General features: G+C 74.7%; 49 protein-coding genes and 4 pseudogenes (2 of these 53 only partly in view). 36 read left to right on the top strand and 17 right to left on the bottom strand.

Annotation, left to right across the window (positions count from 1 at the left end; translation table 11 throughout):
- The 4 genes from FGW31_RS06065 to FGW31_RS06055 all read left to right on the top strand — a co-directional run.
- Positions 1-326, top strand: the final stretch of a protein-coding gene (locus FGW31_RS06065; RefSeq protein WP_142192286.1) for a rhamnogalacturonan acetylesterase. Its footprint begins 787 nt before the window's first position; only the last 326 of its 1,113 coding nucleotides appear in the window; its start codon lies off the left edge, out of view; it ends in the stop codon at positions 324-326.
- Between the two features lie 179 nt (positions 327-505).
- Positions 506-976: a DinB family protein gene (locus FGW31_RS34930; protein WP_161173526.1), complete on the top strand. Its 471-nt coding sequence runs from the start codon at positions 506-508 to the stop codon at positions 974-976.
- Positions 973-1,740: an isocitrate lyase/PEP mutase family protein gene (locus FGW31_RS06060; protein WP_182674485.1), complete on the top strand. Its 768-nt coding sequence runs from the start codon at positions 973-975 to the stop codon at positions 1,738-1,740. Before FGW31_RS34930 ends, FGW31_RS06060 begins: the two co-directional genes overlap by 4 nt.
- A gap of 71 nt (positions 1,741-1,811) precedes the next feature.
- Positions 1,812-2,237 (top strand): NUDIX hydrolase, encoded by a 426-nt coding sequence (locus FGW31_RS06055; protein ID WP_142192284.1) that lies wholly within the window; start codon positions 1,812-1,814, stop codon positions 2,235-2,237.
- On the opposite strand, the gene FGW31_RS06050 is transcribed toward FGW31_RS06055, so the two are convergent.
- The 3 genes from FGW31_RS06050 to FGW31_RS06040 form a co-directional block, all read right to left on the bottom strand.
- Positions 2,227-2,949, bottom strand: coding sequence for a hypothetical protein (locus FGW31_RS06050; protein WP_142192283.1), 723 nt, complete (start codon positions 2,947-2,949; stop codon positions 2,227-2,229). The genes FGW31_RS06055 and FGW31_RS06050 overlap by 11 nt on opposite strands.
- Before the next feature lie 27 nt (positions 2,950-2,976).
- Positions 2,977-4,377 (bottom strand): prenyltransferase/squalene oxidase repeat-containing protein, encoded by a 1,401-nt coding sequence (locus FGW31_RS06045; protein WP_142192282.1) that lies wholly within the window; start codon positions 4,375-4,377, stop codon positions 2,977-2,979.
- A gap of 127 nt (positions 4,378-4,504) precedes the next feature.
- Complete coding sequence (locus FGW31_RS06040; protein ID WP_142192379.1) at positions 4,505-5,083, bottom strand: TetR/AcrR family transcriptional regulator; 579 nt, start codon at positions 5,081-5,083, stop codon at positions 4,505-4,507.
- A 303-nt stretch (positions 5,084-5,386) separates the two neighbouring features.
- Here FGW31_RS06040 and FGW31_RS06035 point away from each other — a divergent pair, with 303 nt between their 5' ends.
- Both FGW31_RS06035 and FGW31_RS06030 read left to right on the top strand, forming a co-directional pair.
- Positions 5,387-7,108, top strand: a complete 1,722-nt coding sequence (locus FGW31_RS06035) for a PHP domain-containing protein (RefSeq protein ID WP_142192281.1) — start codon at positions 5,387-5,389, stop codon at positions 7,106-7,108.
- A complete protein-coding gene (locus FGW31_RS06030) occupies positions 7,090-7,617 on the top strand; it encodes a hypothetical protein (RefSeq protein WP_233288528.1) in 528 nt (175 codons plus the stop codon). The genes FGW31_RS06035 and FGW31_RS06030 overlap by 19 nt, the downstream gene beginning before the upstream one ends.
- Before the next feature lie 22 nt (positions 7,618-7,639).
- Here FGW31_RS06030 and FGW31_RS06025 read toward each other — a convergent pair whose 3' ends face one another.
- Positions 7,640-10,501, bottom strand: a complete 2,862-nt coding sequence (locus FGW31_RS06025; RefSeq protein WP_142192280.1) for a glycoside hydrolase family 2 TIM barrel-domain containing protein — start codon at positions 10,499-10,501, stop codon at positions 7,640-7,642.
- A gap of 322 nt (positions 10,502-10,823) precedes the next feature.
- Positions 10,824-12,080, bottom strand: coding sequence for a D-arabinono-1,4-lactone oxidase (locus tag FGW31_RS06020; protein WP_142192279.1), 1,257 nt, complete (start codon positions 12,078-12,080; stop codon positions 10,824-10,826).
- 155 nt (positions 12,081-12,235) lie between these two features.
- On the opposite strand from FGW31_RS06020, the gene FGW31_RS06015 reads away from it, so the two are divergent.
- Complete coding sequence (locus FGW31_RS06015; protein ID WP_182674483.1) at positions 12,236-13,561, top strand: radical SAM protein; 1,326 nt, start codon at positions 12,236-12,238, stop codon at positions 13,559-13,561.
- Between the two features lie 313 nt (positions 13,562-13,874).
- Positions 13,875-15,395: a cellulose-binding domain-containing protein gene (locus tag FGW31_RS06010; protein ID WP_142192277.1), complete on the top strand. Its 1,521-nt coding sequence runs from the start codon at positions 13,875-13,877 to the stop codon at positions 15,393-15,395.
- A 52-nt stretch (positions 15,396-15,447) separates the two neighbouring features.
- On the opposite strand, the gene FGW31_RS06005 is transcribed toward FGW31_RS06010, so the two are convergent.
- Positions 15,448-15,843: a cupin domain-containing protein gene (locus FGW31_RS06005; RefSeq protein WP_142192276.1), complete on the bottom strand. Its 396-nt coding sequence runs from the start codon at positions 15,841-15,843 to the stop codon at positions 15,448-15,450.
- Positions 15,844-15,895: 52 nt separating this feature from the next.
- Here FGW31_RS06005 and FGW31_RS06000 point away from each other — a divergent pair, with 52 nt between their 5' ends.
- From FGW31_RS06000 to FGW31_RS05980, 5 genes and pseudogenes are all read left to right on the top strand, one after another.
- Positions 15,896-16,888, top strand: a complete 993-nt coding sequence (locus tag FGW31_RS06000; RefSeq protein ID WP_142192275.1) for a GlxA family transcriptional regulator — start codon at positions 15,896-15,898, stop codon at positions 16,886-16,888.
- An 88-nt stretch (positions 16,889-16,976) separates the two neighbouring features.
- A complete protein-coding gene (locus FGW31_RS05995; RefSeq protein WP_142192274.1) occupies positions 16,977-17,738 on the top strand; it encodes a metallophosphoesterase family protein in 762 nt (253 codons plus the stop codon).
- A 447-nt stretch (positions 17,739-18,185) separates the two neighbouring features.
- Positions 18,186-19,376, top strand: a complete 1,191-nt coding sequence (rsgA, locus tag FGW31_RS05990) for a ribosome small subunit-dependent GTPase A (protein WP_142192273.1) — start codon at positions 18,186-18,188, stop codon at positions 19,374-19,376.
- Positions 19,377-19,436: 60 nt separating this feature from the next.
- Positions 19,437-20,834: pseudogene (locus FGW31_RS05985) on the top strand (DNA-3-methyladenine glycosylase 2 family protein).
- Positions 20,831-21,337 (top strand): methylated-DNA--[protein]-cysteine S-methyltransferase, encoded by a 507-nt coding sequence (locus FGW31_RS05980; protein ID WP_308432319.1) that lies wholly within the window; start codon positions 20,831-20,833, stop codon positions 21,335-21,337. The pseudogene FGW31_RS05985 and the gene FGW31_RS05980 overlap by 4 nt, the downstream one beginning before the upstream one ends.
- A 27-nt stretch (positions 21,338-21,364) precedes the next feature.
- Here the strand turns inward: FGW31_RS05980 and FGW31_RS05975 are convergent, their stop codons facing one another.
- Entirely contained in the window at positions 21,365-21,847 is a 483-nt protein-coding gene (locus FGW31_RS05975) for a DUF456 domain-containing protein (protein WP_142192272.1), read from the bottom strand.
- A gap of 197 nt (positions 21,848-22,044) precedes the next feature.
- Here FGW31_RS05975 and FGW31_RS05970 point away from each other — a divergent pair, with 197 nt between their 5' ends.
- Together FGW31_RS05970 and FGW31_RS05965 are read left to right on the top strand one after the other, a co-directional pair.
- Positions 22,045-23,592 carry a protein phosphatase 2C domain-containing protein gene (locus tag FGW31_RS05970; RefSeq protein WP_142192271.1) on the top strand — a complete coding sequence of 516 codons (1,548 nt, stop codon included), beginning with the start codon at positions 22,045-22,047 and terminating at the stop codon, positions 23,590-23,592.
- 68 nt (positions 23,593-23,660) lie between these two features.
- Positions 23,661-25,403, top strand: coding sequence for a pyruvate dehydrogenase (locus FGW31_RS05965; protein ID WP_142192270.1), 1,743 nt, complete (start codon positions 23,661-23,663; stop codon positions 25,401-25,403).
- 6 nt (positions 25,404-25,409) lie between these two features.
- Here the strand turns inward: FGW31_RS05965 and FGW31_RS05960 are convergent, their stop codons facing one another.
- Complete coding sequence (locus FGW31_RS05960; protein ID WP_142192269.1) at positions 25,410-26,990, bottom strand: transcriptional regulator; 1,581 nt, start codon at positions 26,988-26,990, stop codon at positions 25,410-25,412.
- A 195-nt stretch (positions 26,991-27,185) separates the two neighbouring features.
- Here FGW31_RS05960 and FGW31_RS05955 point away from each other — a divergent pair, with 195 nt between their 5' ends.
- Positions 27,186-27,806: a hypothetical protein gene (locus FGW31_RS05955; protein ID WP_142192268.1), complete on the top strand. Its 621-nt coding sequence runs from the start codon at positions 27,186-27,188 to the stop codon at positions 27,804-27,806.
- A gap of 204 nt (positions 27,807-28,010) precedes the next feature.
- The gene (locus FGW31_RS05950) at positions 28,011-28,415 is read left to right on the top strand and encodes an ATP-binding protein (RefSeq protein ID WP_142192267.1); all 405 of its coding nucleotides are present in this window, start codon (positions 28,011-28,013) and stop codon (positions 28,413-28,415) included.
- A 142-nt stretch (positions 28,416-28,557) separates the two neighbouring features.
- On the opposite strand, the gene FGW31_RS05945 is transcribed toward FGW31_RS05950, so the two are convergent.
- Together FGW31_RS05945 and FGW31_RS05940 are read right to left on the bottom strand one after the other, a co-directional pair.
- Positions 28,558-29,601: a DUF2637 domain-containing protein gene (locus FGW31_RS05945; RefSeq protein WP_142192266.1), complete on the bottom strand. Its 1,044-nt coding sequence runs from the start codon at positions 29,599-29,601 to the stop codon at positions 28,558-28,560.
- 304 nt (positions 29,602-29,905) lie between these two features.
- Positions 29,906-30,763: a (2Fe-2S)-binding protein gene (locus FGW31_RS05940; protein WP_142192265.1), complete on the bottom strand. Its 858-nt coding sequence runs from the start codon at positions 30,761-30,763 to the stop codon at positions 29,906-29,908.
- Positions 30,764-30,931: 168 nt separating this feature from the next.
- Between FGW31_RS05940 and FGW31_RS05935 the strand changes: the two genes are divergently transcribed.
- On the top strand, positions 30,932-31,792 hold the full coding sequence (locus FGW31_RS05935; protein ID WP_167530005.1) for a GntR family transcriptional regulator: 861 nt from the start codon (positions 30,932-30,934) through the stop codon (positions 31,790-31,792).
- Between the two features lie 897 nt (positions 31,793-32,689).
- Here the strand turns inward: FGW31_RS05935 and FGW31_RS05930 are convergent.
- A complete protein-coding gene (locus FGW31_RS05930) occupies positions 32,690-33,457 on the bottom strand; it encodes a hypothetical protein (RefSeq protein ID WP_142192375.1) in 768 nt (255 codons plus the stop codon).
- Positions 33,458-33,615: 158 nt separating this feature from the next.
- The gene (locus FGW31_RS05925; protein WP_142192264.1) at positions 33,616-35,304 is read right to left on the bottom strand and encodes a PucR family transcriptional regulator; all 1,689 of its coding nucleotides are present in this window, start codon (positions 35,302-35,304) and stop codon (positions 33,616-33,618) included.
- 344 nt (positions 35,305-35,648) lie between these two features.
- Between FGW31_RS05925 and FGW31_RS05920 the strand changes: the two genes are divergently transcribed.
- The 5 genes from FGW31_RS05920 to FGW31_RS05900 all read left to right on the top strand — a co-directional run bounded on the left by FGW31_RS05920 (position 35,649) and on the right by FGW31_RS05900 (position 42,407).
- Positions 35,649-36,539 carry an FAD binding domain-containing protein gene (locus FGW31_RS05920; protein WP_142192263.1) on the top strand — a complete coding sequence of 297 codons (891 nt, stop codon included), beginning with the start codon at positions 35,649-35,651 and terminating at the stop codon, positions 36,537-36,539.
- Positions 36,539-37,111, top strand: coding sequence for a (2Fe-2S)-binding protein (locus FGW31_RS05915; RefSeq protein ID WP_142192262.1), 573 nt, complete (start codon positions 36,539-36,541; stop codon positions 37,109-37,111). The genes FGW31_RS05920 and FGW31_RS05915 overlap by 1 nt, the downstream gene beginning before the upstream one ends.
- 2 nt (positions 37,112-37,113) lie before the next feature.
- The gene (locus FGW31_RS05910; protein WP_142192261.1) at positions 37,114-39,534 is read left to right on the top strand and encodes a xanthine dehydrogenase family protein molybdopterin-binding subunit; all 2,421 of its coding nucleotides are present in this window, start codon (positions 37,114-37,116) and stop codon (positions 39,532-39,534) included.
- Between the two features lie 214 nt (positions 39,535-39,748).
- On the top strand, positions 39,749-41,206 hold the full coding sequence (locus tag FGW31_RS05905; RefSeq protein WP_142192260.1) for an NCS2 family permease: 1,458 nt from the start codon (positions 39,749-39,751) through the stop codon (positions 41,204-41,206).
- Between the two features lie 49 nt (positions 41,207-41,255).
- Positions 41,256-42,407 (top strand): XdhC family protein, encoded by a 1,152-nt coding sequence (locus FGW31_RS05900; RefSeq protein WP_142192259.1) that lies wholly within the window; start codon positions 41,256-41,258, stop codon positions 42,405-42,407.
- 125 nt (positions 42,408-42,532) lie between these two features.
- Here FGW31_RS05900 and FGW31_RS05895 read toward each other — a convergent pair whose 3' ends face one another.
- Both FGW31_RS05895 and FGW31_RS35510 read right to left on the bottom strand, forming a co-directional pair.
- Positions 42,533-42,973 carry an SRPBCC family protein gene (locus FGW31_RS05895; protein WP_142192258.1) on the bottom strand — a complete coding sequence of 147 codons (441 nt, stop codon included), beginning with the start codon at positions 42,971-42,973 and terminating at the stop codon, positions 42,533-42,535.
- Between the two features lie 302 nt (positions 42,974-43,275).
- Positions 43,276-43,502: pseudogene (locus FGW31_RS35510) on the bottom strand (polysaccharide deacetylase family protein); the annotation flags it as partial.
- A 53-nt stretch (positions 43,503-43,555) separates the two neighbouring features.
- On the opposite strand from FGW31_RS35510, the pseudogene FGW31_RS05885 reads away from it, so the two are divergent.
- From FGW31_RS05885 to FGW31_RS05830, 12 genes and pseudogenes are all read left to right on the top strand, one after another.
- Positions 43,556-43,705, top strand: a pseudogene (locus tag FGW31_RS05885) (SDR family NAD-dependent epimerase/dehydratase); the annotation flags it as partial.
- A 160-nt stretch (positions 43,706-43,865) separates the two neighbouring features.
- Positions 43,866-44,003 (top strand): annotated as a pseudogene (locus FGW31_RS05880) (carbamoyltransferase N-terminal domain-containing protein); the annotation flags it as partial.
- 77 nt (positions 44,004-44,080) lie between these two features.
- Positions 44,081-45,088, top strand: coding sequence for a glycosyltransferase family 2 protein (locus tag FGW31_RS05875; protein ID WP_142192257.1), 1,008 nt, complete (start codon positions 44,081-44,083; stop codon positions 45,086-45,088).
- Complete coding sequence (locus FGW31_RS36190) at positions 45,085-45,933, top strand: D-glycero-alpha-D-manno-heptose-1,7-bisphosphate 7-phosphatase (protein ID WP_373303379.1); 849 nt, start codon at positions 45,085-45,087, stop codon at positions 45,931-45,933. The genes FGW31_RS05875 and FGW31_RS36190 overlap by 4 nt, the downstream gene beginning before the upstream one ends.
- Positions 45,930-46,928, top strand: coding sequence for a glycosyltransferase family 9 protein (locus tag FGW31_RS05865; RefSeq protein ID WP_142192256.1), 999 nt, complete (start codon positions 45,930-45,932; stop codon positions 46,926-46,928). Before FGW31_RS36190 ends, FGW31_RS05865 begins: the two co-directional genes overlap by 4 nt.
- The gene (locus FGW31_RS35505) at positions 46,925-47,875 is read left to right on the top strand and encodes a glycosyltransferase (RefSeq protein ID WP_142192255.1); all 951 of its coding nucleotides are present in this window, start codon (positions 46,925-46,927) and stop codon (positions 47,873-47,875) included. The genes FGW31_RS05865 and FGW31_RS35505 overlap by 4 nt, the downstream gene beginning before the upstream one ends.
- Positions 47,872-49,089 carry a glycosyltransferase gene (locus FGW31_RS05855; RefSeq protein WP_142192254.1) on the top strand — a complete coding sequence of 406 codons (1,218 nt, stop codon included), beginning with the start codon at positions 47,872-47,874 and terminating at the stop codon, positions 49,087-49,089. The genes FGW31_RS35505 and FGW31_RS05855 overlap by 4 nt, the downstream gene beginning before the upstream one ends.
- On the top strand, positions 49,089-49,670 hold the full coding sequence (locus FGW31_RS05850) for a D-sedoheptulose-7-phosphate isomerase (protein ID WP_142192253.1): 582 nt from the start codon (positions 49,089-49,091) through the stop codon (positions 49,668-49,670). The genes FGW31_RS05855 and FGW31_RS05850 overlap by 1 nt, the downstream gene beginning before the upstream one ends.
- The gene (locus FGW31_RS05845) at positions 49,667-51,079 is read left to right on the top strand and encodes an adenylyltransferase/cytidyltransferase family protein (RefSeq protein WP_142192252.1); all 1,413 of its coding nucleotides are present in this window, start codon (positions 49,667-49,669) and stop codon (positions 51,077-51,079) included. Before FGW31_RS05850 ends, FGW31_RS05845 begins: the two co-directional genes overlap by 4 nt.
- Positions 51,076-52,122, top strand: a complete 1,047-nt coding sequence (locus tag FGW31_RS05840; protein WP_142192251.1) for a glycosyltransferase family 9 protein — start codon at positions 51,076-51,078, stop codon at positions 52,120-52,122. The genes FGW31_RS05845 and FGW31_RS05840 overlap by 4 nt, the downstream gene beginning before the upstream one ends.
- Complete coding sequence (locus tag FGW31_RS05835; RefSeq protein ID WP_142192250.1) at positions 52,119-52,988, top strand: glycosyltransferase family 2 protein; 870 nt, start codon at positions 52,119-52,121, stop codon at positions 52,986-52,988. The genes FGW31_RS05840 and FGW31_RS05835 overlap by 4 nt, the downstream gene beginning before the upstream one ends.
- Positions 52,985-53,881: a glycosyltransferase family 2 protein gene (locus FGW31_RS05830; protein ID WP_142192249.1), complete on the top strand. Its 897-nt coding sequence runs from the start codon at positions 52,985-52,987 to the stop codon at positions 53,879-53,881. Before FGW31_RS05835 ends, FGW31_RS05830 begins: the two co-directional genes overlap by 4 nt.
- A 509-nt stretch (positions 53,882-54,390) precedes the next feature.
- Here FGW31_RS05830 and FGW31_RS05825 read toward each other — a convergent pair.
- From FGW31_RS05825 to FGW31_RS05820, 3 genes are read right to left on the bottom strand one after another with little or no spacing between them, the layout of a single operon-like run.
- Positions 54,391-55,326, bottom strand: coding sequence for a polysaccharide pyruvyl transferase family protein (locus FGW31_RS05825; protein WP_233288527.1), 936 nt, complete (start codon positions 55,324-55,326; stop codon positions 54,391-54,393).
- Positions 55,327-55,375: 49 nt separating this feature from the next.
- Positions 55,376-55,546, bottom strand: a complete 171-nt coding sequence (locus FGW31_RS34925; RefSeq protein WP_167530004.1) for a hypothetical protein — start codon at positions 55,544-55,546, stop codon at positions 55,376-55,378.
- 38 nt (positions 55,547-55,584) lie between these two features.
- Positions 55,585-55,944, bottom strand: coding sequence for a hypothetical protein (locus FGW31_RS05820; protein ID WP_142192248.1), 360 nt, complete (start codon positions 55,942-55,944; stop codon positions 55,585-55,587).
- 503 nt (positions 55,945-56,447) lie between these two features.
- Here FGW31_RS05820 and FGW31_RS05815 point away from each other — a divergent pair.
- A protein-coding gene (locus FGW31_RS05815) for a winged helix DNA-binding domain-containing protein (protein ID WP_142192247.1) crosses the window boundary here: on the top strand, positions 56,448-56,549 show its start. The gene runs 1,020 nt beyond the window's last position; 102 of the gene's 1,122 nt are visible here — the first part of the coding sequence; the start codon lies at positions 56,448-56,450; its stop codon lies off the right edge, out of view.

Raw genomic sequence — 56,549 nt, 5'->3', positions numbered from 1 at the left:
CCCCGATCGTGCGCCGCTGGTTCAGCGCCGACGGCACCCTGAACAACCCCACCGCGCTCCTGGTCAACGGGCTCGGAGTCGACCATCCGGCCGTCGTCCGCCGGGTGGCCGCCGACGAGGACGTGCCGCTCATCGACCTGACGGCGCGCACCAAGGAGGTGGTGGAGGCACTCGGAGCGGAGGGTTCCAAGGCGCTCTACCTCTACGACGAGAAACGGGACAACACGCACACCTCCGTGCACGGCGCCACCGTGTACGCGAACCTGGTCCGCGAGGCACTGGTCGACCTGCATCTGGTGCCCGAGGGTCAAGTCAGGGTGGGATGAACCCCTGGGGCGCTCCGACCGGAACCGGGGCGCCCCAGGTCCATGCCGCCCACCCGCAGGCACGGACACACGGACACACCGGTGACGTACGGAGGCGGCCGGGACGTCCGGGAGCCCCGCGCGCCGCCGGCACGGACGGTTCGGCCGGTACCGAAGCGTCCCGCTTCTAGCGTGGCCGCATGACCGAGAGCACGCAGACCTCCGTCCCCGTCACCCCTTCCGCCGCCGTCACCGGCATGGTCGAGCACGTCCTCGCCCTGGCCGCCACCTGGACCCGCTGGGACGGCGAACCGGTCCACCTCGACGGCCGCGTCCACACCCCGCACAAGGCGATCCGCCGCGTCGCCGACCACCTCGTCGACCACCTCGCGGAGCTGGAGGCCCGCCTCGCCGGCCGGGACCCGCAGCCCGACCACTGGCACGCCTCCCTGATCACCACCGAGGCCGACCTCGCCCCGTTCACGCCCGAGGACCTCGACGAGGCCCGCAGCCGCCTCACCCGCCTCGCCGGGATCTGGGCCGCCCGGCTCGACGCGCTCACCGACGACCAGCTCGACCACTCGCCCGGCGAGGGCTGGACCTTCCGCGAACTCGCCCACCACGTCCAGGAGTCCGTCTACTACGCCGACGCCGTCGGAGACCTCTCGTGACCGCCTTCGCGGACCTCCACCACGCCGACGCGCCCCTGCTGCTGCCCAACGCCTGGGACCACGCCTCCGCGCTCGCCCTGGCCGCCGAGGGCTTCCCGGCCGTCGGCACCACCAGCCTGGCCGTCGCCGCGGCGGCCGGGCTGCCGGACGGGGCGGCCGCCACCCGGGAACAGACGCTGCACCTCGCGCTCGTCCTCGGCTCGGCGCCGTTCCTGCTGTCCGTGGACGCCGAGGGCGGCTTCAGCGACGACCCCGACGAGGTGGCCGAGCTGGCCCGGGAGCTGTACGCCCTCGGCGCCGCCGGCATCAACCTGGAGGACGGACTCGGGCCGCCCGACCGGCACGCCGCGAAGATCGCCGCCGTCCGCGCGGCCGCCCCGGGCCTGTTCGTCAACGCCCGCACCGACACCCACTGGCTCGGCGACGGCGACGGCACCACGCGGCGCCTCGACGCCTACCTGCGGGCGGGCGCGCACGGCGTGTTCGTCCCCGGCCTCGCCGACCCGCGGACCATCGCCGCCCTGGTGCGCGGCCTGGACGGCGTCCCGCTCAACATCCTCCACACGCCCGCCGGACCGCCCGTGGCGCACCTCGCCGACCTCGGCGTCCGCCGGATCAGCCTCGGCTCGCTGCTGTACCGCAGGGCCATCGGCGCGGCCGTGGACGCGGCCCTCGCCGTCCGGGCCGGCCGCCCGCTGCCCGACGGCACGACACCGTCGTACGCGCAGATCCAGCGGACCGGCCGACAGGACGGGTCCGAATGACCCTGGTACGGTGGGGACTTTCGCGGGTATCAGACCCTGTGGACTCATCTCCGGCGAAGGACCGAGGAACCATGGACATGGACATCCCCGGCGAGAAACGGCTGGCCGCCGCGGTCGTGATGGACGACGAAGGGCGGGTGCTCCTGGTCCGCCGCAGCGCGACGGAAACCTTCCTGCCCCGCGTGTGGGGCGTACCCTGCGGCAAACTCGAACCAGGTGAGGACGCCCGCGACGGGGCGCTGCGCGAACTGAAGGAGGAGACCGGCTTGCTGGGCGAGATCGTCCGCAAGGTCGGCGAGTCGTCCTTCGTCAGCGACTACCGCGGGCGGGAGACCAAGAACTGGCAGGAGAACTTCCTGGTCCGCCCGCTGTCCCGGCGCGTCACCCTGCCCTGTCCGGACCAGATCCACGCCTGGCTGTACCCGTCCGAACTGACCGGCGTCGACATCGACGCCTACAACCTGGACATCGTGCGACAGGCCCTCGTCACCGCCTGAGCAGCTCCGCCAGCCCGTTCAGCGCCGCCAGATAGCCCGGCACGTCCAGCGGCTGCTTCGCCGCCGCACCCGCGTGCGGGCCCGCCGTCGTGAACACGTCCGTGTGCCGGCGCCGGCCGGCACCCGTCTCCAGGAACAGCGTCACGGTCGGCTCCGACGTGTCGCACCACGCCCGGTGCAGGGTGTGCGCGGGCAGGGCGTACGTGCTGCCCGCCGCGTAGCGGCCCGTGTGCGTCAGCCGCAGCCGGGCCGGGCCCGCCGGTTCCAGCAGCCAGTCGGCCGAACCGTCCGCCAGCGACTCCTCGTACCGGGCGGCCTCGAAACCGGCGCCGTCCTCACGCGTCTCGTACAGGTCCATGCACAGCCGCCCCCGCACGATGTGCGAGGCCAACGCCGAACGGTGGTTGTGGATGTCCTCCGCGCCCGTCCCGCCCCCGCCCGCATGCCACACGTGCACCCGCAACATGTGCCGCGGACCCGCGTCGACCAGCAGCAGCTTGTCGAAACCCAACACATGCCGGTACGACAGCCGGGCGCAGCCCTCCGGATCGTCCTCGCCGCGGGCCAGTTCCGCCACCAGCTCCGACAGGCGCCCCGGAGAGCCGAGTTCCGTGACCACCGCGGCGGCCGCCGCCACCCGGTCGCGCTCCGGCAGCTCACCGTCGAGCGCGGCGCACAGCCGCCGCACCGCCTCCGCCTGCCGACCCCCCATACGCTCCGCCCTCCCGCTCCCCGCGCGTCACGCGGTCGTCGTCCCGTCCGGCCGGCAGGTCCACACGGCGTACGCCCGCAACGCCGACAGACCCTGGTACGTCATCCACATCGGGTGCCGCAGCTCGGTGCTGTCACCCCGGTCCCAGGACCAGATGCCGTCCTGCTGCCCCGCCCACACCGCGGCGACCGCACCGTCCAGCAGCTCCCGCCAGGTCTCCTCCAGGCCGTCCTGCCGGGCCACCTCCAACGCCGCCGGCGACAGCAGGGCCCGCACGATCCACGTCGCCGTGAAGTGCCGGACGTTCAGCACCTCGTGGCGGGACGGGTCGTCCGGGCGCGGCCGGCGCACCTCCTCGCGCAGGTTCTCCAGGTCCAGGCAGGCGTGGTGCGGGGCGTCCGGGCAGGACAGCAGCCAGCGCACCCCGTCCTCCCGGGCGGCGCGCACGGCCGCGCTCTCGCCCAGCACCCGCGCCGCCCGCTCCAGCGCCACCACGGCCTGCGCCGTGTGCAGCGGGGACGGCGGCCCGTACGGCGGGTGGAGCCGGTAGCCCCAGCAGCGCAGATGGTCCCGGCCCGCATCACTGATCGCCCCGTCCACCAGCGCCTCGCGCAGATCCGGCAGGGCCGGTGCGCGGGGCGCGGCGCGCAGCAGGCCGCGCAGCACCGTCGTCACCACGTGCGTCGACTCCCGGCCCGCATGGTCGCGTTCCCGGGTGAACGCCGCCGTGCAACGGTCCACCTCCGCCGCCAGCCGCTCGCCGGGCACCCCGGCCCGGGCCAGCGCGCCCAGCACCAGCGCCGTCACCTCCGGCCGGGCCTCGGCGCCCTGCGACCGCGCCGACCAGCCGCCGCCGGGCAGCCGCAACCGCCACAGCGTGTCGACCAGTTCACCCGGTCCCAGCCGGCCGTCCGGCACACCCAGGTCGAGCATGATGTGCAGCCCGTACGCCGTGCCGACGGACGTCGGCCGGGACGGGGTGCTCTCGCCCAGGGAGTGCGACCAGCCGGTGAGCCGGCCCCGGTCCGGGTCGTCGACCACCGCCACCTGGTCCACCAGGGCGTCGTGCGCGGACGCGAGGACCTGCGGCAGCGGACCGGGCGCGCGGGGCGCCGGGGGCGCCGGCGGCAGGGCCGGACGGGCGGCCTCCACGGCCCGGGCCCGCACCAGCGCCGCCGCCAGCCAGGCGGCCAGCGCCGTGCCGAACCCGCTCACCGCGGCGACCAGGTACTTGGCCGCCTCACCGCCCAGCGAACCGGGCAGCACCTGGAACAGGAACTGGAACACGCCATAGCCGGCGGCCACGCAGCCCAGCCCGCCGAGCCAGCCCACGAACCGTCCGGGACGGGACGCGCCGTCGTCCGGGCCGGGAGGCGGGTCCGTACGGGCAGGACCCAAGGGGCCCTGGTTCAGTCGCTGTCGGGACACGGCGCGCTCCCTCCCCCCGGGTGGCGGCGTACGGCTGCGGTGAAGGTTCCATCCTAGGAAAACGGCTCCGACTCAACGTCCGTACCGCTGTTTTCGCCGTCTCACACCCGACCCGGCCGTCCGTCGGTCAACGCCCTTGCTCCCGGGGCCAGTTCACCAGGGCGACATGCAGGGCGTCGACCGCTTTGTTCCAGGACGTGCCGACCTCGCGGGGCGCGCCGAATGCGCCGGTGGACTCCAGGGCGCAGAAGCCGTGGAAGGTGCTGCGGAGCAGGCGCACGGCGTCGGTGAGGTCGGGCTCCTCGAGGCCGTAGGCGCGCAACACCCCGTGGACGACGTCGGCGGTGCGGCGCATGACGGGGGAGGCGGCGGCCAGGTCCTGGTCGATGCGGATCCGGGTGGCGGCGTAGCGTCCGGGATGGGCGAGGGCGTACTCGCGGTACGCGCCGGCGAACGCGGCCAGGGCCTCCTTGCCGGTCCGCCCGGCGACCGCCGCCGCGATCCGGTCGGTCATCTCGCCGCCCGCGAGCAGCGCCATCCGGGTGCGCAGGTCGCCCAGTCCGCGCACATGGGCGTACAGGCTCGCGTCCTTCACGCCGAAACGCCGGGCCAGCGCGGACAGGGTGACGTTGTCGTAGCCGGCCTCGTCGGCGAGGTCGGCGGCGGCCGCGACGAGACGGTCGGCGGTGAGTCCGGCGCGGGGTATGCGGGCCTCCGGGAGAACCGAGGGAGTGCGGGGGACGACATCCAGGGCCTGTCGTTCGGATCGTCCCGGTGTCGCGGGGTCCGCTCGGGTCGGTCGAAGGGGCACCGTACCGCGCTGCCGGGCTGATCCGAACGACAGACCTTAGCCGACGCACGCGGTGTGGGCGAGCCGCCGCATGCGGGGCATGTGCCGCTCACCCCCGGGTGGTTCAACGTTCACCCTTTGCCTTGATCCTCCACAGGCGGCGTGGTCACGCCGCGGAAGGCAGCCGCACGCACGGCGCGGCATTCAGGAGGCACTGACATGGGTCACGGGCACGCACACGGTCCGCACCACCACCATCACCACGGACACGACCACGGGCACGAGGCGACGGCGCCCCTGCCCGCCGCCTTCGACACCTCCGTACCCGACGAGGCGCTGAACCCCGAGCAGAAGTCCCGCCGCACGCTGCTGCGCCGCGCCGGACTGCTCGGTGCCGGCCTCGCCGCCGGCACCGTCCTGTCCACCGGTGCCGGTGCCGCCCCCGCGCACGCCGCCCCGGCCGCCGGCAACGGCCGCCGCGGCAAGGGCTTCCTGTGGCTCGCCGGCGACCACCACATCCACACCCAGTACAGCAGCGACGGCAAGTACCGCGTCGTCGACCAGGTCCGCCAGGGCGCCAAGCACGGCATGGACTGGCTGGTCATCACCGACCACGGCAGCGCCACCCACGCCAAGATCGGCGTCGAGAAGGTCAACCCGGACATCAAGGAGGCCCGCGCCGCCTACGAGGACACCCTCGTCTTCCAGGGCCTGGAGTGGAACATCCCGGCCGCCGAGCACGGCACCGTCTTCGTCCACCCGGGCCGTAACGAGGTCGCCGTCCTCAAGCAGTTCGAGAACGACTACGACGGCAGCGTCAAGGGCGCCTCCGACTCCACGCCCGCCAACGAGGCGCTCGCCGTCGCCGGCCTCAACTTCCTCGCCGAGCAGGTCAGACGGCGCAAGGTCGGCGACGCCCTGATGCTCGCTAACCACCCGGCGCGGCGCGGTGTCGACTCCCCGCACGAGATCCGCGCCTGGCGCGACGCCACCGGCACCAACCCGCAGATCGCCGTCGGCTTCGAGGGCGCCCCCGGCCACCAGGCGGCCGGCCTGCCCAAGCCGCTGGGCATGGGCCGCGCCCGCGGCATCTACGACAACAACCCCAGCGCCAACTCCTTCCCCGGCTACCCGCTGGAGAGCTACCGCACCTGGGGCGGCTTCGACTGGATGACCGCCACCGTCGGCGGCCTGTGGGACAGCCTCCTCGCCGAGGGCCGCCCCTGGTGGATCACCGCCAACTCCGACTCCCACCAGGTCTACGCCGACACCGCCGCCCGCGGCACCGACGGCGACTTCGCCACCGACGGCCGCTACTCCGACCCCGTCTACGCCGGGCAGATCGACCTCACCCAGGGCGACTACTGGCCCGGCCAGTACAGCCGCACCCACGTCGGCGCCGACGGCTTCTCCTACGCCGCCGTCATGGACGGCATCCGCGCCGGCCGCATCTGGGTCGACCACGGCCAGCTCATCAGCGGCCTCGACGTGCGGGTCTCCGGCGGCAGCCGCTGGGCCACGCTCGGCGGCGCCCTGCACGTGAAGAAGGGCACCCGGGTCACGCTGACCGCCGACGTGGCGCTCGCCGGCGGACCCAACTGGGCCGGATTCGTGCCCAGGCTGGCCCGCGTCGACGTCATCCAGGGCGATGTGACCGGCCCCGTCGCCGACAAGGACACCTTCACCGCGCCCACCGCCAAGGTCGTCCGCTCGTACGACGTCGACAAGACGGCCGGCACCGTCCGCGTCACCTTCGACCTCGGCCGCGTCGACCGCCCGCTGTACGTCCGGCTGCGCGGCACCGACGGCAACCGGTCCGCCGTCGGCACGATGGGCGCCGAGGTCGACCCGGCGGGCCCCGCCCTCGACGTCGTCGGCGACGCCGACCCGTGGCGCGACCTGTGGTTCTACAGCAACCCGGTGTGGGTCCTGCCGTCGTGACCCCGTACGCGCTGACCGTGGACGCGGGGACCGGGGACCTGCGCGCGGCCGACCACCTGCTGCGCACGCTCGCGGACGGATTCGACCTGCCCGAGGACACCTTCGGCTGCACCCACCTGGTGCGCGGGAACCGGCCGCGCGTCGTGGTGTCCCTGACCCTGCCCTCGCGGCCGCTCCTGGACACCGTCCGGGAGCGGCTCGCGCACGGGTACGGCACCGTCGCACCGGGACTGCCGGACGCCGTGGGGCGGGCGGTGCTCTACCCGGGGGCGGCGGCACTCACCGGCACCACCACGGTCGCGGAGCTGCTCGCACGCTCCGCGATCGACCGGGTGACCGTCCTCGGCACACCGGAACCGCCGGACCCGGCAACGCGGATGGTGACCCGGGACCACGTGCGGCCGCAGTGGCAGCGGGACGAACTCGTCCTCGCCGCCACTCCGGCCCTCGGCGGCACCCTCGTACCGTTCGAGGCCCCGGACCCCACCCCCTGCTGCGCGGACCACTGACGGGGGGAGCAGGACAGGGACGTCAGTCGCCCGGCACCGAGAACACGAACGAGAACTCCGCGGGCTCGGGCCACAGGAAGTACCGGGGCAGCGGGCCCGGTCCGCAGGACTGGGAGCCGATGCCGTGCTGCCGGTGGTCGAGGTTCACCCACACCGTGTCGCCCGGGGTCAGATCGGTGCGGTGCCGGGCTGCGTCCAGCTGCTCATTGGTCCACGGCCGGGCGGAGAACCAGAACTCGGGCTCGCCCTCGATGCGCAGACCGCCGAGTTCCACCCACCGCACGTCGGCCCGCGCGCCGTTCTCCTGCGGGCGGACGTACGGTGTCTGCAACTCGGCGACGCCCGCCTCCCACCGGCCGAGCAGCGACGCGGCCCGGGTGTCCGGATACGCCTCGCCGCCGCCACCGAACCAGGAGACGGCGTCGGTGGACGCGGCGTCCAGGCCGAACCGGACACCCAGCCGCGGCAGCGGCACCGTCCAGTCGCCCTCCGGCACCACCGACACCGTCAGCCGCAGCCGCTCCCCGTCGGAGGTCCACCGGTACACCGTCCGCAGCCCCGCCTCCCGTCCGGCCGGCGCCACCCGGGTGCGCACCGTCAGCGCCTCGCCGTCCGTCTCCACCGCGTCCAGCCGGTGCCGCATGCGGTGCAGGCCCAGCTCGCGCCAGTGCGGCCCGCACCGGACGTCCGACTGCCAGTGCGCCCCGTGGTCGTTGTCCGTGGGCGCCCGCCACACGTCGAGGCGCAGATCGCGCACCCGCACACCGGCCACGGTGCGCGGCGCGCCGGTACGGGCGTCGAACACGGCCGGGCCCAGCGTCACGGTGTCCCCGTCGACGGCGGGCCGGGCACCGGCCGCGGCGGCCACCGGAGCGCGCCGGACCACCGTGCCCTGGCCCCAGGCCACCGTGTGCCCGCGCCCGGCCCAGGACAGGTCCCCGGCGAGCAGGGCGCGCACCGTCCACTGCACCTCTCCGCCCTCGTCGTCCGGTGCCGGCGGCAGTTTGACCTCCGCCGACTCGCCCGGGCCGAGCGGCGGCACGGTGAGCCGGTGCGTGCCGGCCGGCCGCCCGTCGATCTGGTGGGACGCCTCGAACTCCAGGTGGGACAGGTCGGCGAAGTCGTACCGGTTGGTGACGCGCACGGTGCCGTCCGTGCCGCCGGGCCCGATCCGCACCGGCTCGATCACCTTCCCGTACTCGGTCAGTCCCGGTGAGGGCGTGCGGTCGGGGAACAGCAGCCCGTCGCAGACGAAGTTGCCGTCGTGCAGTTCCTCGCCGAAGTCACCGCCGTAGGCGTAGCCCAGCTCCGGATGCTCGATGCCGTGGTCGATCCACTCCCAGACGAATCCGCCCTGGAGGCGGTCGTACGTCTCGAACAGCTCCTGGTAGTCGGCGAGTCCGCCGGGACCGTTGCCCATGGCGTGCGCGTACTCGCAGAGGATGAGCGGGAGCCGGCGTCGGCGGCGGGTGCCGCCGTCCAGGCCGCGGGCGATCCGCTCGACCTCGGCGTGCGGCGGGTACATCCGCGAGTACACGTCCGTGTCACGGCAGTCGAGGTCGCCCTCGTAGTGCACCGGGCGCGCCGGGTCCCGGTCGTGGATCCAGTCGGCCATCGCGGTCAGGCCGCGTCCGGTGCCCGCCTCGTTGCCGAGCGACCACATCACCACCGACGGGTGGTTCTTGTCGCGTTCGACCATGCGCGCGGCGCGGTCGAGCAGGGCGGGCGTCCAGCGTGCGTCGTCGACGGGGTTGTCCCGCCAGTCCTGCTCGACGAAGCCGTGGGTCTCCAGGTCGCACTCGTCGATCACCCACAGCCCGTACTCGTCGCACAGGTCGAGGAAGGCCGGGTGCGGCGGATAGTGCGAGGTGCGCACCGCGTTGATGTTGTGCCGCTTCATCAGCAGCACGTCCTCGCGCATGGTGTCCAGGTCCAGCGCGCGGCCGTGCCGCGGATGCCACTCGTGCCGGTTGACGCCCTTGAACAGCAGCGGGGTGCCGTTGACCTTGATCAGGCCGTCCTCCAGGGCCACCGTGCGGAAGCCGATCCGCAGCGGCACCCGCTCGCCCGCCGTGGCCAGCACCCCGTCGTACAGGCGGGGCGTCTCCGCCGTCCACGGCGCGACCGGCACCGTCACCGGCTCGCCCGTCGCGGCGTCCACGCCCAGCTCCGGCACGGTCACCCGGCCCGGCACGTCGGAGTCGACGCGCAGGGTGCCCGCGCCGGTGACGTGGTCGTAGGAGGCGTGCACGAAGAAGTCGCCGACGGCGCCCGGCGGGCGGTGCAGCAGTGTCACGTCACGGAAGATGCCGGGCAGCCACCACTGGTCCTGGTCCTCCAGGTACGACCCGGCGGACCACTGGTGCACCCGGACCGCGAGGACGTTCCCGGCCGGTCTCAGCAGGTGTCCGACCGCGAACTCGTGCGGCAGCCGCGAGCCCTTGAAGTCGCCCAGCTCCGTGCCGTTCAGCCAGACCCGGGCACAGGACTCGACACCGTCGAAGCGCAGCACCGCGTCGCCCGCGTCCGGCCAGTCGCCGGGCAGGTCGAAGTGGCGCAGATGGTCACCGGTCGGGTTCTCGGTGGGGACGTACGGCGGGTCGACGGGGAAGGGATACAGGTGGTTGGTGTAGATCGGTGCGCCGTGGCCCTGGAGGACCCAGTGTCCGGGCACCGTCACCTCGGCCCAGTCGCCGGTGTCGTGGCCCGGCCGGGCGAACGCGTCGTCCTCGGCGTCGGCGGTCGCGGACACCCGCAGACGCCAACGGCCGTTCAGGGAGAGGGAGGCGGCGTCGGAGGAGGCGTACCGGGCACGCGGGGGCAGTGTGCCGCGGCCGGGTGCGACGTCCTCGACATGGCCGTCCGCCGGGGTGCGCAATGACATGGTTCTCCTAGCTCGGTCGAGCGGGGACACGCGGGCCGGGGGGAAGAGGCCGCCGGGGCGTGCCACAGCGATGGAGCCCGTCCCACCGCGCCGCCTCCTCCAGTTCCCTCGGGGAACCCCAGGGAGTACTGCCGGAAAAGGGGGCGGGTGAAACCGGAGAAGCGACTCGGAGTCCAGGATTCCGGCCCTTGTCCGACCCGTCGGACAAGGAAACGCCGTAAAACAGGACGAAAGGGGTGTGGTCGGTGTCGGTGGGTGTTCGTGCCGGTGCCGATCGGCCCGCCGTCCCCGGCGTGCCCGCCCGGGACGGTCCGGCGATCGGTCAGTCGACCAGGACCTCCCGGACGAAGGTGTTGGTGAACTTGCCCCGCGGGTCGAGGTCGCGGGCGGCGGTGTGGAAGTCGTGCATCCGCGGGTAGCGGGCGCGCAGCTCGGCCGCCGGTGCGGTGAAGACCTTGCCCCAGTGCGGCCGCGGGTCGAACGGCGCCAGCGCCTCCTCCACCCGCCGCACCACCGGCAGCACCGCCTGCGTGTCCTCGACCCAGGTGAAGTGGACGGCCACCGTGTCCCGGCCGTAGGAAGGGCTGAGCCACTGGTCGTCGGCGGCGACGGTCCGCACCTCGCAGGTCTGCAGCACGGGGGCGACCGTCTCCCGGATGCCGTCCAGAGCGTGCAGCATGGCCACCGCCGACTCCCGCGGCATCAGGTACTCCGACTGCAGCTCCGCGCCGCTGCTCGGCGTGAACTCCGCCCTGAAGTGCGGCAGCCGCTCGTGCCAAGGGCCAGGCACTCCGAACTGCTCGGTGCAGTTCACCGCCGGCATGCCCGGCACCGGGTGCATCTTCTCGGCCGCCGGAGCCGCCCACGGGAAGTCCGGAAGCGGCTGGTCGGTGCGCCGCTTCAGCCACACCTGCCGGAAGCCCGGCGCCCGCCAGTCGGTGAACAGGCTCACGCTGTACGCCGCCGACATGATCGTCTCGAAGCCGGCCTGGTCCAGCCCTGCCAAGGGCATCTCGGTGAACACGTGCTGCTCGACCTCGAACGCCGGCTCCAGGTCCAGGGTGAGCGCGGTCACGACCCCGAGCGCGCCCAGCGAGGTGACCACGGCGCCGAAACGGTTCCCCACCCCTCGGGTGAACCGCCCCGTCGACCCGTCCGCCACCACGATCTCCACCGCGCGCACCGACGACGCCAGCGGCCCGTTGCCGACCCCGGAACCGTGGGTGCCGGTGGCGACCGATCCGGCCACCGAGATGTGCGGCAGCGAAGCCATGTTCGGCAGCGCCAGCCCGTGCCGGTGCACCTCGCGGGCCAGCTCGGCGTAGCGCACACCGCCGCCGACCCGTACCGTCCGGGCCGCCGTGTCCACGTCGATCTCGGCGGGCAGCGCGTCGAGGGAGAGCAGGACGCCGTCCTCGCCGGGCTCGGCGATCTCGTTGAAGGAGTGCCCGCTGCCGAGGACCCGCACCCGCCGGCTCCCGGCGACCAGGTTCAGCAGCGCGTTCACGCTGTGCGGGCGGTGCAGCTCCTTGGCGGTGTACGTGATGTTGCCCGCCCAGTTGGTGACGGTCTCGGTCATCCCTGGTCCCTCCTGACGATCGGGGCCGGAAAAAGCCCCCGCCGGAACCTACCTCGCCGGTGGCGCGCCCCTGCCGGGGGGACCCGGCGCCGCGTACCGCCCGGCGGGGGCATACCGTGAGGAGTCGTACGTCCGAACCGGGAGGAGACACTTCGATGAGCAGCCGTACCGCGCTGGTCGAGGACCTGATGGAGCGGTTCCCGCACGTGCCGCGCGAGGCCGTCTTCAAGGAGGACCTGCTCCGGGGCGGTGTGGCCTTCGACCCGTCCGCGCTCAGCGACAACGAGGGCGGCGAGGTCAAGCCGAAGTCCTACTTCATCTTCTCCTTCGACCACGGCACCCTGCCGGAGCTGGGCGAGGCCGCGCTGCGCCGCCCGCCCGAGGAGATCATCCTCACCGGCGGCCCCTACGACCTGCGCCGCACGGTCGTGTCCGTGCGCGTGAACCCGTCCTCCCCCTACCGCGTCGCCGCCGACGAGGACGGCATGCTCGGCCTCTACCTCGACGGCAGGCGCATCTCGGACGTCGGCGTGCCGCCCATGCCCGAGTACTACCGGCACACCCTCTCCAACGGGAAGTCCGTCATGGAGGTGGCCCCCACCATCCAGTGGGGCTACCTGATCTACCTGACCGTCTTCCGGGTCTGCCAGTACTTCGGCGCCAAGGAGGAGTGCCAGTACTGCGACATCAACCACAACTGGCGCCAGCACAAGGCGGCCGGCCGGCCCTACACCGGCGTCAAGGACGTCGAGGAGGTGCTGGAGGCCCTGGAGATCATCGACCGGTACGACACGGCGAAGGCGTCCACCGCCTACACGCTCACCGGCGGCGCCATCACCAAGACCGTCTCCGGACGCGACGAGGCCGACTTCTACGGCCACTACGCCAAGGCCATCGAGGAGCGCTTCCCCGGCCGCTGGATCGGCAAGGTCGTCGCCCAGGCGCTGCCCAAGGACGACGTGCAGCGCTTCAAGGACTACGGCGTGCAGATCTACCACCCCAACTACGAGGTGTGGGACGAGTACCTGTTCAAGATGTACTGCCCCGGCAAGGAGCGCTACGTCGGCCGTGACGAGTGGCACCGGCGCATCCTCGACTCCGCCGACGTCTTCGGCGCGCGCAACGTCATCCCCAACTTCGTGGCGGGCGTGGAGATGGCCGAGCCGTTCGGCTTCAAGACCGTCGACGAGGCGATCGCGTCGACCACCGAGGGCCTGCGCTTCTTCATGTCGCACGGCATCACGCCCCGCTTCACCACCTGGTGCCCGGAGCCGACCACCCCGCTCGGCAAGGCCAACCCGCAGGGCGCCCCGCTGGAGTACCACATCCGGCTCCTCGAGGCCTACCGGCGGACCATGGACGACTTCGGCCTCTCCTCGCCCCCCGGCTACGGCCCGCCCGGACCCGGCCGCGCCGTGTTCTCCGTCAGCTCCTTCATGGACAGCCTCCCGGCGCAGGAACCGGCGACCGAGACGGTCTGAGGCACCGCACAAGGAGCGGTGGACGGAGAACGGGAGACGAGGACCGGAGAACGGAGAACGGAGAACGGAGAACGGGGAACGGCGAGACGGGTAACGGGGGGCGAGGAACGAGGAAAGCGGAAGGCCGGGACCGAGACGTTCCGGCCTTCCGTGCGTATGGTCCCTGCGAGGGGTCGCGGCGCCGCCACGGAACGTGAGGGCGGCGCTTGTCAGGTGTGTCGGGAGCGTGAAAAACTCGGCCACTGCCGCGAGGTTTCCCTCAACTTCACCGCCGATGTGGCGAGTTGACCTCGCTCGTGGATGCAGGAGACACATGCCCGACCTGCCGAGCCCCCAGGACGTAACCGAGGAGGCGCTGTTCTCCGAGTGCTGGGACGCGGTCCTGTGCTACGCCGATCTGTGCACGGCCGGCTCCTCCGCCGCCGCGGACCTGGCCCGCGAGGCGTTCGCACAGGGCATACGGCGACTGCGCGCGGAGGAGGCGGGCACCGGCCGCCGCTCCTCCCGGCTGCCCCGCATACCCCTGCTGCTCACCGCCGTTCGCGCCACGGCCGCCGCCTGGGAGGACTCCGGACAGGGGCACCGGCTCGACCCCGGACTGCGGCAGTGGCTCCACTCCGACCAGGCCGCCCGCTACACCGCCCCGCCCACGGAACGCCCCGTCGCCCTGCGCGCGCTGCGCGATCTCCAGCCGACCGACGCCGAACTGCTCTGGCTCGCCGAAGTGGAGGCCCTGCCGCTGCCCCTGGTGGCCCGCCGGCTCGGACTCGACCCCGCCACCGCGGCCGGCGAACTCGCCGAGGTGAAGCGCCTGTTCCGGGACCGCTGCCACCGCAACCACCTCGACTCGCCGCTGGACGCCGAGTGCCGCGGCTACGCCGGGCTGCTCGACGCCGTGACCCGCTCGCCCGCCGCCGACACCCCCGACGACCTCTCCCGGCACCTCGCCACCTGCACCCGGTGCGCCGAGACCGCCGCCTGCCTGCGGACGTACGGCGGACAACGGCCCGGGGCGGCGGCCGGCGCGGTGATCGGCTGGGGCGGCCCCGCCTACCTGGAGCGCCGCCGCCGCGCCGCCCGGGCCCGCCTCGCGGCCGGGCCCGGACGGCCCGACACCGACGACCCCGCCGACGGACCCGGCGGCTCGGGCGTCGCCCGGCACGCCCTGCTGCTCGCCGCCGTCCTCGTCTCCCTGCTCGCCCTCGCCGTCACCCTGGTGCCCACCGGTGACACGGCCGGACAGAGCGCCGCACACCCCGGCACCGACCGACGGCCCGTCGCCGACCCCGCCCCGTCCGCACCGCCCGAGCCGTCCCCGTCCTCCGCCCGGCCCACGACCCGCCCGCCCTCCACACGCCCGGCGCCGCCCACACCGCGCTCCCCGTCCACCACGCGGCCCGCACCGCCCGCCCCCTCCCCGGAGCCGTCCGCCGAGCGCACCCCGTACGCCGGCAACTCCGGCCCCGCCCCCCAGGGCACCCCCTCCGCCCGGCCCGAAACCACCGGCCGCGTGGCGACCGCCGCCTGCCGCGTCGCCTACGACCTGGTCAACCAGTGGCCCGACGGCTTCCAGGCCACCGTCACCGTCGTCACCCGCGACCCGCTCGACTCATGGCGCGTCGGCTTCGCCTTCCGCGATGGCCAGCGCATCACCCAGATGTGGGACGCCTCGGTGCACCAGAGCGGCGCCCGCGTCACCGCCGGCGCCACCCACTACAACGGCAGCGTCCCCGCCGGCGGCCGGTTCGCCTTCGGTTTCCTCGCCTCCTGGCGCGGCACCAACTCCCCGCCGTACGACATCACGCTCAACGGGCGGCCCTGCGCCGCGGCCTGACACGGCCGTACGCGTACCGGAAGGACAGGAAGCGCGTCCGAAGCCTGCCGGTTCAGACGTCGAGGGCGTGCCCGGTGGTCGAGTCCACGTGGTCCGGGATCTCGCCATGGCGATCGCCGACGGTCGGTGTCCCGGTGGGTTCGAACATGAGGATCGCGGCGCCGGACGGAGCGTACGGCTTGTGCTCCGTGCCCCGGGGAACGGTGAAGACCGCGCCCCGGGGAAGCACGACGGTGCGTTCGCCGGCGGGCTCGCGCAGCAAGATGCGCAGCTCGCCGTCGAGTACGAGGAAGAACTCGTCGGTGTCGTCGTGGACGTGCCAGACGTGTTCGCCCTCGACCTTGGCGACGCGGACGTCGTAGTCGTTGACGCGCGTGACGATGCGAGGGCTCCACAGGGCGTCGAAGGAGGCCAGAGCCTTGCTGAGGGAGATGGGTTCGCTGCTCATGGGATCATCCTGAGCCGTTTCGCACGGCCGGCGTGAGTGCTAGGAATCGCACATGGCGAAAGAATCCTCGCACGCGGTGCGCGCGGCGGGCCCCCACCGGGTCGTCGTGATCGTGGACGAGAACTCGAACCCCTTCGAACTCGGCTGCGCGACCGAGGTGTTCGGTCTGCGCAGACCCGAGATCGGCCGGGACCTCTACGACTTCAGGCTCTGCTCCCCGGAACCCCGCACCCTGATGCGAGACGGATTCTTCACGCTCACGGGAGTCGCCGCACTGGAAGCAGCCGACGAGGCGGACACCGTGATCGTCCCCAACCGCCCGGACGTCGAGGTGCCCCGCCGTCCTGCCGTGCTCAACGCCGTCCGGCGGGCGCACGCCCGCGGCGCGCGCCTGGTCGGCTTCTGCAGCGGCGCCTTCACCCTGGCCGAGGCCGGAGTCCTCGACGGGCGCCGGGCCACCGCGCACTGGCAGTGGGCGGATTCCTTCCGGGCCCGCTTCCCCTCCGTCCGGCTCGAACCGGACGTGCTGTTCGTGGACGACGGCGACATCCTCACCGCCGCAGGCAGCGCGGCGGCGCTCGACCTCGGGCTGCACCTGGTCCGCCGCGACCACGGCGCGGAGATCGCCAACTCCGTCAGCCGACGACTGGTCTTCGCCGCGCACCGGGACGGTGGGCAGCGGCAGTTCGTAGAACGCCCCATGCCCGACCTGCCGGACGAATCCCTTGCGCCGGTCCTGGCGTGGGCCCAGGAACGGCTGGACGCACCGCTCACCGTCTCCGACCTCGCGGCGCGCGCGGCGGTCAGTCCGGCGACGCTGCACCGCCGCTTCCGGGCCCAACTGGGCACGACGCCTCTGGCATGGCTCACGGGCGAACGCCTCGCCCTGGCCTGCCGGTTGATCGAGCGGGGCGAGTCCCGCTTCGACGTGGTCGCACGACGCAGCGGCCTCGGCACCGCCGCCCATCTGCGCGCGCTGATGCGCCGCGAGACCGGCATCACCCCATCGGCGTACAGGCGCCGGTTCGGGCCGGCGGCGACATGACGGTGGCACGCCGAAACGGCCCCACCGTGAGCCGAGCGTCGGGCGAACGGCTGTACCGCGCGGCTGGCTTCACCCCACAGTGGTGACCATGCCGAACCGAGTAGCCGTCCTCTCCGACATCCACGGAGTCCTGCCGGCCCTGGAGGCCGTGCCCGCCGAACCGGACGTGCGGGCCGCCGACCGTATCGTGCTCACCGGTGACATCACCGCCGGCCCGCAACCGACGCAGGTCCTCGACCTGTTGACCGGCCTCGGCGACCGCGTCGTCTGGATCAGCGGCAACGCCGACCGTGAACTCCTCGAACACCGCCGGGGACAACGCGACACGATTCCCGATCCGATCGCCCCCTGGGCGGCCGCGCAACTGCGCGAGGACCACCTGGACCTGCTCGCCTCGTTGCCGTCGTCGCTCTCGCTGTCCGTGAGCGGCCTGGGAAAGGTGCTGTTCTGCCATGCCACGCCTCGTGACGACGAGGAAGTCGTCCTGGTCGACTCGCGACTCGACCGCTGGAAGGACGTCTTCGACGGACTCGACACCGACGTCCGCACCGTGGTCTGCGGCCACACGCACATGCCGTTCGTCCGCCTGGCCCACGGCCGGCTCGTGATCAACCCGGGCAGCATCGGCATGCCCTACGGACGCACCGGAGCGCACTGGGCCCTGCTGGGGCCGGGCGTCGAACTGCGCACCACGCACTTCGACATCGAGGCTGCGGTCACCCGGCTCACCCGGGACTCCTCCTACCCCGAGATCGCCGAGTGGGCCGACTACTTCCTGCACGCCCGCGCGACCGACGCCGACGCCCTCGCGGCGTTCGCCCCACGGGACGGGCGCGACGACACCCCGTGACACCCGCCGCCGCCCAGGACCACGAGACCGCGAGCAACCGGACACGACGAGCGTCCGGACACGACGAGCGTCCGGACACGAGGAGCGTCCGGACACGAGGAGCAACCGGACACGAGGAGCAACCGGACACGAGAACACACCGACCGCGCGACCACCGGTGCTCACCGATCGCAGACCCGGAAAAGGAGTTGACGGGCGCGGGCGGCACCCGGCTAGTGTGAGCGCAGTTCACGCGGTGGCCGAGCGCCGCCGCACCGGAGCGTCGCCCGCGCGACGCATGTGTGGAGCGAGGAGGTGTCGACCGATGGCTGTCACTGTGACGGGCGCTGCCCGCATCCCGGAATCCATCACGTCCACCTCCGTGGCCACCGGCTGACTCACACCTTCCTTCCGCGTCCGTGCACCGGCACGCGCGGACGCCGGGGCCACCCACCGAAGGGTCACCCCTTGAACTCCGCTTCGCCTTCTTCGTCTTCCTCACGCTCTTCGCGTTTCTCGTCTCCCTCGTCTTCCTCCGGTTCCGTCTCGGCTACCGGTTCCGTCTCGGCCTCCGTCCCGTCCGTCTCCTCCGCGCTCGCCCCTTACGGCTGGGACGACGCCTGGGCGGACGCCTTCGCCCCGTACGCCGCCGAAGGGCTGCTGCCCGGACGGGTCGTCCGGGTCGACCGCGGCCAGTGCGACGTCGTCACCGCCGACGGGACGCTGCGCGCCGACACCGCCTTCGTCACCCCGCACGACCCGCTGCGGGTCGTCTGCACGGGCGACTGGGTCGCCGTCGAACCCGCCGGAAACCCGCGCTACGTCCGCACCTACCTGCCGCGCCGCACCGCGTTCGTGCGCTCCACCTCCTCCAAGCGGTCCGAGGGACAGATCCTCGCCGCCAACGTCGACCACGCCGTCGTCGCCGTCTCCCTCGCCGTCGAACTCGAACTGGCCCGGATCGAACGGTTCCTCGCGCTCGCCTGGGAGTCCGGGGCGCAGCCCGTGGTCGTCCTCACCAAGGCCGACCTCGTGCCGGACGCGGTGACCCGCGCCCACCTCGTCCAGGACGTGGAGACCAGCGCCCCGGGCGTGCCGGTGCTCACCGTCAGCGCGACCGAGGGCGAAGGGCTCGACGTCCTCGCCGCGATCGTCGGCGGCGGCACCACCGTGCTGCTCGGACAGTCCGGCGCGGGCAAGTCCACCCTGGCCAACGCGCTCCTCGGCGAGGACGTCATGGACGTACAGGCCACCCGCGACGTCGACGGCAAGGGCCGGCACACCACGACCACCCGCAACCTGCTGGCCCTGCCCGGCGGCGGAGTCCTCATCGACACGCCGGGCCTGCGCGGCGTCGGCCTGTGGGACGCCGGCAGCGGCGTCGGCCAGGTGTTCGCCGAGATCGAGGAGATCGCCCAGGACTGCCGCTTCCACGACTGCGCCCACGACAGCGAGCCGGGCTGCGCCGTCCGCGACGCCATCGAGACCGGTGACCTGTCCGAACGCCGCCTGGACAGCTACCGCAAACTGCTGCGGGAGAACCAGCGCATCGTCGCCAAGACCGACGCCCGGCTCCGCGCCGAGATCCGCAAGGACTGGAAGCGGAAGGGAGCCATCGGACGGGCGGCGATGGAGGCCAAACGGGGTCGTTGGCAGTAGCACACCTCGCTGTCCGATTTCCGCCAGCGGGGCAGGCCCCGGTGGCGGAGACTGGACGGTGTGACGGACACGGACAGCAGGTACGAGGCGGTGCGCAGCCGGGACGCCCGGTTCGACGGAGTGTTCTTCTTCGCCGTCGAGACGACCGGCATCTACTGCCGTCCCAGTTGCCCGGCGGTCACGCCGAAGCGGCACAACGTGCGCTTCTTCGCGACCGCCGCCGCCGCGCAGGGCTCGGGATTCCGGGCCTGCCGGCGGTGCCGCCCGGACGCCGTGCCCGGCTCCGCCGAGTGGAACGTACGCGCCGACGTCGTGGGCCGGGCCATGCGGATGATCGCCGACGGCGTCGTCGACCGCGAGGGCGTCGCCGGACTCGCCGCACGCCTCGGCTACAGCACCCGCCAGGTGCAACGCCAGCTCACCGGCGAGCTCGGCGCCGGACCCGTCGCGCTCGCCCGCGCCCAGCGGGCGCACGCCGCCCGCGTGCTCCTGCAGACCACCGGGCTGCCCGTCACGCAGATCGCGTTCGCCGCCGGATTCGCCAGCGTGCGCCAGTTCAACGACACCATGCGCGCCGTCTACGCAGCCACACCCAGCGAACTGCGCGCCGCCGCCCCACGCTCCGGCCGCACCGCCCGCCGCACACCCCCCCACCGCCGGCATCCCCCTGCGGCTCGCCCACCGCGGCCCCTACCGGCCGGGACCCGTCTTCGACCTGCTGGCACACGAGGCCGTCCCGGGCGTCGAGGACGTGAGCGGCCCGCCCGGCGCCCGCACCTACCGGCGCACCCTGCGCCTGCCGTACGGCACCGGCATCGCCGCCGTCGACGAACGCACCGGCACCGCCCGCACCACGACCGGCGCCCACCCCGGAGGCTGGCTCGACGCCCGCGTCCACCTCACCGACCCCCGCGACCTGACCACCGCCGTGCAGCGGCTGCGGCGGCTGTTCGACCTGGACGCCGACCCGTACGCCGTCGACGAACGGCTCGGCGCCGACCCCCGGCTCGCCCCGCTGGTCGCCGCCCGGCCCGGGCTGCGCTCGCCGCCGACCCCGACGAACTGGCGGTGCGCGCGCTGGCCGGCCGCGACGAGGCCGCACGGCTGGTCCAGCGGTACGGCAAGCGGCTCGACGCCCCCTGCGGCAGCCTCACCCACCTCTTCCCCGAACCCGGCGTCCTCGCCGAGGCCGAACCCGACAGCACCCTGGGCGCGCTCGCCGCCGCCCTCGCCGACGGCACCGTACGCCTCGGGCCCGGCGCCGACCGCGACGAGGCCCGCGAGGCCCTGGCCGCCGTCCCCGGCCTGGACGAGCGGACGATCGCCGTGATCCGCACCCGGGCCCTCGGCGACCCCGACGTGGCCCCGCCCGGCCCGGACGTCCCCGACAGCTGGCGCCCCTGGCGCTCGTACGCCCTGAACCACCTGCGTGCCGCAGGGGAGTTGGAGTACCGATGACCATGCCGACAACCGGCATCACCTACTGGACGAGCGTCGACAGCCCCGTCGGGCCGCTGCTGCTCACCGCCGCCCCGACCGGCGAGCTGACCTCGCTCTCCGTGCCCGGACAGAAGGGCGGGCGGACCGTGGGGGACGACTGGCGGCGCGACCCCGGGCCGTTCCGCGAGGCCGAACGGCAGCTCGCCGCCTACTTCGCCGGCGAGCTCAAGGAGTTCCGGCTGGACCTGCGGGCCGTCGGCACGCCGTTCCGGGAGAAGGTGTGGGCCGCGCTCGACGACGTTCCCTACGGGGCGACCGTCTCCTACGGCGGGATCGCCACCCGCATCGGCGCGCCCCGCGCGGCCGTACGGGCCGTCGGCGGCGCGATCGGCGCGAACCCGCTGCTCATCGTCCGCCCCTGCCACCGGGTGATCGGCTCCGACGGGTCGCTCACCGGGTACGCGGGCGGACTGGAGCGCAAGGTGCGGCTGCTCACCCACGAGGGCGTGCTGCGGCCCTGACCGCCGCCCGCCCGGCGGACCGTCCGGTCAGCCCCAGATCACCGCGCCCAGCCAGGCCGCCGCGATCAGCTGGCAGGTGAACAGCTCCGTCAGCACGCTGGAGCCGCCCGAACGCATCACGGTGCGCAGCGCGGCCAGGGCCTCCCGGCGGCGGCCGAGCCGCAGCCGCTCACGGAGGTACACACCGGCGAGGAAACCGGGCACGGCGCCCACCACGGGCAGCAGGACGAAGCCGAGAAACGAACCCCAGCCGGCGTACGCCAGCAGCCGCCCGTCCGGGCCGCCCGATCGCAGCCGGCGCGGCGGCAGCGCCCAGCGCACCACCTGGGACAGGAACAGCACGACGGTGGCCCCGACCAGCACCCACCACGCGACGGGCCGCGGATCCTTCAGCGCCCACCACAGGACCGCGGCCCACACCAGCCACGACCCCGGCACTCCGGGCAGCAGCACTCCGCACAGGCCGAGCAGGAGCACCAGTCCGACCAGCAGGAGGTCCCACGCTCCCATCTGTCCAGAGTGCCGGAGCCGCGGGGACCGCGCAGTACGGACGGCAGCGGCCCGCCCATCCGCGCCGCGAGTCCCGCCTCCGGTCCTCGCACAGCCGTCCCGCCGTTCACCCGGCGGGCCGCCCGGCGCGCCGTGCCGGGCGGCCATTTTCCCGATGCCCCGTTTCCGACCGGCCCCCGCGGTGGACAATTGTCGGCATGAGTCAGCAGGGGGGAAGGCCCACCGGCCCCGAGGACGACTGGTGGGGTCAGCTCTACGACGACACCACCGGCGACACCGGCCCGGCACCGGCGGCCGATTCCCTGGACGACCGTTTCGCCTCGGCCTCCGGCGCACTGCGCGACCCCGGGCCCCCGGACCCCGGGCCGGACACCCCGGCCACCGGGCGGGAAGACCGGGTCACCGGCCCGGACATCCCCGCGCCCCGCCCGGACGCCCGGCCCGGCGGCTCGGCGCCCGCCGCCCGCCCGGGCGGTCCGCCCCCGGCCACACCGCCCCCACGGCCCGCCACCGCGCCCCGCGCCCCCTGGGAACCGCCCTCCGCCGCACCACCGGGCCCCGTCACCTTCCCACCGAGCGCCGCCCGCCCACCCGCGCCACCGCCCACCGGCCCCGCGGACCGTGGCGCCTCGTCGGCCCAGTCGGATCCGCCGCCACCGCCCACCGCCTTCGGTGACTGGACCCCCGTCCCGGAGGGTCCCTTCCTCACGGACGCGCCGACTCCCCGGATCGCCGCCGGTCCCCGCTCCTCCCGGATCGACGTGCCTCCGGGCCCTCCGCCCGTCCGCGCCCACGTGGGTTCCCGGCCACCGACCTACGACGCCGAGCCGACCGCGCTGCCGGCCGCCGACCCCGACGACATGGGCGATCCGGTGCCGGACACGGTCCTGGACGGGGCCCGGTACGGGACGTGCACGCTGCGGGCCGCCTCCGTGCGCGGCGACTCCGCGCGCTACCGCGGCGAACCGCGCCGTGACGCGCTGCTGACCGCCCGGTTCGGGACGGGCGAGCGGGCGCTGATCCTGGTGGCCCTCGCCACCGGCGTCCGTACCGCCCCCGGCGCGCACCGCGCCGCCGCCGAGGCCTGCCGCTGGATCGGCCGGGCGGTGGGCCGCAGCCACGCCCGGCTCGTCGACGACATCAGGGCCGCCCGGCGCGGCGACCTCAAGTCCGGCCTGCACCGCCTCACCGACCGCAGCCTCGGCCGGCTCCGCGCCGCCGCGGCCGAGCAGGGCCTCGACCCCGACACGTACGCGGCCACCCTGCGCTGCCTGCTGCTGCCCGCCGACCCCGAATGCCGCACCCGCGTCTTCTTCGGCGTCGGTCCCGGCGGACTGTTCCGGCTGCGGGACGGCGAGTGGCAGGACATCGAGCCGGAGGTCACCGAGGCCGGGTGCGAGCCCGTGGCCGGTTTCGGCTCGCCGCCCCACGACATCCCGGGCGGCGACCGTCTCACCATGGACCTGAACATCCCCACACCTCCGAGCCCGTACGAGCCCTCGCCCGGCCCGCCCCGCGAACCGTTCCGCTTCCGCGCCTCCGTAGCCCGCCCGGGTGACACCCTGCTGATGTGCGGCACCGGCCTCGCCGACCCGCTGCGCGGCGAGGAGGAACTCCGCGCCCACCTCGCCGACCGGTGGTCGCGCCCCGAACCGCCCGGTCTCGCGGCGTTCCTCGCCGACACCCAGGTGCGCGTCAAGGGCTACGCGGACGACCGCACGGCCGTCGCCGTCTGGGAGGCGTGAGCCCGCCCGGTGTGAATTCATGGACCGGAAGCGGCCTTCACCGACACCGAAGGGGCAGACGGAACGCCATGGCCAAACAGAACGTCGCGGAACAGTTCGTCGACATCCTCACCCGCGCGGGAGTCAAGCGTCTCTACGGCGTCGTCGGCGACAGCCTCAACCCCGTCGTCGATGCCGTGCGCCGCCACTCCGCCATCGACTGGATCCACGTCCGGCACGAGGAGACCGCCGCCTTCGCGGCCGGCGCCGAGGCGCAGATCACCGGCCGGCTGGCCGCCTGCGCCGGCTCCTGCGGGCCCGGCAACCTCCACCTCATCAACGGCCTGTACGACGCCCACCGGTCCATGGCGCCGGTGCTCGCCCTCGCCTCGCACATCCCGTCCAGCGAGATCGGCCTCGGCTACTTCCAGGAGACCCATCCCGACCGGCTGTTCGGCGAGTGCAGCCACTACAGCGAGATGATCTCCAGCCCGCAGCAGATGCCCCGGCTGCTGCAGACCGCCATCCAGCACGCGGTCGGCCGCTCCGGCGTCAGCGTCGTCACCCTCCCCGGCGACATCGCCGACCACGCCGCCCCCGAGAAGCCCGTCGAGACCGCCCTCGTCACCACCCGGCCCACCGTCCGGCCCGGCGACGCCGAGATCGACCGCCTCGTCGACCTGATCGACGGCGCCGAGAAGGTCACCCTCTTCTGCGGCAGCGGCACCAAGGGCGCGCACGCGGAGGTCATGGAGTTCGCCCAGAAGATCAAGTCCCCGGTCGGCCACGCCCTGCGCGGCAAGGAATGGATCCAGTACGACAATCCCTACGACGTCGGCATGAGCGGACTGCTCGGCTACGGCGCCGCCTACGAGGCCACCCACGAGTGCGACCTGCTGATCCTGCTCGGCACCGACTTCCCGTACAACGCGTTCCTCCCCGACGACGTGACGATCGTGCAGGTCGACGTGCGGCCCGAGAACCTCGGCCGGCGCTCCAAACTGGACCTGGCGGTCTGGGGCGACGTGAAGGAGACCCTGCGCTGCCTCACGCCCCGCGTCCGCACCAAGGACAACCGCAAGTTCCTCGACCGGATGCTGAAGAAGCACGCGGACGCGCTGGAGGGGGTGGTGAAGGCGTACACCCGGAAGGTGGACAAGCACGTGCCGATCCACCCCGAGTACGTGGCGGCCGTACTGGACGAAATGGCCGACGACGACGCCGTGTTCACCGTCGACACCGGCATGTGCAACGTCTGGGCGGCCCGCTACCTCACGCCCAACGGACGCCGCCGGGTGATCGGTTCGTTCTCCCACGGCTCGATGGCCAACGCGCTGCCCATGGCGATCGGCGCGCAGTTCACCGACCACGGCCGGCAGGTCGTGTCGATGTCCGGCGACGGCGGATTCTCCATGCTGATGGGGGACTTCCTCACCCTGGTCCAGTACGACCTGCCGGTGAAGGTGGTCCTGTTCAACAACTCGTCGCTGAGCATGGTCGAGCTGGAGATGCTGGTCGCCGGGCTGCCCTCGCACGGCACCACCAACAAGAACCCCGACTTCGCCGCCGTCGCCCGCGCGTGCGGCGCCCACGGGGTGCGGGTGGAGAAGCCGAAGGAGCTCGCCGGCGCGCTGAAGTCCGCGTTCAAGCACAAAGGGCCGGCGCTCGTCGACGTCGTCACCGACCCCAACGCGCTGTCCATCCCGCCGAAGATCCGCGCCGACATGGTGACCGGTTTCGCCCTGTCCGCGTCCAAGATGGTGCTGGACGGCGGGGTGGGCCGGATGCTGCAGATGGCCCGGTCCAACCTGCGCAACGTGCCCCGGCCGTAGCGCCGTTCACGTCGTCCGGGGCCGCCAGCCGCGCGCCGAGGTGTCGTACTCGTAGTGGGGCAGGCCCTCGATGCCGCTGGTGCGGAAGGGAACACCGTGGTCGTCGACGCGGACCGTGCCGGTGCGGCCCTGCGAGGACCAGTCCAGCTCCAGGTACCAGCGGCAGTCGCAGCCCCGCGTCCGGGCGGTGACCAGCAGCACCTCCGGATCGGTCGCGGAGACCCGGTAGGGCATGCGCACCGCCGGGATCGGCGTGCCGCCGTCGTTGCCGGGGACCGCGCGGGCGATGGGCCGGTCCTTGTCCAGGTCCACGTCGAAGTACCGGGGGCTGAGCACCCCGCCGCAGCCCTGGTCCATGGCGTACGCGGTGCCCGGGGCGGGAGCGCTCCGGCCGGCGACGCGGACGCGCAGCGCCGTCAGGACGACGGCCGTGTCGGACGTGCCCTGCACCGACAGCTCCACCATCGTCTCGCCGCCGTGCACCGCCGACTGCGTCGCCGCCCAGGTGCCCGCGTCCTGCGGGGCCGGGGGCGGCGGGACCTGCGCGGGCGGCTTGGCGATGACGTAGTCGTGGCCGCAGCCGTACGCCCACACCTGGGAGTTGACGGACCAGGTGAGCGGCGGTGCGCCGGTGGCCGCGGACCGGCGTGCGGCGGGCGGGGAGGACGCGCGGCGGGAAGCGGTGGCGTGGGGGTGGCGGCTGTCCGTCGGTCGCGCGGAGGGGGAGGCGGAGCCGGACGGGGCGGGCGCGGAGGTGGCGTGGCGCGGGATCGCGGGGGCGGTGACCGCGGTGGCGGGCGGCGGAGCGGCGGTGGGCTGCCGCTCGCCGGAGTTCCGCCCGCCGTCCGGCAGCGCGGCCAGCCCGCCCGCCGTGGCGAGCAGCGCACAGGCGGCGGCCAGGGCGGCACCGACCCGCCTGCGCCGCCGGTACCCGGGCCCGCGCACCGCCGCCGCCGAGGACCCGCCGGCCACGGCCTCCCCGGCCCGCACCGGCGCCGGGGCGCCGACCGGCACTTCGGTCGGCTCCTCGAACGGCACTTCGGTCGGTTCCTCGACCGGTTCCTCGCTCGGCTCCTCGAACGGTTCCTCGACCGGCTCTTCGGACGGCTCTTCCGTGGCCGCCGCGCGCCGGTCGGCCGGGGCGGGGGCGGAGGTGGTGGACGCGGACGCCTGAGCGGTGGCCGGGGCGGGGTCCGAGGTGGTGGGTTCCTGCGTGGCGGGCGGGGCAGGGGCGGAGGTGGTGGAGTCCGGTGCAGTGGACGTGGTGTCCGTGTCGCGCGGGCGCCGGCGCGCCGCCACCGCGCGCAGCCAGCGGCGATGCAACTCCAGGCGCTCCTGGCCGGACGCGCCGCACAGGGCGGCGAACCGCTCGACCGGCGCGAAGTCGACCGGGACCGCCTCCCCGGCGCAGTAGCGGTGCAGCGTCGAGGTGTTCATGCCCAGGCGGCGGGCCAGCGAGCCGTAGCTGCGGTCCGTGCGCTCCTTGAACTCCCGCAGCAGCGCCGCGAACTCGTCCACCTCGTGCTGTGCCGCCACCGTCACCCCGCACTCGTCACCGTACGACCGGTCCGCGCCCGGGACGGCCATCCCAGGCACCTCATGTACCTGCACGTCAGACGGGCTGGGATGGTTCCATGCCGGCGAATGCCCCGGTGCCGCTTGCGGCCGTTCCCCGGGACGTCCGATGCTCTTGGCACGGCCCCGACGGCCGCGGGACGGACGCACCCGTCTCATGACGCGGCGTTTCGCCGTTCCACCACGCACACCCCACGGGGGACACCCATGCCCATGCGCACCCGGGCCGCAGCCTTCGCCGCCCTCACCGTCGCCGCGCTCGCCGCCGCGACCGCCTTCACCGCGCCGGCCGGCGCCGCGCCGAGGAACGCGGCCGAGCCCGCGTTCCTGGACGCCTCCGAACTGCCGCCGCACCCGTCGTCCGCCTGGACCGCGGGCCCGGTCAGCGACGGCTTCCCGGCCGAACTCGCCCACTGCCTGGGCGAGGGCGTGCCCGCCTACGACTACCGGCACCGCGTCTTCCGCACCGAGCTGGACACGGGCGCCGTCCAGGTCACCGTCGTCACCGGCTCCCCGGCCAAGGGCGAGGCGCTGGCCGCCCGGCTGAACGAGGAGATCCGCAGCTGCGCCGACCGGATCGAGGAGTCCGACCCGGAGATCCGGGCCGAGGGCCGCTCCTACGGCTCGCTGCCCGTCGAGGAGGGCGCGCAGGTGCACGGCCTGCACACCACGACGTCCTGGGGTGCGACGGACATCCACCTGCTGTCGGTGGGCCGTGACGGCAGGACGGTCACCGCCGTCGGCTGGGGACAGATGGGCGACTTCGACGACGCCCCGGTCGCCGCCTTCCGGCAGACCACGACCACGGCCGTCGACAAGCTCCACTGAGACCGCGCGGCCGGCTGGGAACCGGGGGCGTCCTCCCGCCACGGGGGTCGGGAGGACGCCCCCGCACCTGCGTGGCCGGTGCACTTCGGCCAACAACGGCCCGCCGGCGGTCGGACATGACTGCCGCGCCGGTGACGGGGCAAAGATTCCCGTGTAGGTGTTCGAGTACCTGGGGGATCGGCATCGGCACGCGGGGCGGGGGCCATGAAGAGTCAGGTGTCGGCGGCACAGCTGAGGCGCAGACTGGGGCGGGCGGACCTGCGGGCGGTGCCCGAGTCCCGGCGGGCGCTGCGGGAACTGCTCAGGCACTGGGGGACGCCGGAACAGTCGGCGGTCGCGGAACTGCTCACGAGCGAGCTCGTCACCAACGCGCTCGTCCACACCGACCACGAGGCGGTCCTCACGGCGACCGTCGGACCACGCCGACTACGGGTGGAGGTACGGGACTTCGCGGCCCGCGAGCCGCGGCCGCGGATGCCGTGCACCGACGACGGCACGCACGGCAGGGGCCTGGTGCTGGTGGAGTCGCTCGCCGACGGGTGGGGCGTCAGGAAGCACGGGGTGGGCAAGTCCGTCTGGTTCGAACTCGGGGCGGACGCCGCCGCCTGAACCCCGACACCCCGCGACCGCTGTCCGGCCCGGCACGCGCACCACGGGACGGTACGCGGCCCGGTACACGAAACGGGACGGGGTGCGGTCCGTCGGACCGCACCCCGTCCCGGGTACTGCCTCCTGGGCGACCGACCGTACGTCAGCCGAACTGCTGCTCCAGGTCCTTGAGCTTGCGCTCCAGGGAGTCCAGGCGCGGCAGGGCCTGGGTGTCGTCCTCCGCGGTGAGGTCGACGGTCATCGGCTCAGCGCCAGTACGCACCGGCTGCAGGGAGGGACGCGCGCGGACGGGCAGGGCTTCCGGCGCCGATATGGCAGGCTCCGCGGAGACCATGTCGGAGCCGCGCTCCATGCCCGGCGCCTCCAGTTCGCGTCCGCCGCCCCGGTTCACGAAACCGCGGTGGCCACGGCTGATCGCCTTCAACCGGGCGCGCTCCACGCGCTGCTGGTCCCGCCGGCGCTGCTTCGCCTCGTCCTTGCGGATCTTGTCCTCGCGCACTTCCTCGACCGCCTCGTCGAGGCTGCGCACGCCCTCCAGCAGCATCAGCGACCAGGCACGGTAGGTCTCCCGGGGAGCGCGCAGCCAGCGCACGATGCGGATCTGCGGCAGCGGGCGCGGGACCAGGCCCTGCTCCCGCAGCGCGGCCCGGCGGGTCTGCTTCAGCGCGCGGTCGAACAGGACCGCCGCCGACAGCGACATGCCCGCGAAGAAGTGGGGAGCACCGTCGTGGCCGACGCCCCGGGGAGCGTGCACCCAGTTGAACCAGGCGGCCGCGAAGGCGAACGTCCACACGAGTATGCGCGAGCCGAGGGCCGCGTCACCGTGGCTGGCCTCGCGCACGGCGAGCACCGAGCAGAACATCGCCGCGCCGTCCAGGCCGAACGGGACGAGGTACTGCCAGCCGCCGGACAGTCCGAGGTTCTGCTCGCCGAAGCCGACCAGGCCGTGGAAGGAGAGTGCGGCGGCCACCGCCGCACAGCAGAACAGCAGGACGTAGGAGACGGTGCCGTAAATGGCCTCCTTGCGCCTGCGGCGCTCCTCGCTGCGCTCCCACGAGTCGTCCGCACTCGTGTCCTTGACCGAAGAGCGCTTGCCGCGCGCCAGCACCGCCACCGCCGCCAGCATGCCCAGGAGCAGTACGGCGCCCGGAAGCAGCCAGTTCAGCGATATGTCGGTCAGTCTCATCTAAGGGGTCCCTTGCATTGGGATAGGGCGTAACGCCCGCCATAGTGGCCCAATCCCAGCAGCCCTCAGGGGGTTTCGGGGCAAGAGGCCGCCAAGGGAGTGCGAGGGGGAGTCCCAGGGTGGCGTTCTGCTCGAACTGCCGCATGAGGGGCGGGAGTTGAGTTCGAATAAGAGTACCCGTACGGGTGGTTCTACGGAAAGTTCCCGTGAGAGGTGAGGGATGTGTGAACCCCCTGGTACCTCTGTGGCCTGCTCACCGGATGATCTTACGGGGTGCGAGGAGGTGCCGTTGTCCGACGTGGTGTCAACTGGCCCGGGCGGCCGGGCGGTCGGCGGTCCGCGCGGTGGTGGCGCAGGTGCGCGGGCAGGTGGCGCAGACGTCGTCCGGGCGCAGGGTGTAGAACATGCAGCAGCTGACCCGGTCCCGGGTGGGACGTGCCGGCTCGTCGGCGTCCTGCCCGGACGGCCTGCGGAAGGCGGCGGCACCCACGTACGGCCGGGTCGCCCCCGGCAGCAGCAGCTCCAGCTCCCGCAGTCCCCGCTCCTCCTCGCCGAGCAGCTGGGAGACGTACCACAGGCTCTCGACGATCTCGTCGGTCGCCATGCCCCACAGCGCGCGGCCGCGGCGGCGCATCCGCGGGCCGAAGCCGCCGAGGACGGGTTCGAGGTGCTGCGCGACGGCCGCGCGCACCTCCGCCCGCAGCGCGTCCTCGTCCGGCACCACGCGGGCACCGGGCAGTGCGGCCGCGGGGTCGCCGGGCAGGCAGGCGAAGCCGTCCGGCCGTACGGCCATGCGGCCCACCGCGAGACCCGGGGCGGTCCGGTCGAACGCGACGTGGGTCACGGGGTAGCGCGGCACGCGGCGGTGCAGGAACCACGGCACGGTGATCAGCAGGCAGGCCGGCCAGGCGTAGCGGTGCAGTCCGAAGCTGGCGATCACGTCCGGACGGCCCTGCCGGCCGTAGTCCCGCAGCACCTGGGTGTCGTCCCAGGTCAGGAACGACTCCAGACCGGTGCCGCCCTCGGCGAGCGTGGACGCGGCGACCCAGCCGCCGCCCCGGGGCAGCTCCTCGCCGGCGGCCAGCTCGGTGACGGCGAGCGCGGGGAACGCCTCCGCCAGGCGGGCGTACGCGTCCGCGACGGCCGAACCGGGCACAGGCATGAGACCACCCATTCACGTCTCGACGAGCCAGTCGAAAAAAGGTAAGGCTCACCTTACCCAAGATCGCGGAAATGTGAACTGGCGTCCGGTGCGCTTAGGGTGCTTGACGGACAGCAGACAAGCCGCCGTAATGACCGCAAGTACCGACACGTCCGCAGGAGGGACCTTGTGAAGCAGGGCACGCAGGGCCCCGCCGTGCCGGGGGACGCAGTGACGGGCCGGCCCGACGAGCCCGGCCGGCCCGGTCGGGGCCGCTTCCGACTGCCCGCCCAGCCGACGGGACGGGACGCGGAGTGCGACCGGCGCCGTGACCGGCCGGACGGCGCCGAGAGCGGAGCCGCACGCGGCGAGCACACCCACGGCGAGCACCACGGCGAACCCGGGCTCGCGCGCCCCCGGCCCGCCGTCCGGCGGTCCTCCGTGCGCGGACAGGTCCTCGCCGCCCTGCGCACCGCGCTGGTGACGGGCGACCTGCGCCCCGGCGAGGTGTACTCCGCGCCCGTGCTCGCCGAGCGGTTCGGCGTCTCCGCGACGCCCGTCCGGGAGGCCATGCAGCAGCTCACCCTGGAGGGCGCGGTCGAGGTCGTCCCGAACCGGGGCTTCCGGGTAGTCGAGCGGGACGCCCGGGAACTGGCCGAACTGGCCGAGGTGCGGGCGCTGATCGAGGTCCCGGTGATGCTGCGGCTGGCCCGCACGGTGCCCGCCGAACGCTGGGCCGAACTGCGCCCGCTCGCCGAGGCCACGGTCCGCGCCGCCTCCTCCGGCTGCCGTGCCACGTACGCCGAGTCCGACCGCGCCTTCCACGGCGCGGTGCTCCGCCTCGCCGGCAACGAACAGCTGGTCCGGATCGCCGAGGACCTGCACCGGCGCGCCCAGTGGCCCCTGATGGGCAGCGTGCCCGGCGCCCGCGGCCGGGCGGAACTGGTGGCCGACGCCCACGAGCACACCGCCCTGCTGGACGCGCTGATCGCCGGTGACCTGGAAGTGGTGCGGCAACTGGTGGCCGAGCACTTCACCGGCGCGGCCTGAACACGACGAGCACCCGCCCCGGGCCGAAGCCTCCGACCCGCCGCGGCCACCGCGCGGCTCCCGCCACACCACCGCCACACCCCGCCACCGCCACACCCCGCCGCCGGGCGCCCGCCCGCCGCCCTCACCGGCGTGGCTCCCACCCTGTCGCTCCCGGCCGCCCCGCTCCGGGCCGCCGCGAGGCCGCCTGGCGTCAGGCCGCCGCGAGGGTGTCATGCGCTCGGCCCGTCAGGAAGCCGCCCGCTCCCGCCCGGCACGAGCCGCCCGCCGCGAGGCCGCTCGGAGCCGGGCCGCCGCGAAGCCGCCCGGCGTCAGACCACCGCGAACGCGGGCGCCCGGCCCGCGAGGAAGCCGCCTCCGCTCCCGCCCGGCACGAGCCGCCCGCCGCGAGGCCGCTCGGAGCCAGGCCGCCGCGAAGCCGCCCGGCGTCAGACCCCCGCGAACGCGGGCGCCCGGCCCGTCAGGACGCCGCCTCCGCTCCCGCCCGGCACGAGCCGCCCGCCGCGAGGCCGCTCGGAGCCAGGCCGCCGCGAAGCCGCCCGGCGTCAGACCCCCGCGAACGCGGGCGCCCGGCCCGTCAGGACGCCGCCTCCGCTCCCGCCCGGCACGAGCCGCCCGCCGCGAGGCCGCTCGGAGTCAGGCCGCCGCGAGGCCGCCCGGCGTCAGACCACCGCGAACGCGGGCGCCCGGCCCGTCAGGAAGCCGCCTCCGCTCCCGCCCGGCACGAGCCGCCCGCCGCGAGGCCGCTCGGAGCCAGGCCGCCGCGAGGCCGCCCGGCGTCAGGCCGCCGCGAGGCCGCCCGGCGTCAGGCCGTCGCGAAGGTGCCAGGAGCCAGGCCGCCGCGAAGGTGCCAGGTGCCCGGCCCGGCAGGAAGCGCCCGCCCCCTGCCGCGCCGCCTCATGCCGTGGCAGCGCCCGGAGCCGGTGGGGTCAGTTGGCGGGCCAGCCAGGTCGGTACGCCGCCCAGGAGGCGGAACAGGCGGCGGGCCTCCTCGCGCAGCCGGGACGCCTCCGGCTCGGTCTCCGTCTCGGCGAGCGAGACCAGTGCCGGAGCCGTGCCGACGAGGTACCCCAACTCCTCACGGATCCGCAGCGATTCCGCGAACCCGTGCCGGGCCTCCGCCAACTCGCCCTCCCGCAGGGCCAGTCCGGCCAGATGGCGCCAGGTCCCGGAGAGCAGCAGCGGATCGGCGTGCGCGGTGGCCCCGGCGTGGGCCCGGCGGTAGGCGGCCCGCGCGGCCTGCGGCGACCGGGTGAGGTTCTCGGCGATCAGCCCGCGCCGGAAGTCCAGCAGCGCACGCCCCGCGGCCCCCGGAGGCAGCAGCGCCGCCGCCCGGCCGAGCGCGGCCCGCGCCTCGTCGGCCCGGTCGCGCACGCCGAACAGGGTGGCGGCGTACGCCAAGTACCCGCGTTCACAAGCGGCGGCGCCACGCTCGTCGTCGCTGTGCGCCAGCGCCTCGGCCGTCCGCAGCGCGTCCTCGGCGTCCTCCCACCCCGCCTCCGTGTACAGGCACCGCTCCACCAGCAGCGACGCCCGTTGCAGCGCCGCCTCCGGCGTGTCCGGTGCGAGCAGGGCGGCGGCGTCGGCCCAGCAGGCGCGGGAGCGCAGCCGCCACACCGCGGTCTGGAGGGGATCGTCATCGGCGGTCGTTCCGTCACCGGACATGGCGGTATGCGCCACGTTGCCCTCCCCGAGCACGCCATCGAGCTGTTGAGTGGTGGCCGCATCTCAGCACGAACCACAGGGCCCGGCCAAGAGGGTGGGTGAAGGATTTCACAAAGTCGTGGACCGCGGGCCCGAACCGGCGCGCGGCGCTCGGCCGTTCAGCTCATCCGCAGAGCCAGGAAGAAGTCCAGCTTGTCCTCCAGGCGGGACAGGTCCCGGCTCGTCAACTGCTCGATGCGGCCGACGCGGTAGCGCAGCGTGTTGACGTGCAGATGGAGCCGGGCCGCGCAGCGGGTCCAGGAGCCGTCGCAGTCGAGGAACGCCTCCAGGGTGGGGATCAGTTCGGCGCGGTGCCGGCGGTCGTAGTCCCGCAGCGGGTCCAGCAGACGCGCCGTGAAGGCCCGCCGCACGTCGTCGGGGACGAAGGGCAGCAGCAGCACGTGCGAGGCCAGCTCCTGGTGTCCGGCGGCGCAGACCCGGCCCTGGCGGGCGGCGGCGACGCGGCGGGCGTGCCGCGCCTCCTCCAGCGCCCCGCGCAGGCCCTCCGCCGAGTGCACGGCGGCGGACACGCCGAGGGTGAGCCGGCCGTCGCCGTCGAGGCCCGCGGTGAGCGGGCCGCGTACGGCTTCCAGCAGCACGTCGGCGGCGACGCCCGTGCCCGTGTCGTCGTGCTCCCCGGCCACCGCGGGCAGCGGCACCAGCGCGACCGCCTCGTCCCCGGCGTGGGCGACCGCGATGCGGTCGGAGTGCTCGGGGCCGGTGGCCGCCGGGTCGACCAGGATCTCCTCCAGCAGCGCCTGGGCCACCGGCCCGCCCTCGACCTCCCCGCCGTCCCAGTCGACGCGGGCGACCACCACCTGCCAGTGCGGCGCGGCCCCGAGGTTCGGCAGCAGCACCGGAGCGGCCACCCGCAGCCGGGCGGCGACCTCGGCGGGCGCGGCGCCGGTCTGCACCAGCTCCAGCACCTCCTGCGCGAGCCGCCGCCGGACCGTGCGGGCCGCGTCCCTGCGGTCCCGTTCGACGGCGATCAGCTGGGTGACGCCGTGCAGCAGGTCCAGCCGTTCCTCGGCCCAGTCGCCGGCGTCCGCCTCCACCGCCAGCAGCCAGTCCGACAGCACCGTCTCGCGAGGGTCCCGCACCGCCGGTACCCCGCGCCCGCTGCTGCGCACCGGGAACAGGCTGTACGTCGTCTGGCCCAGGGCGACCCGGTGGGGGCCGCGCCGGCCGGTGCGGGTGGCCGCCAGCTGCTCCGCGGCGAGCCGCGCGCACACGTCGGCGGGCAGCGCCGTGCCCGCCCCGCGCGTCCCGGCGACCTTCGACCCGGCGATCAGCCGGCCGGTGGGCGACAGCACCCAGGCCCGCAGGTCCAGGTCGGAGCCGAGCAGGTCGAGCACGACGTCGGGGCCGCCGCCCGCGGGACCCGAGGTCATCATCCGCCGGTGCCGGTCCACGACGGCCGCGAGGTCGCCGGCGCGCTCGCCGGAGACCTGCCGTACGACGTGCTCGGTGATGGTGGCGAAGGCGACCGACTCGTGCACCGCGAACAGCGGCAGCCGGTGCCGGGCGCAGGCCACGACCAGGTCGTCCGGAACGTCCCCCAGCTCCGCCGTACCGGCCGCGACGGCGGTCACCCCGGCCTGCGCCAGGATCCGCACGAACGGCTCGGAGTCCGCGGCGTCGCGCCGCCAGGCCAGGCCGGTGAGCACCAGTTCCCCGCCCGAGAGGTAGCGGCTGGGGTCCCTCAGGTCGGTCGTCATCACCCCGCGCACCGTGCGGTCCAGCTCGTCCTCGCCGCCGAGCAGCTTCAGGCCCAGCGCGTCCGTGTCCAGCAGTGCGCGCAGCCGCATTCTCGTCGCCGCCGTTCTGTGTCTCGATAGGTGTGCATGACCGTCGGAGGGATCTTCCGGCGAGGGCGCGCGGGGTGGCTGATCAGCGGTGTCGGCCGTTTCCCGGACGGTGTCCCGTGGATCCGGAGGAAGGTGAGGAGACTGGGGAGGGCCTCCGTTCATACGAATCTACAAGATGGCGTTGTTGGCCAGCCAACTCCTTCATGTTTTCCGTGACTGACCGGGAGCCGCCGCCCGGCGGTGTACTGGCCTCACTCCGAGTGAACGACACATGACGAGCCTGGCCCGCCGCACACGGATTGGCTCAATCTGTACGCCCCACGAGACGAAGAAAAGAGCCGGTCATGGACTTCCTTCGCCCCGCCAGCTGGGAGGAGGCGCTCGCCGCGAAGGCCGAGCACCCCGCCGCAGTGCCGATCGCGGGCGGAACCGACGTGATGGTCGAGATCAACTTCGACCACCGCCGGCCCGAGTACCTCATGGACCTGAACCGCATTGGTGATCTCTACGAATGGGAGGTCGGCGCGGAGAGCGTGCGGCTGGGCGCCTCCGTCCCGTACTCGCGGATCATGGAGCACCTGCGCGCCGAGCTGCCGGGCCTCGCGCTCGCCTCCCACACGGTCGCCTCCCCGCAGATCCGCAACCGCGGCGGCGTCGGCGGCAACCTCGGCACCGCCTCCCCGGCCGGCGACGCGCACCCGGCGCTGCTGGCCGCCGGCGCCGAGGTCGAGGTCGAGTCGGTGCGCGGAGCGCGCCGCATCCCCATCGACGACTTCTACACCGGCGTGAAGCGCAACGCGCTGGCGCCCGACGAGCTGATCCGCGCCGTGCACATCAGGAAGGCCGACGGCCCGCAGCAGTTCTCCAAGGTCGGCACCCGCAACGCGATGGTCATCGCGGTGTGCGCCTTCGGCCTGGCCCTGCACCCCGAGACGCGGACCGTCCGCACCGGCATCGGCTCCGCCGCGCCCACTCCCGTCCGGGCGAAGGCCGCCGAGGAGTTCCTGAACGCGGCCCTGGAGGAGGGCGGCTTCTGGGACAACGGGAAGATCATCACTCCGTCGGTGGCCAAGCGGTTCGCGGATCTGTGCGCCGCCGCCTGCAACCCGATCGACGACGTCCGCGGCACCGCCGGCTACCGCCGCCACGCGGTCGGCGTGATGGCCCGCCGCACCCTGACCTGGACCTGGGAGTCGTACCGCGGCGCCCACCGCATCACGGAGGGGGCCGCGTAATGCGACTCAACTTCACCGTCAACGGACGCCCGCAGGAAGCCGACGACGTCTGGGAGGGCGAGTCGCTGCTGTACGTGCTGCGCGAGCGGCTCGGCCTGCCCGGCTCCAAGAACGCCTGCGAGCAGGGCGAGTGCGGATCGTGCACGGTCCGCCTGGACGGCGTGCCCGTGTGTTCCTGCCTGGTCGCCGCCGGCCAGGCCGAGGGACGCGAGGTCGTCACCGTGGAGGGCCTGGCGGACTTCGCCAGGCAGCGCGCCTGCGGCACGGCGTCCCACGGCACCTCGCTGGACGAGGCCCGGCAGTGGCAGGCCGGCGGCGCCGACTCGCGGACCGGCGAGGGCACCGAACTGGCCCCCGTGCAGCAGGCGTTCATCGACGCCGGCGCCGTCCAGTGCGGCTTCTGCACGCCGGGGCTGCTGGTCGCCGCCGACGAGATGCTGGAGCGCAACCCCAACCCGACGGACGCGGACATCCGCGAGGCGCTGTCGGGCAACCTGTGCCGCTGCACCGGCTACGAGAAGATCATGGACGCGGTCCGCCTCGCGGCCGCCCGCCAGTCCGAGGGGGTCTGAGCATGCCGTCCCACAAGCTCCCGGCCGCGTCCGCGCAGGGACAGCCCACCGGCGTTCCCACCAGGATCACGCAGGGTTCCGGCACCCGCGGCGGCATCGGCGAGTCCACCCTCCGCCCGGACGGCACCCTCAAGGTCACCGGCGAGTTCGCCTACTCCTCCGACCTGTGGCACGAGGACATGCTCTGGGGCCAGATCCTGCGCTCCACGGTCGCCCACGCCGAGATCGTGTCGATCGACACCTCCGAGGCCCTCGCCACCCCGGGCGTGTACGCCGTGATGACGTACGACGACCTGCCGGCCGACGTGAAGCACTACGGCCTGGAGATCCAGGACACCCCGGTCCTCGCGCACGGCAAGGTCCGCCACCACGGCGAGCCCGTCGCGATCGTCGCCGCCGACCACCCGGAGACCGCGCGCCGCGCCGCCGCGAAGATCAAGGTCGAGTACCGCGACCTGCCCGTCGTCACCGACGAGGCCTCCGCGCTCGCGCCGGACGCGGTCCTCGTCCACGAGAACCGCGACGACCACCACATCGGGCACGTCCCGCACCCCAACATCGTCCACCGCCAGCCCATCGTGCGCGGCGACGTCGCCGCGGCCCGCCGTCGCGCGGACGTGATCGTCGAGGGCGAGTACACCTTCGGCATGCAGGACCAGGCCTTCCTCGGCCCCGAGTCCGGGCTCGCCGTGCCCGAGGAGGACGGCGGCGTCCACCTCTACATCGCCACCCAGTGGCTCCACTCCGACCTGCGCCAGATCGCACCCGTCCTCGGCCTGCCCGAGGACAAGGTACGGATGACCCTGGCCGGCGTCGGCGGCGCGTTCGGCGGACGCGAGGACCTGTCCATGCAGATCCACGCCTGCCTGCTGGCGCTGCGCACCGGCAAACCCGTCAAGATCGTCTACAACCGCTTCGAGTCGTTCTTCGGCCACGTCCACCGCCACCCGGCCAAGCTGTTCTACGAGCACGGGGCCACCCGCGACGGCAAGCTGACCCACGTCAAGTGCCGCATCGTCCTCGACGGCGGCGCGTACGCCTCCGCCTCCCCGGCCGTGGTCGGCAACGCCTCCTCGCTCGGCGTCGGACCGTACGTCGTCGACGACGTCGAGATCGAGGCCATCGCCCTCTACACCAACAACCCGCCCTGCGGCGCCATGCGCGGCTTCGGCGCGGTCCAGGCGTGCTTCGCCTACGAGGCGCAGATGGACAAGGTGGCGAAGGAACTCGGCCTGGACCCGGTGGAGTTCAGGCAGCGCAACGCGATGGAACAGGGCACGCTCATGCCCACCGGGCAGCCGGTCGACTCCCCGGCGCCGGTCGCCGAACTCCTGCGCCGCGTCAAGGCGATGCCGATGCCGCCGGAGCGCCAGTGGGAGTCCAGCGAGGGCGCCGACGTGCGCCAGCTGCCCGGCGGCCTGTCCAACACCACGCACGGCGAAGGCGTCGTCCGCGGTGTCGGCTACGCGGTCGGCATCAAGAACGTCGGCTTCTCCGAGGGCTTCGACGACTACTCCACCGCCCGGGTCCGCATGGAGGTGGTCGGCGGTGAGCCGGTCGCCACCGTGCACACCGCGATGGCGGAGGTCGGCCAGGGCGGCGTCACCGTCCACGCGCAGATCGCCCGCACCGAGCTGGGCGTCGCCCAGGTCACCATCCACCCCGCCAACACCCAGGTGGGCTCGGCCGGTTCGACGTCCGCCTCCCGGCAGACGTACGTCACCGGCGGCGCGGTCAGGAACGCCTGCGAGCTGGTCCGCGAGAAGGTCCTCGAGCTCGGCCGGCGCCGCTTCGGCCCGTACCACCCGGCGTGGGCGACGGCCGAACTCCTGCTGGAGGGCGGCAAGGTCGTCACCGACGGCGGCGAGGTGCTCGCCGACCTGGTGGACGTCCTCGGCGACGAGGCCGTCGAGGTCGAGGAGGAGTGGCGGCACCGGCCGACCGAACCGTTCGACCTGCGCACCGGGCAGGGCAACGGGCACGTCCAGTACTCCTTCGCCGCGCACCGCGCCGTCGTCGAGGTCGACACCGAACTCGGCCTGGTGAAGGTCGTCGAACTGGCCTGCGCCCAGGACGTCGGCAAGGCGCTCAACCCGCTGTCCGTCGTCGGACAGATCCAGGGCGGCACCACCCAGGGGCTGGGCGTGGCCGTCATGGAGGAGATCGTCGTCGACCCGAAGACCGCGAAGGTGAAGAACCCCTCCTTCACGGACTACCTCATCCCCACGATCCTCGACACGCCGACCATCCCCGTCGACGTGCTCGAACTCGCCGACGAGCACGCCCCGTACGGGCTGCGCGGCGTCGGCGAGGCACCCACCCTGTCGTCCACTCCGGCGGTCCTCGCGGCCATCCGGGACGCCACGGGCCTGGAACTGAACAGAACACCGGTACGCCCGGAACACCTCACCGGCACGGTGTGACCCCGTCGCCGTCGCGCACCCCGGCCCCCGCAGGGCGGCACGGGCGGGCGCGGCGGCACCCGGCGCCGGGCGACCGCCGACACCCCGAGACGGCCCCGGCGCCGTACCCCACCGAAGGTGCAGTACCGGGCCGTCCCCCGGGTCTGGCACCTCCCAAATCCCGTGCGCTTCGCCGAAGCCACGGGGGCCCCTGTGAACCTTGGGAGATGGCACCATGACCCAGCAGTCCGTGGAGCCGAGGACCACCGCCGAGGACGCGGGCGCGGGAACCCGCGTCCCGGCCGGACGGTCCTGGCTCGACCGGTACTTCCACATCACGCACCGAGGATCCACCGTCGCCCGTGAAGTGCGCGGTGGCGTCACCACCTTCATGGCGATGGCGTACATCCTCCTGCTCAACCCGCTGATCCTGTCCGGCGAGGACGCCGCCGGGAACACCCTCGGCCGCACCGCCCTGATCACCGCGACCGCCTTGGCCGCCGCCGTCAGCACGCTGCTGATGGGCTTCTTCGGCAAGGTGCCGCTCGCCCTGGCCGCCGGCCTGTCCGTCTCGGGCGTGCTCGCCTCGCAGGTCGCGCCCGAGATGACCTGGCCGCAGGCGATGGGCATGTGCGTGATGTACGGCGTGGTCATCATGCTGCTGGTCGTCACCGGCCTCCGCGAGATGATCATGAACGCGATACCGCTCGCGCTCAAGCACGCCATCACCATGGGCATCGGCCTGTTCGTCGCCCTGATCGGCTTCTACAAGGCCGGATTCGTGCACCGGGGCGAGGCCACGCCGGTCACGCTCGGCCCGGCCGGCGAACTGGCCGGCTGGCCGGTGCTGCTGTTCGCCCTCACGCTGCTGGCGATCTTCATGCTGCAGGCGCGGGGCGTCCCCGGCGCCATCCTCATCGGCATCGTCGGCGGCACCGTGCTCGCCGTCGTCCTCAACGCCTTCGGTGTCATCGACCCGAAGCAGTGGGCGAGCGGCGCCCCCGAACTGCACGGCGGCGCCGTCTCGATGCCCGACTTCTCCGTCTTCGGCGACGTCGAGTTCGGCGGCTGGGCCGAGGTCGGCGCGATGACCGTCGGCATGATCGTGTTCACCCTGGTGCTGGCCGGCTTCTTCGACGCGATGGCGACGATCATCGGCGTGGGCACGGAGGCGGGACTCGCCGACGACAGGGGCCGGATGCCGGGCCTGTCCAGGGCGCTGTTCATCGACGGCGCCGGCGGTGCGATCGGCGGTGTCTCCGGCGCGTCCGGGCAGACGGTGTTCGTGGAGTCGGCGACCGGCGTCGGCGAGGGCGCCCGTACGGGCCTGTCCTCCGTCGTCACCGGGCTGTTCTTCGCCGCCTGCCTGTTCTTCACCCCGCTGACGGCGATCGTGCCGGGCGAGGTGGCCGCCGCCGCGCTGGTGGTGATCGGCGCCATGATGATGATGAACGCCCGCCATGTCGACTGGGCCGACCGGGCCACGGCGATCCCGGTGTTCCTCACCGTGGTGATCATGCCGTTCACCTACTCCATCACCGCGGGCGTGGCCGCCGGAGTCATCTCCTACGCGGCCGTCAGGACCGCCCAGGGCAGGGCCCGGGAGATCGGCGCCTTCATGTGGGGCCTGACGCTGGTCTTCCTCGTCTACTTCGGCCTCGCCCCAATCGAGAGCTGGCTGGGCGTGCACTAGCCCGCCGCCGCACGCAACCTTCCACACGAACCCGGAGGACACTGAAGACATGCTGGACATCGCCGAGGAGCTGAACCGGTGGGTGGAGCAGGGGCGTGACTTCGCGGTCGCCACGGTGGTGGCGGTCGGCGGAAGCGCGCCGCGGCAGCCCGGCGCCGCGCTCGCGGTGGATGCCGGGGGCACGGCGGTGGGGTCGGTGTCCGGGGGCTGTGTGGAAGGGGCGGTGTACGAGCTGTGCCGGCAGGCGCTGGCGGACGGCGAGACCGTCCTGGAACGCTTCGGCTACAGCGACGAGGACGCCTTCGCCGTGGGGCTGACCTGCGGCGGAGTCATCGACGTCCTGGTCACGCCGGTGCGCGCGGCGGATCGCGTCCGCGCGGTGCTGGCGCCGGCACTGGCCGCCGCCGCCCGTGGGGAGGCGGCGGCGGTGGCTCGGATCGTGAGCGGGCCGCGGGAGTTGGTGGGCCGGGCGCTCGTGGTGCGCGCGGACGGCAGCCGGGACGGCGGCTTCGGCGGCCATCCGGAGCTGGACCGCACGGTGGCGGCGGAGGCGGGCGCCTTCCTGGACGCCGGGCGCACGGGCGTGCTGGAGGTCGGCGAGCAGGGCTCGCGGTGCGGTCAGCCGTTGACGCTGCTGGTGGAGTCCTCGGTGCCGCCGCCCCGGATGATCGTGTTCGGCGCGATCGACTTCGCGTCGGCGCTGGTACGGGTCGGCCGGTTCCTCGGCCACCGCGTGACGGTGTGCGACGCGCGTGAGGTGTTCGCGACGCGGGCCCGCTTCCCGGAGGCGGACGAGGTGGTCGTGGCGTGGCCGCACGAGTACCTGGAGCGGACGTCCGTGGACGCCCGTACGGTGCTGTGCGTGCTGACGCACGACGCGAAGTTCGACGTGCCGCTGCTGAAGCTGGCGCTGCGGCTGCCGGTGGCGTACGTCGGTGCGATGGGTTCGCGCCGCACCCATCTGGACCGGCTGGAGCGGCTGCGTGAGGTGGGCGTGAGCGAGCTGGAGCTGGCCCGGCTGCGGTCTCCCATCGGGCTGGACCTGGGTGCCCGTACGCCGGAGGAGACGGCCCTGTCGATCGCGGCGGAGATCGTCGCGGAGCGGCGGGGCGGCAGCGGGCTGCCGCTGACCGGCGCCCACACGCCGATCCACCACGACGGCGGGAGCGGACCGGCGGGCCGGATCGGCTCGGTGGCCTGAGCGCGGCCGGTCAGGGGAGCGGGACCGCCGGGGAGCGGAACCGGTCGGGGCGGCGAAGCCGGCGGGGAGCGGAGGCGATGGGTCTCACGACTGTCGCTCACGGCTGTCGCCTCACGGCTGCCGTGTCACGGCTGCCGGAGCAGCCGGTTCACCGCCCGACCGAAGACCTGGCGGCCGGCCCGTGCCACCACCGCGTTCATGGACGCCGGCAGGAAACGCAGCCGGATCTCCTCCTGCCACCGCACCCGCGTCCGCCCGCCCGGACCGGGCCGTACCTCGATCTCCGCCCAGCCGCGCACGACACGGCCCCGCTTCTCCAGGCGGCACAGCCCCGGCGTGTCGTCCACCGGGGGCCGCCACACCGTCACGTCCATCGGGTCGTCGAAGGCGAGCGGGCCGAGGCCGGTGCGGGCGACGACCCTGGTGCCGACGCCCGTCGGCGGAGGAGTGGTCACCGTGATCCGGGTGAGGGGCACGACCGCCGCGTGCCGGGGCCACTCCGTCAGCCTCCGCCACGCCTCGTCGAGGGGGAGGGGTGCCGTGCGCTGGACGAGGAAGGTGGCCACACGACGATCCTAGGCAACCGCGTCCGGGCGACGGCAGGACCGGGTGCGGGTCACCCGGCCGGACCAGTCGCCGCACCGCCGCCTACGGTCGACGGACTGCCGTACCCGGGCAGGCACCGCCGCCTACGGTCGACGGACTGCCGTGCCGGGCCGACAGACTGCCGTGCCCGGCTGGCGGACTGCCGTACCCGGTGGGCGGACTGCCGACCTGGTCCTCGGACCGCCATACCCGGTCGGCGGACCGCCGTGCCGGGTCGGTCGTCGTGTCCCGCTCGACGTCCGTACCCGCACGACCGTCGCCCTCACCGGTAGACCTCTCCCGGTTCCGCCGTTCCCGGAGCGAGGAGCTGAGGGCCGTCACGAAGACGAAGCCCCGCTTCTTCAGCGCGTCGATGATGCCGGGGACGGCCGGGACCGTGCCGTCGTGGAGGTCGTGGAGGTCGTGGAGCAGGATGACGCCGTTGCGCGAGGCCCCGGCGAGGACGCGGCGGGTGATCAGGTCGGAGTCGGTGGTCGCATAGTCCTTCGCCGGGTCCGGGAGGCGGAGCGGTCAGGCCGACGATGCGGCGGGCCGGCTCCAGCCGGTTCGTGGACCGGCCCGTGGACGACCCGGGCCGCCGCCGCCCCGACACCCGGCTGGCCCGGGAACAACCCGGCCGGCAGCCCCGTACCGGCTGGACCGAGGGCCTGGCCCGCACCGTTGGCTGGTTCTCGCGGGCGGAGGCTGCCTGAACCGTCCCGCACGGGCACAGGTACCACCGGACAAAGCACTGCGAACCATCGCGTACCAGCGCAGACCGTGCTGAGCTGTCTCCAAGTGTTTGAGACAGCTGCGAGTGCGGCACCCGCCTCCCCGCGGCACCACATGTCACAGGGACGGAGCATCCACCCCATGCGCACCCTCGGAATCAACGCCCTGTTCCACGACCCCGCCGCCGCCCTGGTCGTCGACGGCCGGACCGTGGCGGCGGCCGAGGAGGAGCGCTTCAGCAGGCGCAAGCACGGCAAGCGCCCGCTGCCGTTCTCCGCCCTGGACTGCTTCGGCTCCGCCCCCGTCGACCCGCCGGCCATCGGCCCGTACGCGGTGCGCAGGGGGAGGGCGCTCGGATGACGTCGTACGCCGTGGTGATCCCCACCCTGGTGCGGGACACCCTCGCCGACTGCCTCGCCGCGCTGGCCGCGGCGACGGGGCCGCACCCCGAGGCGATCGTCCTCGTCGACGACCGGCCCGAGCCCGGCGCCGCCGACCCCGGGACGCTGGAACACGCGCTGACGGTCCTCGGCGACCTGCGCGCCCGCACCACCGTGGTCACCTCCGGCGGCCGCGGCCCGGCCGCCGCCCGCAACGCCGGACTGCGCACCGTCACCGCGCCCTGGGTCGCCTTCCTCGACGACGACGTGCAGGTCGGACCCCACTGGTACACGCAGCTCGTCCACGACCTCAAGGAGGCGTCCCCCGACACCGCCGGCGTCCAGGGCGTCATCACCGTGCCGCTGCCCGGCGGGCGCCGCCCCACCGACTGGGAGCGCGGCACCGCAGGGCTCGCCCGGGCCCGCTGGATCACCGCCGACATGGCCTACCGCACGGAGGCCCTGCGACAGGTCGGCGGCTTCGACGAACGCTTCCCCCGCGCCTTCCGCGAGGACGCCGATCTCGCGCTGCGCCTCCTCGACGCCGGCTGGCGCATCCGCCGGGGCCGCCGCACCACCCTGCACCCGGTGCGCCCCGCCTCCCGCTGGGCCTCGCTCACGCAGCAGCGCGGCAACGCCGACGACGCCCTGATGCGGCACCTGCACGGGCCCGACTGGTGGGACAAGGCGGTCGCGCCGCGCGGCCGGATCCGCCGGCACGCCGCGATCACCGCAGCCGGGGCCGCCGCCTGCGCCCTCGCCGCCACCGGACACCGCCGGGCGGCCGGCGCCTGCGCGCTGGGCTGGGCGGCCGGCACCGCCGAGTTCGCCCGCGCCCGCATCGTCCCCGGACCGCGGACCCGTGAGGAGGTGACGACCATGCTGGTCACCAGCGTGGCCATCCCGCCCGCAGCGACCTGGCACCGGCTGGCCGGCGCCTGGCGCCACCGCAACGCCACCGCCTGGCGGGAGACGGTCCGATGAGCCCGGTGAAGGCGGTCCTGTTCGACCGCGACGGCACCCTGGTCCACGACGTCCCCTACAACGCCGACCCCGACCTGGTGCGACCCGTCGACGGCGCCCGCGAGGCACTCGACGCACTGCGCGCCCGCGGGATCCGCACCGGCGTCGTCACCAACCAGTCCGGCATCGCGCGCGGCCTGCTCAGCGAGGCCGACGTCCGCCGCGTCAACCGGCGCATCGAGGAACTCCTCGGCCCCTTCGACGTGTGGGCGCTGTGCCCGCACGGCCCGGACGACGGCTGCCACTGCCGCAAACCGCAGCCCGGCATGGTGCTGTGGGCGGCCGGCCGGATCTGCGTGCACCCCGCCGACTGCGTCGTCGTCGGCGACATCGGCGCCGACATGGAGGCCGCGCGCCGCGCCGGCGCCCACGGCATCCTCGTCCCCACCCCGCAGACCCGCCCCGAGGAGACGGACACCGCCCCGCACGTGGCCCCGGACCTCCTGACCGCCGTACGAACGGTGCTGAACGGGCTTGCGCGGGACGACGACGACTCCGCGCCCCCCGACGGCCCGGACGGCGCGGAGGACCCCGCGGGCGCGGCGGAAACGGACGGTTCCGCACAGGCGGCGAGAGGGCAGGAGGCGACCGGCCCGGACCGAGAAGACCGAGCGGAGCGAACAAACCGCACGGACCGTGCGGACCGCCTGAGCCGAGCGGACCGAGCGGACCGCCTGAGCCGAGCGGACCGAGCGAACCGCACGGACGTACCGGACCGGACGCACCGCACGGACGGTCCCGGTGCTGCCGAACCGGACGGTCCCGTAGGTGGTTCCGGCGGCACGGTCGTCGGGAGGGCCCCGTGAAGGCCCTCGTGACCCGGCTCGACAGCTTCGGCGACGTGCTGCTCGCCGGGCCCGCCGTACGCGCCGTCGCCGCCCGCGCCGACACCGTCACCCTGCTGTGCGGACCACAGGGCGCGCCCGCCGCCCGGCTGCTGCCCGGCGTGGACCGGGTACTGGTCTGGGAGTCCCCCTGGACCGGGCTGCAGCCGCCCCCGGTCGACCGCGAGGACATCGACGCACTTCTCGCCGCCGTCGCCGCCACCCGCACCGACACCGCCCTGGTCCTCACCTCCTTCCACCAGTCCCCGCTGCCCACCGCCCTGCTGCTGCGGCTGGCCGGGGTCCGTTTCATCGCCGCGGACAGCGAGGACTACCCCGGCTCCCTCCTCGACGTGCGCCACCACCGCGCCCCGCACGCCCACGAGGTACAGGCCGCGCTCGACCTCGCCGCGGCCGCCGGTTTCCCCCGGCCCGACGACGGACGGCTGCGCGTCCTCCCGCCGCCCCCGGCCGACGGGCTGACCGGAACCGGCCGGTACGTCGTCGTCCACCCGGGCGCCAGCGTGCCCGCCCGCGCCTGGAGTCCCGCGCGGTGCGCGCAGGCGGTGCGCGAACTCGCCGCCGCCGGGTACCGGGTGGTGGTGACCGGCGGGGCGGGGGAGCGGGACCTCACCGCGTACGTCGCCGCCGGGGTGGCCCTCGACCTCGGCGGCCGCACCGGCGCCGCCGAACTGGCCGGAGTGCTCGCCGGCGCCGACTGCGTCGTCACCGGCAACACCGGCCCCGCACACCTGGCCGCCGCCGTCGGCACCCCGGTGGTGTCGCTGTTCGCGCCGGTCGTCCCCGCCGAGCGCTGGCGGCCGTACGGGGTGCCGTACGTGCTGCTCGGCGACCAGCACGCGCCGTGCGCCGGCACCCGCGCCCGCCAGTGCCCCGTTCCCGGCCACCCCTGTCTGGACGAGGTGACCGGGCACGACGTCGTCGCCGCCGTCGGCAAACTCGTGGAGGTGGCATGAGGATCCTGCTGTGGCACGTGCACGGGTCGTGGACCACGGCCTTCGTGCAGGGCCCGCACACCTGCGTCGTCCCCGTCACCCCGGACCGCGGACCCGACGGACTCGGCCGCGCCCGCACCTTCGACTGGCCCGACTCGGTCGTCGAAGTGCCCGCGGAACGCCTGCGCGACGAGCACATCGACGTCGTCGTGCTGCAACGGCCGCACGAACCCGCCCTGGGCGACCGCCTGCTGGGCCGCCGCCCGCCCCTGGTCCACGTGGAGCACGACGCACCGCACGGGAACGTCCCCGACACCCGCCACCCGGCCGCGGACATCCCCGGCGTCACCCTCGCCCACGTCACCCACTTCAACCGCCTGATGCGGGACGCCGGTCCGGCCCCGACCGCCGTCACCGAGCACGGCGTCGTCGACCCCGGCCACCGCTGGACCGGTGAACTGCCGCGCGCCGCCGTCGTCGTCAACGAGCCGGTCAGGCGCGGCCGCGCCACCCGCACCGACCTGCTGCCCGCCTTCGCCGCCGCCGCACCCCTCGACGTCTTGGGCCTGCGCACCGAGCACCTGGCCGAACACCTCGCCCTGCCGCCCGACCGCTGCCGCGCCCACGAACTCACCCAGGCCCGCCCGCACACGGAGATGTCCCGCCGCCGCGTCCACGTCCACCCGGTGCGCCGGACGTCGCTCGGGCTGTCCCTGCTGGAGACGATGCACCTGGGCATGCCCGTCGTCGCCCTCGCCACCACCGAGGTCACCGAGTCCGTACCGGCCGGGGCCGGGGTGGTCTCCAACCGGATCGACGTACTGACCGAAGCCGTACGGGGCTTCGTCGCCGACCCGCTGCGCGCCCGCCTCGCCGGCGGGCGCGCACGGGCGGCGGCGCTCGCCCGCTACGGGCTGTCCCGCTTCCTGGACGACTGGGAGCGGCTGCTGAAGGAGGTGACCCGATGAGGATCGCCATGGTGTCCGAGCACGCGAGCCCGCTCGCCGCGCTCGGCGGCGTCGACGCCGGCGGCCAGAACGTGTACGTGGCGCGGCTCAGCGAGGAACTGGCCCGGCGCGGCCACCGCGTCACGGTGTACACCCGCCGTGACACGGACCGGCTGCCCGACCGGGTGCCGCTGCCCGGCGGCGCGGTCGTCGAGCACGTGCCCGCCGGACCGCCCGAGTCCGTCCCCAAGGACGAACTGCTGCCGTACATGTTGGCGTTCGGCGCCCACCTCGCCCGAGCCTGGCACCGGGAACCGCCGGACGTCGTGCACGCCCACTTCTGGATGTCCGGCCTGGCCGCCCGGATCGGCGCCCGCCCGCACGGCCTCCCGGTCGTGCAGACCTACCACGCCCTGGGCACCGTCAAGCGCCGTCACCAGGGCTGGCGGGACACCAGCCCGCCCGAACGCCTCCGCATCGAACGGGAACTCGGCAGCACCTGCGCGCGCGTCCTCGCCACCTGCTCCGACGAGGTCCGCGAACTCGCCCAGATGGGCGTGGCGTCCGGGCGGGTGTCGGTCGTGCCGTGCGGCGTGGACGCCGCGCACTTCCACCCCGGCGCCGACGGCACGTCCGTGCCCGCGCGCCGGCGCCGGCACCGGCTGCTCGCCTGCGGCCGGCTGGTCCGCCGCAAGGGCTACGACCAGGCCGTGCGGGCGCTGACCCGGATCCCGGACACCGAACTCGTCATCGCCGGCGGCCCGCCCGCCGACCGGCTCGTCCGCGACCCGGAGGCCCGGCGGCTGTGGCACCTCGCGCACCGGCTCGGCGTCGCCGACCGGGTACGGCTGCTCGGCGCGGTGAGCCCCGCCGACATGCCGGCCCTCATCGGCAGCGCCGACCTGGTGCTGTGCACGCCCGTCTACGAGCCGTTCGGCATCGTGCCGCTGGAGGCGATGGCGTGCGCCGTGCCGGTCGTCGCCACCGACGTCGGCGGCCACCGCGACAGCGTCGCCGACGGCACCACCGGCCGGCTGGTCCCGCCCGAGGACCCCGACGCGGTCGCCGCCGCCGTACGCGAACTCCTCGCCGCGGACGGACTGCGCCGCCGCTACGGCACCGCCGGACGCGAACGCGTCCTGGCCCACTACACGTGGAGCCGCGTCGCCGACGGCGTCGAGGCCGTGCACCGCCAGGTCCTGACCGCCCACGCGACCCCGAAGGAGGTGGCCTGATGACCGTGCACCCGCCCGTCACCGGACACGGCGACGAACTCCGGGACCTGCTGCGGACGTTCCGCGACTGCGCGCACGCCACCGAGCGGTGGGGCGCACAGCTCGCCCGGGTGCTCACCGGCGGCGGCCGGCCGCCGGCCGCGGGCAACGGCGGCAGCACCGCCCAGGCACAGCACCTGACCGCCGAACTCGTCGGCCGCTACCGCGACGACCGGCCCGCCTCCTCCGCGATCGGCCCGCACGCCGAGACCTCCAGCACCACCGCCATCGCCGACGACTACGGCGTGGACGCCGTCTTCGCCCGCCGGGTACGCGCCCACGGCCGCCCCGGCGACGTGCTGATGCTGCTGTCCACCAGCGGCGCCGGCGCCGACCTGCCGTCCGCCGCCGACGCCGGCCGCGCGGCCGGGCTGCGCGTGCGGGCGCTGACCGGGCCCGCGCCCGACCCGCTGACGGCCGGCAGCGACGAGGCCCTGTGCGCGGAGGCGCCCACCGCGGCCACCGTGCAGGAACTCCGCCTGGTGGCCGTGCACATGATGTGCGCGGCCTCCGACGCGGTGCTGGAGCGGGAGGTGGCATGACGGGCCCGGCACCCCTCCTGGTCGTCGGCGACGCCCTGCTGGACCGCGACCTGGCCGGCCGCGCCGAACGGCTCGCGCCCGACACGCCCGTGCCGGTCGTCGACGACCACGGCGACCGCACCCGTCCCGGCGGCTCGGCCCTCACCGCGTACCTCGTCGCCCGCGACGGCCGCGACGTCACCCTGGAGGCGGGCGTCGGCGACGACCCCGCGCGCCGGGAGCTGAAGCGGCTGCTCGACCCGTGGGTCCGGCTGCTCCCGCTGCCGCTCAGCGGCGATCTGCCGGAGCAGACCCGGGTACCGGCGGCGGACCGGCCCGTGGCCCGCCTGGACCGCGGCGACGGGCGGGCCCGCTCGGCCACCGAAGCGGCCCGCGCGGCCGTGCGGGACGCGCCCGCCGTCCTCGTCTCCGACCACGGCCGGGGCACCGCCGACCGGCTGCGGGACGTACTGGCCGCCCGCCCGCCGCTGGCTTGGGACCCCCACCCGCGCGGCGGACCCCCGGCGCCCGGCACCCGCCTGGTCACCCCGGCCGAGAAGAAGGTCCGCCCCCTCGCCCCCGCCGACGGCACCCCGCGCCGTGACCCGGCCGCCGCCGCCCGCGACGCCGCCGCCCTGGTACGGCAGTGGCAGGCCGCCGCCGTCGCGGTCACCCTCGACGCCCGCGGCGCCCTCCTCTCCTACGGCGAACACCCCCTGCTCGTCCCCGTCGCCGCCGTGCACCACGGCGACAGCTGCGGCGCCGGCGACCGGTTCGCCGCCACGGCGGCCGGACTGCTCGCCGACGGGGCGCTCGTCGGGGAGGCCGCCGCGACCGGCTTCGCCGCCGCGACCGGCTTCGCCGCCGCGACCGGCTTCGCCGCCGCGACCGGCTTCGTCGGCGCGGGCGGCTTCGTCGGCGCGGGCGGCGCGGGCGCCCTGCCCCGCCCGGACGCCGCGCCTCCGCCCGCAGACGGCGACGACCCGTTCGCCGTCGCGGAACGCGTCCGCACCGCCCACGGCACCGTCGTCGCCGGCGGCTGCTTCGACCTGCTGCACGCCGGACACGTCGGCCTGCTCCGGACCGCCCGCGGACTCGGCGACTGCCTGGTCGTCTGCGTCAACTCCGACGCCTCGGTACGGCACCGCAAGCGCGCCGGACGGCCCGTCAGCCCGCTCACCGACCGCGTGCGCGTACTGCGCGCCCTCGCCTGCGTCGACGCCGTCGCCGTCTTCGACGAGGACACCCCCGCACGCCTCCTGGCGGACCTGCGCCCCGACGTCCGGGTCAAGGGCGGCGACTACGCCGCCACCGACCTGCCCGAGGCCCGCCTCCTGGAGGAATGGGGCGGCCAGGCGGTCCTCCTGCCGTACCTCGACGGCCGTTCCTCCACGGCCATGCTGGAACGCGCCGCGGAGCCCACCCGATGACCCCACCCCGCACCCGGCCCCTCCCGCCCACCGCACCACCCGCACCCGCCGCCACCGCACCGCCGGCCGGCCCAGGCCGGACGCCGGGCCGGGTGCTGGCCCTGCGCGCCCTCGGGCTCGGCGACCTGCTGGCGGGCGTGCCCGCGCTGCGCGCCCTGCGACGCGGCTTCCCCGGCCACGAGATCGTGCTGGCCGCGCCCGCGGAGCTAACGCCCGTGGTCCGGGCGACCGGTGCCGTGGACCGGCTGCTGCCCGCCTCCGCCCCCGGACGCGCCGTACCGGCCGCCCTCGACTGGACCGGGCCGCCCCCGGACGTCGCCGTCGACCTGCACGGCAACGGGCCGCCCAGCCACCGCCTGCTCCAGCGGCTGCGCCCGCTGCGCCTGCTGGCGTTCGCGCACCCCGGGACGCCGGAGATCGACGGCCCGCCCTGGTACGCCGAGGAACACGAACGGGACCGCTGGTGCCGGCTGCTCACCTCGTACGGCATCGACGCCGACCCCGCCGACCTGCTGCTGCCCCGCCCGCCCGGCCCGTCCCCCGCACCCGGCGCCGTCGTCCTGCACCCCGGCGCCGGCGCGCCGGCCCGCTGCTGGCCGGTCGAACGGTACGCGGCCGTCGCGACCGCGCTGCGCGGGCACGGCGCACGGGTCGTCGTCACCGGCGGCGCGGCGGAGAGCGACCTGGTGGCGCGCCTGGCCGAACAGGCCGGCCTGCCCGACACGGACGTCTTCGCCGGCGGCCTGCCCTTCGACCGGCTCTCCGCCCTCGTCGCCGGCGCCCGCGCCGTTGTCAGCGGCGACACCGGCATCGCCCACCTGGCGGTCGCCCACGCCACCCCCACCGTCACCCTCTTCGGCCCGGTGCCGCCCAGCCGGTGGGGCCCGCCCGCACACCCGCGCCACATCGCCCTGTGGCACGGCCCCGAGGGCGACCCGCACGGCCGCAACCCCGACCCGGCACTGCTGCGCATCACCCCGGCCGACGTCCTGCACGCCGTCCACCGACTGCCCACCGCCACGGGAGGAGGACTCGCGCCATGACGGACCCCCGCCGCACCGGCGTCGTCATCGCCACCCGGAACCGCCGCGACCGCCTCGCCGTCACCCTGCGGCACCTGACGGCCCTGCCCGAGCGGCCCGAGATCCTCGTCGCCGACAACGCCTCCACCGACGGCACCCGCGCCATGCTCGCCCGCGACTTCCCCGACGTGCGCGTCCTGGCACTGCCCGTCAACCACGGCGCCCTCGCCCGCAACCACGGCGCCCGCGCCCTCGACACCCCGTACGTGGCGTTCAGCGACGACGACTCCTGGTGGGCGCCCGGCGCCCTCGCCCGGGCCGCCGACCTGTTCGACGCCCATCCCAGGCTCGGCCTGATCGCCGCCCGCACCCTCGTCGGCCCCGCCGCCGAACCCGACCCGCTCAACGACGTCCTCGCCGCCTCCCCGCTCGGCCCGGCCACCGACCTGCCGGGCACCCAGGTCCTCGGCTTCCTCGCCTGCGGCGCCGTCGTCCGCCGCCGCGCCCACCTCGACGCCGGCGGCTTCCACCGGCTGCTGTTCTTCGGCGGCGAGGAGACCCTCCTCGCCTACGACCTCGCCGCGCGCGGCTGGGGCGTCACCCACTGCCCCGACGTGGTCGCCCACCACCACCCGGCCCCCGCCGCCCGCACCGGCCGCCCGGCGCTCCAGCGCCGCAACGCGGTCCTGACCGCCTGGCTGCGCCGGCCCGTGCCCTACGCCCTGGCCCGCACCGGCGCCCTCGCCGCCGAGGCGCGCGGCGACGAGCACGCCCGGCGCGCCCTCCGGGAGGCCCTCACCCGGCTGCCGGCCGCCCTGCGCGAACGCAGGCCGCTGCCCCCGCACGTGGAACGGGCCGCCCGCCTGCTGGAGGGGACGTCCGCATGACCGACCCGCGCACCACCGTCGTCGTCATCACCCACAACCGGCGCCCCGAACTGCTGCGCACGCTCGGCCACCTCGGCGCGCTCCCCGAGCGCCCGCCGGTGATCGTCACCGACAACGGTTCCGCCGACGGCACCGCCGAGGCCGTCGCCCGCCACCACCCCGGCGTCCGGTTGCTGCGTCCCGGCCGCAACCTCGGAGCTGTCGGCCGCAACCTCGCCGTGCGCGAGGTCCGCACCCCGTACGTCGCCTTCTGCGACGACGACTCCTGGTGGTCGCCTGGCTCCCTGGCCGGCGCCGCCGACCTGCTCGACCGGCACCCGGCGCTCGGCTCGGTCACCGCGCGGATCATCGTCGAACCCGACGGCACCGAGGACCCGATCGTCCGCGAACTGCGCGACTCGCCCGTGCCGGGGCCCGACTGGCTGCCCGGGCCCGCGCTCGGGTCCTTCCTGGCCGCCGCGACCGTGCTGCGCACCGACGCCTTCCGCACGGCCGGCGGCTTCCACCCGCGGCTGTGGCTCGGCGGCGAGGAGGAGCTGCTCGCCGCCGACCTGGCGGCCGACGGCTGGTGGCTCACCTACGCCGACCACCTGACCATCCACCACCAGGCGTCACCGGTGCGGGACGCCACCCTGCGCCGGGTGCACGGCATCCGCAACACCCTCTGGTTCACCTGGCTGCGCCGCCCGGCCGGCCCCGCCCTGCGCCGCACCCTCGACCTGGCGCGCACCGTCCCGCGCGACACCGCCTCGCTGCGCGCCTTCGCCGAGGCGGCCGCCGCGCTGCCCTGGGTACTGCGGGAACGCCGGGTTCTGCCGGACGAGGTCGAGTCCCGGCTCCGCCTCCTCGAACCCGCCCAGCGCAACTCCACCGCCCGCCGCTACACCGGGTAGCCGCCGGCACGGACGGACGGGCCGCACCGGCGCCGCAGCCGGACGACGGCAGCACAGGTGCGGGCGGGCCCGGAGGGGGTGCGCGGGACAGTGCTGTGAGGGGACCGGAGGGGGTGCTCGGGGGGCGTGCAGGGCGGTGCTGGGACGGGCCGCGCGGGCCGTGCCGGGCTGCGCGGGACGGTGCTGCGACGGGCCCGGACGGGCAGCGCGGGACAGTGTTGGACGGACCCGGACGGGGTGCGCGGGGACGTGCAGGGCGGTGCCCGGACGGGCTGCCGTGTTGGACGGACCCGGACGGGGTGCGCGGGCCGGGCAGGGTGGTGCCGGGACGGGCTGCGTGGGCCGTGCAGGGCGGTGCCGGACGTGCTGCGTGGGGGGGGGCGTACCGGGGGGTGCCGGATGGGCTGCGCGGGACGCTGCTGCGATGGGCCCGGACGGGCTGTGTGGGGGTCGTCGTGCCGGGTGGCTCCGGTTCGGGCACGACGACCACCTGCTGCCGGGGCGGTCCCTTACGGAGCCGATGACGAACCGGGCGGTGCCAGCGCCTCCAGCAGCCGGTCCGCGCCGTCCGGCACCCGGCCCTCGCGGAAGGAGTCGCGGACCTGCCGCGCCGCGACCCGGCCGGAGGTCAGGCACCAGTCCCACCACCGCTCCAGCCGGCGCGCGTCCACCTGGTCGGCGGCCAGCAGCGCGGGCCAGCCGCAGGCCCTGGCCTGCGCGGTCACCTTCGCGCCGCCCGCCACCGGGTCCACCGCCAGCACCGGCGTGCCGACCCGCAGCGCGAGGACGAGCCCGTGCAGCCGGTCGGTGACGACCAGGTCCAGACGGGCCAGCACCGACTGCACCTGGGCCGGTGTCGCGCTCAGGTGCCAGTCCCGGGTGTCCAGCCGCGTCTCCAGTTCCAGCCGCGCGCAGTCCTTGCCCGCCAGCCAGCGCGTCACCAGACGGGCGACCTCACCGTGCCGGCGCAGCGGCCCGTACTCGTGCTGCCCGTGGGTGAGGATCACTCCGACCACGGGCCGCGCGGGCACCGCCGGGGCGCGGGCCGCGAGGTCCTCCGTCGGCGTGCCGCCGGGCGCGTCCCGCGCCAGCACCCGGTGGAAACCGGTCACGGCCGCGTCACCGGGATCGATCACCGACGTCCCCACGGCGATCCGCACACAGTGCGCGAAGCGCCGGTGCAGCTCCTCGATCTGCGGCCCGTGCAGCGGCCCGCACACGAACACCAGGTGGGAGTAGTCGGCGGGCCGCACCTCGGCGAAGTGCAGGGCGTGCGGCCGGAAACCCGGGCTCCACACGACGTCGTAGGGCATACCGGCCGCCCCGAGCACCTGCTCCACCCGGCGCAGCGCCAGCACGTCCCCGGCGGTCGCCTCCCCGTCGCGGAAGCTGAACCACCCGGTCAGCAGGACCCGGCGGGGTCCCGCGCCTTCTCGTCCGTACACAGTTGCACCGAGTGCCCCCGCCGACGCGGGGCAATCGGGCCGTACGGACTCAGCGGGACACCGGGCGCGGCCGGCCGACGAGGACGCCGTCCAGCGCCTGCCGGGCCTCGTGCTGCGTCCGCTCGGACACCTCGCGGGCCTCGGCCACGACGTCGCCGCGCTCGCGCACCAGGCTGTCGTAGACGGGCAGTTGCTCGTCGGAGGAGGAAAAGGAAGTCACGGGGTGGGTCCTTCGTGGGGGATTCGTACGGGGCACGGTCATGCGCGGTTCAGCCGTGCGGCGAGACCGTGGCCGACCGCCAGATAAATGACGGCGGGCAGACCGTTGTTGAGGAGAACGCGCAGCCCTTCTGTGTCCATGGTGAAAATATCCTGTGACCACCAGGACAGAATGTCCGCCGAATCGCGCACGAATTCCACGAAGACATTCGTCTCGTTGGCGCCGAGCAGGTGGAGCGCGATCCACAGGACCAGTACGCCCGCCGCGACGTCGGCGACGGTCTGCACGGTCAGCGCGGTCCGCCGGGCGGTCGACCGGCGCCGCTCGTGGCGGTACGGGTCGGGCTGGGGTCGGTCGTCGTGGGTGTACTGCCCGGGGTTCGGGTCGATATGGCTCACGGGAATCCAATCTGAGCGTTCGCGTATTCGGGCGGGCGGACTGCGGGCCCTGTGCATCTCAGCGTTTTCCGGCTGCCGTAGTGTTACTCGCCCGCGCGAGATGTCCCGAATATGGGCAGGTATTCGGGAAGGTGGTCACATGGGTGTGCGCGGTATTTCTTTTACCGACGGACCGCACCCGTCTCCCCGGCGAACGCTCCCCGTTATTACCGACCGACCGACCGACCGACCGACCGACCGACCGACCGACCGCACCCCGCCCCACCGACCGACCGCACCCCGCCCCACCGACGGACCGCCCCCGTCTTCCCGACGGCCCGCTCCCGCCCGGACCCGGCGCGGACGGCCCGGCACTGCACCCCACCGCACCCGCCCGGTCCCTACCGCCCCGCCCGGCCCCGCACCACCTACCGCACCACCTACCGCACCGCGCCGGTCCCGCCCCCGCACCGCCCGCCGACTTGCGGACAGAAGTCGGCCGCAACGGCGGCTAGCGTGCCGGTATGACCAAGACGAAGCGCGGTGCCGCGCCGGCCCCCGCCCCCGTGCTCGGAACCCAGGCGCTGAACCGCGCCACCCTCGCCCGGCAGCTGCTGCTGAGCCGC

Source organism: Streptomyces calvus, assembly GCF_006782915.1.
Classification (GTDB): Bacteria; Actinomycetota; Actinomycetes; order Streptomycetales; family Streptomycetaceae; genus Streptomyces; species Streptomyces calvus.
Note: the sequence above shows the minus strand (reverse complement) of the source record. Positions and strands in the feature narration are given on the sequence as shown.

What these genes read in the sequence shown, in the direction of transcription:
- FGW31_RS34930 (WP_161173526.1), top strand. Translation starts at nt 506, where the DNA reads ATGACCGAGAGCACGCAGACCTCCGTCCCCGTCACCCCTTCCGCCGCC.
- FGW31_RS06055 (WP_142192284.1), top strand. Translation starts at nt 1,812, where the DNA reads ATGGACATGGACATCCCCGGCGAGAAACGGCTGGCCGCCGCGGTCGTG.
- FGW31_RS06050 (WP_142192283.1), bottom strand. Translation starts at nt 2,949, where the DNA reads ATGGGGGGTCGGCAGGCGGAGGCGGTGCGGCGGCTGTGCGCCGCGCTC.
- FGW31_RS06035 (WP_142192281.1), top strand. Translation starts at nt 5,387, where the DNA reads ATGGGTCACGGGCACGCACACGGTCCGCACCACCACCATCACCACGGA.
- FGW31_RS06025 (WP_142192280.1), bottom strand. Translation starts at nt 10,501, where the DNA reads ATGTCATTGCGCACCCCGGCGGACGGCCATGTCGAGGACGTCGCACCC.
- FGW31_RS06020 (WP_142192279.1), bottom strand. Translation starts at nt 12,080, where the DNA reads ATGACCGAGACCGTCACCAACTGGGCGGGCAACATCACGTACACCGCC.
- FGW31_RS06015 (WP_182674483.1), top strand. Translation starts at nt 12,236, where the DNA reads ATGAGCAGCCGTACCGCGCTGGTCGAGGACCTGATGGAGCGGTTCCCG.
- FGW31_RS06010 (WP_142192277.1), top strand. Translation starts at nt 13,875, where the DNA reads ATGCCCGACCTGCCGAGCCCCCAGGACGTAACCGAGGAGGCGCTGTTC.
- FGW31_RS06005 (WP_142192276.1), bottom strand. Translation starts at nt 15,843, where the DNA reads ATGAGCAGCGAACCCATCTCCCTCAGCAAGGCTCTGGCCTCCTTCGAC.
- FGW31_RS06000 (WP_142192275.1), top strand. Translation starts at nt 15,896, where the DNA reads ATGGCGAAAGAATCCTCGCACGCGGTGCGCGCGGCGGGCCCCCACCGG.
- FGW31_RS05995 (WP_142192274.1), top strand. Translation starts at nt 16,977, where the DNA reads ATGCCGAACCGAGTAGCCGTCCTCTCCGACATCCACGGAGTCCTGCCG.
- FGW31_RS05980 (WP_308432319.1), top strand. Translation starts at nt 20,831, where the DNA reads ATGACCATGCCGACAACCGGCATCACCTACTGGACGAGCGTCGACAGC.
- FGW31_RS05975 (WP_142192272.1), bottom strand. Translation starts at nt 21,847, where the DNA reads ATGGGAGCGTGGGACCTCCTGCTGGTCGGACTGGTGCTCCTGCTCGGC.
- FGW31_RS05970 (WP_142192271.1), top strand. Translation starts at nt 22,045, where the DNA reads ATGAGTCAGCAGGGGGGAAGGCCCACCGGCCCCGAGGACGACTGGTGG.
- FGW31_RS05965 (WP_142192270.1), top strand. Translation starts at nt 23,661, where the DNA reads ATGGCCAAACAGAACGTCGCGGAACAGTTCGTCGACATCCTCACCCGC.
- FGW31_RS05960 (WP_142192269.1), bottom strand. Translation starts at nt 26,990, where the DNA reads ATGGCCGTCCCGGGCGCGGACCGGTCGTACGGTGACGAGTGCGGGGTG.
- FGW31_RS05955 (WP_142192268.1), top strand. Translation starts at nt 27,186, where the DNA reads ATGCCCATGCGCACCCGGGCCGCAGCCTTCGCCGCCCTCACCGTCGCC.
- FGW31_RS05950 (WP_142192267.1), top strand. Translation starts at nt 28,011, where the DNA reads ATGAAGAGTCAGGTGTCGGCGGCACAGCTGAGGCGCAGACTGGGGCGG.
- FGW31_RS05945 (WP_142192266.1), bottom strand. Translation starts at nt 29,601, where the DNA reads ATGAGACTGACCGACATATCGCTGAACTGGCTGCTTCCGGGCGCCGTA.
- FGW31_RS05940 (WP_142192265.1), bottom strand. Translation starts at nt 30,763, where the DNA reads ATGCCTGTGCCCGGTTCGGCCGTCGCGGACGCGTACGCCCGCCTGGCG.
- FGW31_RS05930 (WP_142192375.1), bottom strand. Translation starts at nt 33,457, where the DNA reads ATGTCCGGTGACGGAACGACCGCCGATGACGATCCCCTCCAGACCGCG.
- FGW31_RS05925 (WP_142192264.1), bottom strand. Translation starts at nt 35,304, where the DNA reads ATGCGGCTGCGCGCACTGCTGGACACGGACGCGCTGGGCCTGAAGCTG.
- FGW31_RS05920 (WP_142192263.1), top strand. Translation starts at nt 35,649, where the DNA reads ATGGACTTCCTTCGCCCCGCCAGCTGGGAGGAGGCGCTCGCCGCGAAG.
- FGW31_RS05915 (WP_142192262.1), top strand. Translation starts at nt 36,539, where the DNA reads ATGCGACTCAACTTCACCGTCAACGGACGCCCGCAGGAAGCCGACGAC.
- FGW31_RS05910 (WP_142192261.1), top strand. Translation starts at nt 37,114, where the DNA reads ATGCCGTCCCACAAGCTCCCGGCCGCGTCCGCGCAGGGACAGCCCACC.
- FGW31_RS05905 (WP_142192260.1), top strand. Translation starts at nt 39,749, where the DNA reads ATGACCCAGCAGTCCGTGGAGCCGAGGACCACCGCCGAGGACGCGGGC.
- FGW31_RS05900 (WP_142192259.1), top strand. Translation starts at nt 41,256, where the DNA reads ATGCTGGACATCGCCGAGGAGCTGAACCGGTGGGTGGAGCAGGGGCGT.
- FGW31_RS05875 (WP_142192257.1), top strand. Translation starts at nt 44,081, where the DNA reads ATGACGTCGTACGCCGTGGTGATCCCCACCCTGGTGCGGGACACCCTC.
- FGW31_RS36190 (WP_373303379.1), top strand. Translation starts at nt 45,085, where the DNA reads ATGAGCCCGGTGAAGGCGGTCCTGTTCGACCGCGACGGCACCCTGGTC.
- FGW31_RS35505 (WP_142192255.1), top strand. Translation starts at nt 46,925, where the DNA reads ATGAGGATCCTGCTGTGGCACGTGCACGGGTCGTGGACCACGGCCTTC.
- FGW31_RS05855 (WP_142192254.1), top strand. Translation starts at nt 47,872, where the DNA reads ATGAGGATCGCCATGGTGTCCGAGCACGCGAGCCCGCTCGCCGCGCTC.
- FGW31_RS05850 (WP_142192253.1), top strand. Translation starts at nt 49,089, where the DNA reads ATGACCGTGCACCCGCCCGTCACCGGACACGGCGACGAACTCCGGGAC.
- FGW31_RS05845 (WP_142192252.1), top strand. Translation starts at nt 49,667, where the DNA reads ATGACGGGCCCGGCACCCCTCCTGGTCGTCGGCGACGCCCTGCTGGAC.
- FGW31_RS05840 (WP_142192251.1), top strand. Translation starts at nt 51,076, where the DNA reads ATGACCCCACCCCGCACCCGGCCCCTCCCGCCCACCGCACCACCCGCA.
- FGW31_RS05835 (WP_142192250.1), top strand. Translation starts at nt 52,119, where the DNA reads ATGACGGACCCCCGCCGCACCGGCGTCGTCATCGCCACCCGGAACCGC.
- FGW31_RS05830 (WP_142192249.1), top strand. Translation starts at nt 52,985, where the DNA reads ATGACCGACCCGCGCACCACCGTCGTCGTCATCACCCACAACCGGCGC.